The organism is Rhodococcus pyridinivorans, from assembly GCF_900105195.1.
Lineage (GTDB): Bacteria > Actinomycetota > Actinomycetes > Mycobacteriales > Mycobacteriaceae > Rhodococcus > Rhodococcus pyridinivorans.
Genome location: NZ_FNRX01000002.1, coordinates 4,816,983 through 4,873,495, shown reverse-complemented (window position 1 = coordinate 4,873,495; position 56,513 = coordinate 4,816,983). Strand labels below are relative to the sequence as shown.

Here is a 56,513-nt window from a genome sequence, read left to right as displayed (position 1 = left end):
CAGCGGCTCGACCTGCGCGCAGTTGATGTTCAGGTCCTTGTCGGAACAGGTGAGCAGCACCGGGGTGTCGGCCGCCAGCTCCGCGGCGAGCTCAACCGGGTCGAGCTGGTCGGACTCGAAGAGGAACTTCGCGTTCGCGGGGTTCATGCCGAACTGCGCGAGGATCGGGTGCAGATCGGTGGGGAAGGCCCCGGTCGTCCGCAGCGACTCGACGGCACGCGGCAGGTCGGCCCGGACCGCCTCGCCGTCGGGGCCGAGCTGTCCGGAATCCACCACGGCATTCAGCTGGGCGGTCAGCAGGTCCAGGTAGCGCATCGGCAGCGGAGCGAGAAGTGCGAAGCCGCTTCCGATACCGCGATCGGCGAGTGCGAGCGCGGTCAGTGCACCCTCGCTGTGTCCGAGGACGAGGATCTCCTCGGGGGAGATTCCGGTGTGTTCAGCGAGCAGACGCACCGCGGCTCCGGCGTGGTCGACCTGCTCGGTGAAGCCGTACTCGCCGATGGTCTCGACCGTGTAGGACCCGAGGCCCGTCTCACCGGCCCCGATCTTGTCGAAGCGCAGGCTCGCGATGCCGTGGGCGGCGAGTGCGTCCGCGGTGCGCACCAGGGTGTCGGCCGCCCAGCCGGGCTGGTTGCCGTTGCGATCGGTGGTGCCGCTGCCCGGGAGCAGCAGTGCGGCGGCCACCGCGGCTCCGTCCGGGTTGCGGAGGCTGCCGTGGAAGGTGGTGCCGTCGGCCTCGAAGGTCACCGGGGCGTCGGTGCCGTTCGACACGGCGACCGAACCCGTGTCGGGAAGGGCCACCGCGGTTCCCGCGAGTGTCACACCTCCCGCGAGAACCAGCACGGGCACAGCAGCAGCACCGATCCACCTTCGCACGTTCCGCATGGTGCGAACCCTAGCAAAGGACTGCGCTGTGCCCGTGGTGAGCGAGGACGCCCGTGGGAGATCAGGGGAGCAGGGTGTCGATGAAGGTGTTGCTGAAGACCCGATGCGGATCGAGACGGTTGTAGACCGCGCGAGCCGAATCCCAGTTCTCGTCCGAGGGAACACCTTCCCGGTAGGTGTCGGGCAGGCCCTGCGTCAGGATCTGCTCGTCGGTGTACGGCAGGTCGGGACCGAACGCCCAGCCCTTCGACCATTCCGGCCGGAAGGTCGAGTCGCTTCCGTTGTACCGCTGCCGCATCCACTGCTCCATCTCCCGGTAGAAGGCGAACATGCCGGGAGTTCCCGGGACACCGAGAACGTTGAGCCAGATGGCGGTGTCCCATTCCGGGTGGTCGGGACGCGGGCGGGTCGACGCGATCGTCGGCGGTCCCGCCGACGGGACGAGGACGTCCTCCGGCCGATCCAGTCCGCAGCACCGGATTTCGACCGGACCGTTGAGAGGGAACTGTCCCAGGCTGCGGTAGTGCTCGATGCGCTCGGAGAACCAGTGCGCGAAGTCGTGGATCACGTTGGCGATGTTGGTGCGGTTCGTGAGCACCGCACCGCCACCCTCGGTCAGTCGCAGGGTGGTCGCCTTGATGTAGAACTGCAGATCCTTCGACCAGCCCCAGATGTCGGACGATCCCGTCGCTGCGAGACCGGCCACGGTCACGCCGTAATAGGTCTGACCGAAAGCCGGTGCGATCGAAGTGTTCCCGGCCGTGATGTGCCCCAGCAGGTCGGTGATCGGTTCGGGCACGTTGTCGGAGAACGGGTAGTTGTACGGCCCGGTGACCTCCCGCGAGGTGGCCGGCTTCTCCGGTGCGAGCGACCACACCTTCATCCACGGACGTTCCGTGAACGGATACCAGATCGCCTCGGCCCGCCCCGCCGAATCGACGAACGACTCGAAGGTCCGACCCGGCGAACCGGCGGGGGAGAACAGTTCCTGCCAGGTGATGTCGGTGAAGGACTGGCAGCGCATGCGATAGTTCGGTCCGGCCTGCAACGTGACGGACGTGATGAACGTCCGGCCGAGATGCGTGAGCAGCGGGGTGATCTCGGGATCGGCGCGGGTGAAGGTACGCAGTGCGTAGGCGCTGCCGTCCCACACGACGGCGGTCAGTTCGGTCACGAGATTGCTCAGCGACCCGAAGGTGTGACCGGGGAGGGTGGATTCACCGTTGGCGGGCAGGGCGGCGCCGTGCGCGTTGACGGCGAGCGCCCCGGCGATCGACAACACCCCGGGCGCAGGAAGATTCGCGAGTCCGAGACCGTGGTCCTGCAATGCAGTGGTGATGACGTCGAGCGTCGCGCCGGGACCTGCCGTGACGGTCGCGGGGGAGCCTCCGGGGTTCACCTGGACCCAGTCGAGATGGAGCATGGTGTCGGCGAGGATCACCCGGTCGACGGGTGCGCCGTTGACGATCGTCAGCGGTGTCCAGCCGTGCATGGCCCCGCGCGGACGGATGGTGTATCCGTTCTCGTGCGCCCAGTTCACCAGGCGCACCACGTCGTCGGGGGTGCGAGGCGCGCAGGTCCAGATGGCGTCCAGCATGATCTCCTTGGACCAGTTCTGGTACGCCTGCTGGTAGAGATCGATGCCGTCGGGGAACACCGGGGGAGTGGGGAGCGTCGAGGCCGCGGACCCGGAGGGGACGGCATGTACCGGGGTCCATCCACCGAGGGCGGAGACCGCCAACGCACCGGCGCCGGCCGCGAGGAAACCGCGCCGCGACAGGCGCGGCGACGAATCACGAAGTGTCATGTTCGAATGTCGCTCTTTCGGGAGGGCGTGGCGATCACGCCACGGTGAGTACCACGTCGGCCAGGGCAGGGTCGAGATCGCGTTCGATGACGGAGACGGTCACGAGTTTGCGGTCGCCGTCGTTCCACACGCGCACCCGGAGGGTCTCGCCGGGGAAGACCACACCGGCGAACCGGGCGCGGAATCCCTTCACGCGCGATGCGTCGGCGTCGAGCAGACCGTCGGTCACCGCCTTGCACACGATGCCGTAGGTGCACAGCCCGTGCAGAATCGGTGCCGGGAAGCCCGCCGCGGATGCGAACTCGGGATCGGAGTGGAGGGGATTGCGGTCGCCGCACAGGCGGTAGAGCAGCGCCTGCTGTGGAAGGGTCGGCACGTCGAACTCGGCGTCCGGTTCACGATCGGGATACTCCACCGACTCCGACGGGCCGCGCTCGCCGCCGAAACCACCCTCACCGCGGGCGAAGATCGACGACCGCGCGGTCCACAGGGGATTGCCGTCGAGATCCTCGGTCACCGATTCCTGCACGACGACCGCGGCCTTGCCCTTGTCCCACACCTCGGCGATGCGGGTGACCGTGCGGCCCTTGCCCGAAGCGGGGATGGGCGCGTGCACGGTCACCTCCTGGCTGCCGTGGACGACCTTGGCGAGATCGATCTCGATCCCGGGGAACGAGACCTTCGGCGGCTCGACCTGGTGGAAGGTCGCGGCGACGGTCGCGAAGGTGGGGAGTACCTGGGGACCCCTGTCCCGGAGGTAACGCAGTTCACCCGCGTCGGTGGGATGGGACCCGGCACCGATGCCGAGGTTGTAGAGCTGGACATCGGTGCTGCTCCACTCGAACTCCTGAGCGGGCAGTTCGGCTCCGACGGCAACCGAGGGATCGATGGGCACGGGTACTTCCTTTCTACGGCTCGAACGCGAGTCGATCGGGTCACACGGTGTCGGCGGATTCTCGCAGCTCTTCGGCACGTTCGTCACGCGTGCGGTCCAGGATGTCCAGGGCCGCGAGATAGCCGAAGGTCATCGCCGGTCCGATGGTGGCGCCGGGCCCGGCGTAGGTGTGACCCATGACCGGGGAGCTGGCGTTACCGGTCGCGTACAGGCCGTCGATCACGCTGCCGTCCTCGCGCACCACCCGGCCATGGACATCGGTGACGAGCCCGCCCTTGGTGCCGAGATCGCCGGGGACCACCTTGAACGCGTAGAACGGGGCCTTGTCGACCACGCCGAGGCTCGGATTCGGCTTGTTGCGCGGATCCCCGTAGTAGTGGTCGTAGTGGGATTCGCCGCGGCCGAAGTCCTCGTCCTTGCCGGCCCGGGCGAAGCCGTTGAACCGCTGCACCGTCTCGGTGAGGGCGTCGGCCGGTACCCCGATCTTCTCGGCGAGTTCGGCGACGGAACCGGCCTTGACGAGCACCCCGGCCTCGAGCCACCGGCGGGGGAAGGGAGTGCGGGGGGTGATGCCGGCGAAGGTGTAGCGGTCGCGGTAGCGCTGATCGAGGATCAGCCAGCTGGGGATGTTCTCGCCCGGTCCCTCGCCGCGGCCGTGCTTGCCGCCGTACATCGCATGCGTCGCTTCGACGTAGGGCGCCGACTCGTTGACGAAACGCTTGCCTGCGGCGTTGACCATGAGGCACCCGGGGAGGCTGCGTTCCGACAGTGCGAACCACGGGCCGCCGGTGAGAGTGAAGGACGGTCCCCACCAGGCATCGTCCATGAAATCGACTGCGGCGCCCAGCTTCTGTCCGGCGCGGATGCCGTCTCCGGTGTTCGCCTTCGCGCCCACGGTCCACTCGGTGCCGATCGGCTGACGCTGGTACTGCGCCCGCATCTCGGCGTTGTGCTCGAAACCGCCGCTTGCGAGGATCACGCCCTTGCGGGCACGGATGACGCACTTCTCGCCGTTCGCGACCACCTCGACGCCGCGCACGACCCCGTCCTCGACGACGAGGTCGGTGAGCGCCGTCTCCAGTAGCAGGGGCACACCGGCGTCGCGCAGACCGATCCGCAGCCCGGCCATGAGCGCCTGGCCTCGGACGAGCAGGTGCTTCTTGGTGATGTTCGCCCAGACGAACCGAGCGCCGACCCGCATGGCGCGAACCGGTCCGCGCGGATTCCGCATGAGCAGGTTCAGCCACTTGTAGTCGGCCTGGGTGATGACGAAGTTCTTGGGAGCTCGGGCGTAGTCGGGTTCGAGGAGAGCGAGATCCTCGCCGAGACGGCGGCCGTCGAAGGGCGCCGGTTCAACCGAACGGCCACTGGGACGTCCGCCCGGCGCCTCGGGGTAGTAGTCGGAATAGCCCGGTACCCATTGCAGTTCGAGGGCGCTGTTCTTCAGGACGAAGGAGAGCATCTCCGGTCCGCGATCGATGTAGGTGTCGATCTTCTCGGCAGGTACGCCGTCGCCGATGATGCTGTGGAGGTACTTCCGGGCTTCTTCGGGGGTGTCGTCCACCCCGGCGGACTTCAGTGCCTCGTTGTTGGGAATCCACACACCGCCGCCCGATCGGGCGCTCGACCCGCCGTAGCGCGACGCCTTCTCGATCAGGACCACGTCGGCGCCCTTGCGGGCTGCGGTGATGGCGGCGGTCATTCCGCCGGCACCGCTGCCGACGACAACGATGTCGTACTCCTGCTTCGTCATGTAGAACACGTTATAGAAATGGCGGTGCCGAGTCCATCCCCGAATGCGAAGAGTCCTGGACGTGAAGCGAAGACGCGGTGACGCCGACACTGGAACGCGATATCGCCGGCCGACGACGAGCGACGGCACCGTCCGATAGGGACGGTGCCGTCGCGGGGTCGATCGGGGTCGGAATCGGTCAGGTGGGTGATCCGTCCGGTACGGGAAGGGTGCCGTCGAGCACGGCCCGGTCGATGCTCTCCCGGAGCCGCGGACACCCTTCGCGCGGTGTGATGGACAAGCCTCGGAGCGAGGCGGTCTCGCGGAAGGTCGGGCACACGGTGTCCGGATCCTCCTGCCACTGCACGCTCGTGTGCGACAGGCTGTTCTTGCGCACCAGCACGCAGGTGCCGCACTCGCGGCACTGCACCTCGTGCTGACCCGAATCCAGATAGTTGATCTTGTCGATCGCGGTCTGGGCGGCGACGGCCTCGGCCCGCTCGGGCCACTGGGAGAAGTCCGGGGACTTCGCCCATCTGCTCCGCCGGGTCGAGGCACTCATCGTCACACCTCCGCTTCCTGCTTGCCCTGTTCTTCCTCGCGCTTCCTACGCTCGAGATTCTCGGCGACCTCCTTCTCCCAGGCCTCGTTGGCCTTGGCGGTGTCGACCTCGAACTCGAAGCGGCCCGTCATCTTCTCCGTCACGTCGGCGACGTCGACGTAGAACTGCTCGTACCAGCGGCGGAGCTGGTAGACCGGACCGTCCTCATCGCACAGCAGAGGATTGTCGATCTTTGTCTTGTTCTTCCAGATCTCGACGTCCTGCAGGAAGCCCTCGCCGACACCCTCGGTGAGCTTGGCGGCCAGCACGTCGGACTGCTCGGGTGACATGCCCTGCGGCTTCTTGACGATGATGCCGTACTGCAGCATGAACGAATCGTGCGTGATCGGGTAGTGGCAGTTGATCAGCACGGATTCGGTCTGGTACCCACCGTAGTTGTTCTTCAGCGGATTGATCATGTAGGAGGGGCCGTAATAGGCCGCGTACGACTCGAGCGTCGACTCCAGCCCGTACTGCGTCGCCATACCCTTGTCCGGCCGGCCGCGGGTGTTGAGGTACTGCTCCGCGATGTGCCCCTCGAAGACGTTCTTGAAGAACGTGGGGAAGGCGTAGTGGATGTAGAAGAAGTGCGCCATGTCGACGACGTTGTCGATGATCTCGCGACAGTTGGAACCTTCGATCCGGATCTGGTTCCAGGTCCAGTCCGTCCACTCGTCCGAGCCGTACTGCTCGATCTCGGGGATGGTGACCTCCGGAGGCGGGGTGTTGCCCTCGGGGTCGTTCCACACGAACAGCTGGCCGTGCTTCTCCATCGTGATCCACGAACGGGTGCGGGCCAGCGGGGGAACACGCTTGGCGTACGGGATGTCCGTGCACTTGCCGTTGCCGCCCCAGCGCCAGTCGTGGAACGGGCACGCAACCGAATCGCCCTTGATCTCGCCCTGTGACAGGTCGCCGCCCATGTGGCGGCAGTACGCGTCGAGCACCTTCGCGTCGCCGTTGCTGTCGGCCCACACCACGAGTTTCGTGCCGAAGGCCTCGACGGCGTGAGGCTTGCCGTCCTTGAACGTGCGACTGAGGCCGAGGCAGTGCCAGCCTCGCGCGAAACGCGTCCGGACCTCTCCGACGTCGATCTCGCGAATCTGTGCCATGTCCGCTCACTTCCCTCCGGAAATCTCTTCTAGAACACGTTATAGAATTCGCGTCCCGAGGGGAAGGGTTCGGGGACTTTGGTCCCGCCACAGAGATTGTCTACCTGCGGGTGCGGCGCGTCTCGACACGAATAAGAACATGTTCTAGTCTCGGTACAAGCGATCAATTCCTGAACAGACGGGAGCGTCCAGTGGGTGACCACGACAGCCACGAGGTACTGCAGCGGATCGACGCTCTGCTGCCCACGCTGCGAGAACGTGCGCAGGAGGCCGAGAATCTGCGCCGGGTGCCCGACGACTCGATCAAGGAGCTCCAGGAGGCCGGCTTCTTCAAACTTCTGCAACCGGCCCAGTGGGGTGGATACGAGGCCGATCCCGTCACCTTCTTCACCGCGGTGCGCAACATCGCGAGCGCGTGCGGCTCGACCGGATGGGTCTCCGGCATCATCGGCGTCCACAACTGGCACCTCGCACTCTTCGACCAGCAGGCCCAGGAAGAGGTCTGGGGCGACGACACCGACGTCCGCATCTCCTCGTCCTACGCGCCCATGGGTGCCGGTGAGGTCGTCGACGGCGGATACAAGGTCAACGGTGCGTGGGCCTGGTCGTCCGGATGCGACCACGCGAGCTGGGTCGTCGTCGGTGGCCCGGTCATCAAGGACGGCCGCCCCGTCGACTTCGGCAGCTTCCTGATCCCTCGTTCCGAGTACGAGATCGACGACGTGTGGCACGTGGTCGGCCTGCGCGGCACCGGATCCAACACGATCAAGGTCAAGGACGTCTTCGTCCCGCGCCACCGCTTCCTCAGCTTCAAGGCCATGAACGACCTCGCCTCGCCCGGGCTCGAGCGCAACACCGCACCCGTCTACAAGATGCCGTGGGGCACCATCCATCCCACGACCATCTCGACGCCCATCGTCGGCATGGCCTACGGCGCGTACGAGGCGCACGTCGAACACCAGGGCAAGCGTGTCCGTGCGGCGTACGCCGGCGAGAAAGCCAAGGACGATCCGTTCGCCAAGGTGCGCATCGCCGAGGCCTCCAGCGACATCGACGCGGCCTGGCGCCAGCTGTCGGGCAACGTCGCCGACGAGTACGCCCACCTCCTCGCCGGCGAGGAGGTTCCGATGGAACTGCGGCTGCGGGCGCGTCGCGACCAGGTCCGCGCGACCGGCCGTGCAATCACGTCGATCGACCGTCTCTTCGAGAACTCGGGTGCCACCGCACTCGCGGACGGCACACCCATCCAGCGTTTCTGGCGCGACGCGCACGCCGGTCGTGTGCACGCCGCCAATGACGCCGAGCGCGCCTACGTGATGTTCGGTGCCGCCGAGTTCGGTCTGCCGATCACCGACACGATGGTCTAGGGGTGGATGTGACCGCAATCGACGAGATCACCTACGAGTCGACCTCCCGTTTCGCGCAGGTCCGCGACGACCTGCGCCTGCACTACCACGAGGCCGGTGTCGGCAACGACACCACGATCGTCCTGCTCCACGGCGGTGGCCCGGGCGCGTCGTCGTGGTCGAACTTCGCCAGGAACATTCCGGTGCTGGCACAACGGTTCCACGTGCTCGCCGTCGACCAGCCCGGCTACGGCAGGTCCGACAAGCCGACCGAGCATCCGCAGTACTTCGTGCACAGCGCGTCCGCGCTGAGCGACCTGCTCGACACGATCGGGATCACCGACCGCGTCCACCTCCTCGGCAACTCGCTCGGTGGTGGTGCCGCCGTGCGGTTCGCGCTCGACTACCCCGAGCGCGCAGGGCGACTCGTCCTCATGGGGCCGGGTGGGCTGAGCGTCAACCTGTTCGCACCCGACCCCACCGAGGGGGTCAAGAATCTCGGCCGGTTCTCGTACGAGCCCACCCGCGAAAATCTCGAGGCGTTCCTGCGGATCATGGTGTTCGACCAGTCGCTGATCACCCCCGAGCTCGTCGAGGAGCGGTTCGCGTCGGCGAGCACCCCCGAGTCGCTCGCTGCGGCGAAGGCGATGGGGAAGTCGTTCTCCAGCGCCGAATTCGAGAAGGGGATGCTCTGGCGCGACGCCTACAAACTCCGTCAGCGGGTACTGCTGATCTGGGGTCGCGAGGACCGCGTCAACCCGCTCGACGGTGCACTCGTCGCACTGAAGATGATCCCGCGTGCACAGTTGCACGTGTTCGGTGGATGCGGCCACTGGGCCCAGCTCGAGAAGTTCGACGAATTCAACCGCCTGACAGCGGATTTCCTCACGGATGGAGTCGAATAGATGAGTATCCGGTCGCTGGCATATCTCCGGATCGGCGCCACCGACGTCCCGGCCTGGCGCGAGTACGGACTCAAGGTCCTCGGCATGATCGAGGGCAAGGGCACCCACGCCGACGCGCTGTACCTGCGGATGGACGACTTCCCGGCCCGGCTCGTCATCGAGCCGCACGAATCCGACACGCTGCTCGTCTCGGGCTGGGAGACCGCGAACGCCGCCGATCTCCAGTCGGTGCGCGACAGTCTGTCCGCGGCAGGCGTCCCGTTCAAGGAGGGCACCGCCGAGCAACTCGCCGATCGTCGCGTCGACGAACTGATCGTCTTCCAGGATCCGTCGGGCAACACCCTCGAGGCGTTCCACGGTGCCGCCCTCGAACACCGCCGCGTCGTCAGCCCGTACGGGCACAAGTTCGTCACCGGCGAGCAGGGTCTCGGGCACGTGGTGCTCTCGACCCGCGACGACGAGGAATCGCTGCGCTTCTACCGCGACGTGCTCGGTTTCCGCCTGCGTGATTCGATGCGGATGCCTCCGCAGATGGTCGGCCGGCCCGCCGACGGAAAACCGGCCTGGCTGAGGTTCTTCGGATGCAATCCGCGCCATCACAGCCTCGCCTTCCTGCCCATGCCCACCCCGTCGGGTATCGTGCACCTGATGATCGAGGTGGAGAACTCCGACGACGTCGGTCTCGCCCTCGACCGCGCACTGCGGAAGAAGGTCAAGATGTCGGCGACGCTCGGTCGCCACGTCAACGACAAGATGCTGTCCTTCTACATGAAGACCCCCGGCGGATTCGACGTCGAATTCGGTTGCGAGGGGCTGCAGGTCGAGGACGACGACTGGATCGCCCGTGAATCCACGGCCGTGAGCCTGTGGGGCCACGACTTCTCGGTGGGAATGCAGTAATGACCGCGCCGGAGGCCGGAGAGAACGGTGCGATCGACCCACGGGCCTTCCGCACCGTGCTCGGGCAGTTCTGCACCGGCGTCACCGTCATCACCACCACCGAGGACGACGGAACGCCTGTAGGATTCGCGTGCCAGTCGTTCGCAGCGTTGTCGCTCGACCCGCCGCTCGTATTGTTCTGCCCCACGAAGCAGTCGCGGTCGTGGGCGGCCATCGAACGAGCGGGCCGCTTCTGCGTCAACGTCCTTGCCGAGGAACAGCAGGAGACCTGCGCGCGGTTCGGTTCTCGCGAACCCGACAAGTTCGCCGGACTCGACTGGACGCCCTCCCCGTTGGGCTCACCCGTCCTTACGGGCTCGCTTGCGCACATCGATTGCACGGTCGAGACGGTGCACGACGGGGGAGACCACTGGGTGGTCTTCGGTCGCGTGTCGTCGCTGAGCGAGGTGCGCGACGAGAAGGAACGCCCGCTGCTCTTCTACCGCGGGCAGTACACCGGGATCGAACCGGAGAAGACGACGCCGGCGCCCTGGCGCGACGACCTCGAAGCGTTCCTCACCTCTGTCACGGAGGACACCTGGTTGTAGATCGCAGGACCGTACCGCGCGACACGTGGTACCGCACGACGAAGCCGGGACGACCACATCGATTGTGGTCGTCCCGGCTTCGTGTGTGGATCAGGAACGGTCGGCGCCGGTCGCGTCGTCCGGTTCCTCCTCGTAGTACTCCGTGGTCACGACGCGGCGCACCAGGCGCGGCTTGCGCGGCCGGTCGGCGTCCTCGCCGCCTGCCGTGTCCGTCTTCGCATCGGCCGTGCTCGTGTCGGCCGACGGCGGCGGCGTGAAGTGCGCCGGCCCCGTCGGTCCCGGACCGACGATCTCCTGACCGCTGCCGCTGCCGCTGTCGCTGCCGGGAGCTGCGTGGCGGGCGGTGTCCGCCGCCGAGTCCGCGGTCCCGGACGGTGTGGACGAGTCCGCGGTCCCGGACGGTGTGGACGAGTCCGCGGTCCCGGACGGTGTGGACGGCGTCGACGCGGTATGCCCCGGCATCGAGTGCTCGAGCGATTCGTCCCGCTGGCCCTCGCTCGGCCGGTAGTTGCCGGCGATCTCCTCACGCGCGACGTCGGGCGGTGTCGGTGAGGGCCCGGTTCCCGCCGATGTGGTGGTGCCGTACGTCTCGCCGGTGTGCGGCGTCCCGGTGCCTCCCGGTCCGCCGGCCGCGCCACCGACGAGGCCACCACCGGCTGCGCTCCGCTCGCCGAGGCCGCTGCGGTCGTCGGTGAACCCGGCCCGATCGTCCGTGAATCCGCCCTGATCGCCGGTGGATCCACCCCCTGCAGGGGTGTCCCCGAACCGGCGGTAGTAGCGGTACAGCTCGTCCTCCTCGAGCGGGGTCAGCTCACCGTTCTCGTCGATGTTCGGGGCGCCGGTGATCGTGTCCTTGTCGAAGGGCAGGCGCACTCCGGTGCTGTCGAGCACGGCTTCGTCGATCGGGGCGAAGTGCCGGCGCGTTCCGAACAGACCCGTGACGACGGTGATCCAGGCGGGTCGGCCCGTGTCGTTGTCCAGGTAGACCTCTCCGACGCGTCCGAGCTTGTCACCGTCCGGCCCGTACGCGGTGGCGCGAGCGAGGGTGTCGATGTCGTCGTTGCTGATCATGATGTCCTCATCCGTGGGCGATGCGGCTTCCTGCTGTGCGGATGCCCTGCGGTGCGAGTGACGAAACGCTGCCGTTACACCGCTCGCCGTTGCGTCGACCATCCCCGCGTGTTATCCATATTGTCAACAATCCGACAACCGGCACGAGGGTTCGCGCCCTCGGCTGTTCGGAGGGATCGTCATGACCCGTCTTTCACCCCGCCTGCTGCAGGCAACGCCCGTCACCGTCGACCACGCCGAGGGGTGCTACATCCACGGCACCGACGGACGTCGGTATCTCGACTTCACCGCCGGCATCGGCGTCACGAGTACCGGCCACTGTCACCCGCACGTCGTCGAGGCCGCCCGCCGGCAGATCGGCTCGCTGATCCACGGGCAGTACACGACCGTGATGCACCGGCCCCTGCTCGAACTCACCGAACGCCTGGGCACGGTGCTCCCCGAAGGACTCGACTCGCTGTTCTTCGCCAATTCGGGCAGCGAGGCAGTCGAGGCGGCGCTGCGTCTGGCCCGCCAGGCGACAGGGCGACCCGGAATCGTCGTCTTCCACGGCGGTTTCCACGGCCGTACCGTCGCCGCCGCCACGATGACCACCTCCGGAACCCGTTTCTCCGCAGGGTTCTCGCCGCTCATGGGCGGTGTACACGTCGCTCCCTTCCCCACGGCCTATCGCTACGGCTGGTCGGAGGAGGAAGCGACCGATTTCGCCTTGCAGGAACTGGACTACCTGTTCGCGACCCTCGTGGCGCCGGACGAGATCGCGGCCTTCGTCGTCGAACCGGTCCTGGGCGAGGGCGGTTACGTCCCCGGCAACACCAGGTTTTTCCAGGGACTGCGGCAGCGGGCCGACGAACACGGCATCCTGCTCGTCTTCGACGAGATCCAGACCGGATTCGGGCGGACCGGAAAGTTCTTCGGGCATCAGCACTTCGACGTGCGACCCGACATCATCACCATCGCCAAGGGCCTCGCGAGCGGTTTCCCGCTGTCGGGTATCGCCGCCTCCGAGGAACTCATGGAGCGCGCCCGTCCGGGATCGCAGGGCGGCACGTACGGAGCTAATGCGGTCTCCTGCGCGGCGGCCGTGGCCACTCTCGACGTGATCGAAAAGGAGGGGCTCGTCGACAACGCCGCCGCACGTGGACGTGAACTGCTCTCCGGTGCACGGGAGAACACGATCGACGCCATCGGCGACGTGCGCGGCCTCGGCCTCATGGTGGGCCTCGAGTTCACTACCGACGGAGCACCCGACCGGGAGCGGGCGTCCGCAGCGCAGCAGCTCGCCGCGCAGAAGGGGTTGCTGCTGTTGACCTGCGGTGCGCACATGAACGTGGTGCGCATGATCCCGCCGCTGATCGTCACCATCCGGCAGATCGAGGATGCGCTCGGGATCTGGTCCGAGGTCCTCGCCGAGGTCCGATAATCCGTCGAACGAGGGAGTCCGCGTGGCCCGATACATCACGATCACTCTCGACAATCGCGACATCACGTGCAGAGCAAGGCTTCTCGACGACGAGGCGCCGCTCACCTGCGCGGCGGTGTGGGACGCCCTGCCGCAGAGCGGTTCGGCGTTCCACGCCAAGTACGCCCGCAACGAGCTCTACACCCTCGTCCCGAGGATCACCGCGGCACCGCACCGGGAGAACCCGACGGTGGCACCGATCCCGGGGGATGTGTGCCTGTTCGATTTCGAACCGTGGGAGATCGGTAATCCCGCATACGGTTACGAACCCGGCTCGCAGGCCCATGCGCAGCAGGGAGCGACCGATCTCGCGTTGTTCTACGGCCGGAACAATCTGTTGCTCAACGGCGATGTGGGCTGGGTGCCGGGCAACGTCTTCGCGACGATCGAGGATGGCCTGCCCGAACTCGCCGTCGCGTGCAACGACCTGTGGATCCAGGGGGTCGTGGGGGAGACGCTGAGCTTCGCACGCGCATAGACGGGCACCGCACGGGAACGGCACCGCACAGTCTGTGCGGTGCCGTTCCCGTGCAGACCTCTTCTTCAGCTCAACGCGTACTCGGCGAATCGCGCGACGGCGAGCAGCAGGTCGTCCGAGTGCCGCGGCCCGACGATCTGCAGACCCACGGGCAGACCCGCCGAGGTGGTGCCCACAGGGATGCTGATGGCCGGCTGCTGCGTGAGATTGAAGGGATAGGTGAACGGGGTCCACTGCGGCCACGAGGTCAGCGACGAATCCGGAGGCACGTCGTGGCCGGCCTCGAAGGCAGGGATCGGCATCGTCGGGGTGATCAGCACGTTGTACTTCTGGTGGAAGATCCCCATCGTGATGCCGACCGCCGCCGCGACCGCACGGGCCTCGAGATAGTCCACGGCACCGAGTTGTTCGCCGTGGGACCACACGCGTCCGAGACCGGGATCCACCTTGTCGCGCGTGCCCTCGGGGAAGGTCTTCAGCATCGTCGCTGCGCCTGCCGCCCAAAGGTTCTCGAAGGCATCGAGCGGATCGGGGAAACCGGGATCGGCGGCGGTCACGCGCAGCCCGGTTTCGTCGAGGACGCGGACCGCCCGGTCGACGATCTCACCGACCTCGGGGTCAACGTCGACGTAGCCGAGGGTCTTGGAATAGGCGACGTCCATCCCCACCACCTCGCGGTTGAGGCCACCGCGGAAGGTCGTCAGCGGCGGCGCAAGGGCCGTCGGGTCCCGGGGATCGGGCAGCGCGAGGATGTCGGTGAGCAGCGCCGCGTCCTCGACCGTCCGGGTGATCGGCCCGGCGTGCGCGAGCGGCCCGAACGGGCTGGCGGGGAAGATCGGGATCCGGCCGTGAGTGGGCTTGAAACCCACCACGCCGCAGAACGATGCGGGGATGCGGATACTGCCCCCACCGTCGGTGCCGACGGAGCACGGACCGAAGCCGGCCGCGACCGCCGCCGCGCTGCCACCGGACGAGCCACCGGCGGTCTTCGTCGTATCGACGGGATTCGTGGTCACCCCGTACAGGGCGGAATCGGTCACCGCCTTCCACGCGATCTCCGGGGTGGTGGTCTTGCCCACCAGCACCATTCCGTCCTCGCGCAGCCGGGCCGCGACCGGGCTGTCGACGTTCCAGTCCTGGTTCTCGTCGATGGCCTGCGAGCCCCGCAGGGTCGGCCATCCGTCGGTGAGGAAGACGTCCTTGATCGAGATGGGGACCCCGTCGAGCAGACCCTTCGAATAGCCGGTCCGCCACCGCTCCTCGGAGCGGCGTGCTTGGTCGAGGGCCTTCTCCTCGTCGACGAGGCAGAACGAGTTGATCTCGCGATCGTGCGCCGCGATCCGATCGAGCACGGCCCGTGTCACCTCGACGGGAGACAACTCGCCCGAGGAGAACGCCGACACGAGTTCGACGGCGGTCATGTCTGTGGGCTCCATCGTGCCTCCTACTCGTCGGACGATGCCGACTCTCACGCGCCGGGCACGTAACCCAGCTTCTTGTCCACCACGTTCCGAAGAGGTTCGCCACTGCGGTGACGGTGGAAATTGTCGATGAAGACGTCCACCAGCGCATCGCGCCAACCCACGAAATCCCCCGAATTGTGCGGGGTGATCGAGACGTTCGGCATGTCCCAGAGCAGATGGTCCTCGGGAAGCGGCTCGACGTCGAGCACATCCAGTGCGGCACCGGCGATGGCGCCCGACCGCAGTGCCTCGACGAGGTCGTCGGTGCGCACGAGTTCGCCCCGCCCGACGTTGACGAAGCGGGCTTGCGACTTCATCGCGGCGAACATCCGGGCGTCGAACAGGTGCCGGGTCTGCTCGGTGAGAGGCGCGGCCACGACGACGAAATCGGCGTCGGCGAGGGCGCCGGGAAGATCCGCGGTCGTGGTGACGGTGCCGAAATCGGGGTCGTCGTCGCGAGGGCGCCGGCCCGAGCCTCGGACCGTCATCCCCACGGCCGAGAGCAGGCGTGCGATCGCGCGGCCGATCGGACCGGTGCCGACGACGAGCACGGAGCGACCGGCGATGCGTTCGGACTCGCGGTGCTTCCAGATGTGCTCGCGCTGGAGCCGCAGGGATTCGGGGATGTCCTTGGCGAAGGAAAGTATCTGGGCGAGCACGTATTCGGCGATCGCCCCGTCGAAGACTCCGCGGGAATTGGTGACGACCACGTCGCTGTCGCGCAGGTCGGGGAACATGAGGGCGTCGACCCCGGCCGCGGCGACATGGATCCACTTCAAGGAGGTCGCGGCGTGCCAGGCCGCGGGCAGGGCGTCGGTGAGGAAGTCGTACGCGAAGAGGATGTCGGCGCCGTCGAGTGCGTCGGCCAGACCGGCGGCGTCGGTGTAGCGCACCGTGGCGTGTTCGGCCACCGGGGCCATCCACGCACGATCCGGCACGGCTTCGGCATGAAGCACTGCAACGACCGGCTGGGCATCCACGTTGACACCGTAAGAGCGCCTCGTATTATTGTCAACAATCCTCAAGGCTGAGGGAACTCTTGACGAAGCCGAGGGACCGTATGGAACTGAACATTCCCGAGTTCGAAGGTCCTCTGGCTCAGCGGGGCATCGGTGTGATCGCACCCTTCGATCTCGCCCTGGAACGAGAACTGTGGCGATGGGCGCCGCTCGAGGTCAGTCTGCACCTCGCTCGAACCCCCTACGAGCCGGTGCCGGTCAGCCGTGCCATGGCCGAGATGGTCTCCGACCGGCGGCACCTGATGGTCGCGACCCGCGACGTGCTGTCGGTGGAACCGGAAGTCGTTGCGTATCTGTGTACCTCGGGCAGTTTCGTCAACGGGGTGGCCTACGAGAAGGCCCTGTGCGACGCGATCTGTGAGGCGGGCGCACCGTGCGCGGTCACGACCTCCGGAGCGCTGCTCGAAGCCCTCCGCGCACTCGACCTGACCCGCATCTCGGTGATCACCCCCTACGACCGGGAGCTCACCGACCTACTGCGCGACTTCCTGAACGAGGCCGGAACCGATGTCGTCCGGTCGTCGCATCTCGGGCTCGGCGGCGGCATCTGGAAGGTCAACTACCGCACCATCGCCGAACACATCATCGGGGCCGATACCCCCGAGTCGCAGGCGATCTTCGTCAGTTGCACCAACCTGCCGACCTACGACCTGATCGCGCCGCTCGAACGGGAACTCGGCAAGCCGGTCCTCACGGCCAACCAGCTCACAATCGGGGCGTGCCTGGGACGGATGAAGTTGCCCATGACCGGGCCGGGAAAGTGGTTGAGAGGAGTGTTCTGAATGCATCGTGACCGTCCGACCATCGGGATCGTCTACCCGGATCATGCCGCCGAGGACGACTACCCGTTCGCCGCCGAACTCCTGGGGGTGAATCTGCCCGTCGCCCACATCTACGGAACCGATCTGCACGCCGTTCCCGAACTCCTCGACCTCGGGAGCCCGGCCAAGCTCGCCGGGGGAGCGGCGCAGTTCGCGGACGAGCCCCTCGACGCTCTCGTGTGGGCGTGCACGTCGGGCAGCTTCGTGTACGGACCCGAGGGGGCACGCACCCAGGTCGAGCAGCTCTCCCGGGACGCGGGAGGCGTGCCCACGACCAGCACGAGCATCGCGTTCGTCGCCGCACTACGGGCGCTCGGAGTCGGCCGGGTGGCCGTGTCGGCGAGTTATCCGCGGGACGTCGCCGAACTGTTCGTCGCCTTCCTCGCGGACGCCGATGTCGAGGTCGTCTCGCTCGCCGACGCCGGCATCGACACCGCCGCCGAGGTCGGCACCCTGACCGACGAGGCCGTCCTCGAGTTCGTGAGGACCAACGATCATCCCGACGCACAGGCGGTCCTCGTGCCCGACACCGCGATGCACACGCTGCGGATCATGCGGGAACTCGGGAAGGAGACCGGCAAGCCGGTGCTGACCGCCAACCAGGTCACCGTGTGGCACGGCCTGGAACTGGCCGGATATACAGTGGAATGCCCGGAGCTGGGCTCACTGTTCGAGGAGGATACCGATCATGGTGCTCGGTGATCTGGAAGATCTACGTCCTGTCACCCGGCCGTCCACGGCCGAGCTCATCGCCGAACAGATCCGGTCGGCCATCGTCCGGGGTGCGCTCGGTCCCGGGGAACAGCTGGGGGAGGCCGAACTCGCGGCGCACTTCCAGGTCTCCCGGGGCCCGCTGCGAGAAGCCATGCAGCGGTTGCTGTCCGAAGGTCTGCTCTACAGCATCCGCAACCGGGGCATCTTCGTCACCGAGCTCACCTTCGACGACGTCGTCGACATCTACCGCAGCCGCTGGGTCATCGAGGGCGGTGCCCTCGACCTGGTGCTGGACGGCCGTCGCGAACAGACGTGGAAGGCCCTCGAACCGGCGATCGAGGAGATGCGCACCGCCGCCGAACGCGAGGACGCCACCGGTGTCTCGGACGGCGACCGGCGTTTCCACGAGATCCTCGTGGCCAGTGCCGACAGTCCGCGGCTCGTGCGGGCAGCCCGCACGCTGCTCGTCGAGACGCGGATGTGCCTCGGCGCGTTGCAGACCACCTATCCCGACCTGCACGTGCAGGTGGACGAGCACGTCGTGCTGCGGGAGGCGATCCGCACCGCCGACCGGGAGGAGGTGCGGCGTCTGCTCGACGAGCACCTGCACGACACGGTCACCCGGCTCCGCGAGCGTCAGAACGTCGACGGCGTGATCGCGTCCGGCTGATACGGCTCAGCCGGGAGGGGTGAACGACGACAGGGCCGTTGCGGCGATGTTGCCGCCGGCGTCCTCCGACGCCAACCGTCCTGCCGCGACTTCGGTTGCGGCACAATGGACCAGGCTGTGCAGGACCGACGCCAGCCAGGACGACGACAGGTCGGTGCGGAACGCCCCTTCGGCGCGACCGCGCTCGATGAGGGCGGTCGCGCGGGCGAGCAGGCCGTCGTGTGCGGCGCGTACGTCCTCGGCGGGAAGTGCTTGTTCGGCGGCCGCGAGCAGTGCCCCCGCGTCGGCGGTCAGCGACCACGAGCCCGCGATGAGGCGGTGAAGGGCGTCGCGGGGGTCGCCCGTGAGGTCGATCCGGTCCACGGTCTGTTCCGCCTCGGCGAGCGCGCGCTGCACCACGGCGGTGACGAGTTCTGCGCGAGTGGGGAAGTGGCCGTAGAGGGTGACACGCCCGACGCCGGCGGCCTTGGCGATCTCCCCGATGCTCGCGTCGGGGTCACGACTGAGTGCGATGCGCGCGGCGTCGAGGATCGCCTCGATGTTCCGCTCGGCGTCCGCACGTTTCCTGGTGCGAAGCGATACGGGACGGCGGGATGCCTCGTGGGTGGTCACGGATCCTCCTCTTGTCGAACATTGATGTTCAGGTTACGCTGACCATCAACTCGAACATCACTGTTCAACTTAGGCGGATCCTCATGACGAGCTCCGACATCACCATCGTCCCCGTCGATCGACCTGCGACCGGCATCGACCCGAAGGCGCTGCTACGAGGGGTGCTGCGCCGGTGGCCGAGCCTCGTCGCAGTCGCCCTCGCCGCGTTCGTCCTCGCGGACGGGGGCACCGACTTCCCGGCGATCCTCACCGGCGCGGCACTGGTCTATCTCGGTGCCGCCGTACTGGGTCGTCGCAGCGCGGCTTGGCCGCTGTTCCTCGGCGCCGTCGCGCTGATCGGCGTCGGCAAGGTCGCCGTCGTCGCGTTCGGGGTGCCGGTCGAGATCACCGTGGTGATGGTTGCGATCGGTGCCGCGGGCGCCGTCTACGGACTCGCGCGCACCCCGGCCGGCCGGGCGATGCTCGTCGGGCCGTCGACCGTGGCCATGCTGGGTTTCGGTGCCGTCGCGGTGGCCGCGGTGACGGTCACCCCCGTCCCGGCGGGCGTGATCGTCGGGCTCGGACTGCTCGGTCACGCCGCGTGGGACTACCTTCATTTCCGCCGGAACACCGTGGTCGCCCGCTCGCTCGCGGAGTTCTGCGGTGTGCTCGACACCCTGCTGGGTGTCGCGGTGATCGTCCTCGCCGTCTCGGGCGCGCTCTCCTGAGTCCAGGAGAGTCTCAGACGACGGTCGCGTTGCCGAAGATCATCCGCAGATCGGCGATCGACGACGAGGTCAGTGCGCGTCGGGGCAGACCGAGCGACCGCAGTTCGTCGGCGATCGGATGCGTCCCCAACCGTAGGGTCGCGCCGCCGAGCCGGGTGCGCACGCCGCTCGGATTCATCTCCCAGGTCGTGCAGCGGGTGACGTCGTCGATGTGCGAGTAGGCGGCGAGCGAGGCTGCAAGGCCGTTGCCCGGCACCGGAAATCCGGGCGCCACCGCCAGTTCGGCGATCAGCACACCGTCGGCGGAGACCGAACCGCGCTTGGTGCTGCTGTCGTGGTCGGTGTCGAAGTCGGCGAGGGTCTTCGGGAAACCCCAAATGCCGCGTCCCGCCGCAAGAGTGAAGTCGCCGTCGACGGGCAGATGGTGGATGAGCGCACCGGCCTGCCCGCCGACCAGGCTCCGCCAGTCGCCGACGATGCCGTCGCCGCGGTTGTGATGGTTGCGGACGAGGAAGCACACCCCGAACTCGTTGTACGGACCGAGGTCCCCGTCGACGTAGTCCACGAAGACGAGCGTGCAGATCCCGTGGCCCGGGCGGTACTGCAGGATCTCGAGCCCGGTGCGGGCGACGAGTTCCTGCGCGGGGCGCACGGGAACCGAGAACATGCCCATGAACGCCGTGGCCGTTCGGACCTGCACGGGCATGGTGACCGGCTTGCCCAGCACCACATGCGTCGTCGTCTCGCTCATCGCTGCCTTCCGGAAGTCGGACGTGCGTACCCCCGACAATGAGAACACGCTCCAGTTCCGGGGGAAGGGACTAGGAAGGAGCGCCGATGTTCATCTCGTCGGGATGCGCGCCCACCCGCGTGCCGTCGTCGAGCGTGTCGAGTTCGCTGAGGTCGAGCTCGTCGAGTTCGAAGTCGAAGACGTCGATGTTCTGGGAGATGCGCTGCTCGTGCACCGACTTCGGGATGACGATCAGCCCGTTCTGCAGATGCCAGCGGATCAGCACCTGCGCGGCCGACTTGCTGTGACGATCGGCGATGCGGGTGACGATCGGGTCGACGAGCAGGGTGTTCGGCTTCGAGTTCGGACCCCACCCCGAGTTGCTCGTGCCACCGAGCGGGCTCCACGACTCGACGGCGATGCCGTGCTCGGACGCGAACCGGCGGATCTCCTGCTGCGGCAGGTGCGGATGCAACTCCACCTGATCCACCGCAGGCAACAACCCGCCACGATCGACGAGCAACTGCAGGTGGTGCGGTTCGAAGTTGCACACCCCGACCGCCTTCGCGCGCCCGGACTCGGCGATCTTCTCGAGGGCGTCCCAGGTGCGCAGGATCCGTTCGCGGTCCTGCAGCGGCCAGTGGATCAGGTAGAGGTCGACGTACTCGGTGCCCAGCTTCTTCAGGCTCGTGTCGAATGCCTTCAGTGCCGGCTCGTAACCCTGATCGGCGTTCCACAGCTTGGTGGTGACGAAGATGTCCTCGCGCGGCACCGACGACGCGGTGAGCGCGCGGCCGACGCCTTCCTCGTTGCCGTAGGCCGCGGCCGTGTCGATGTGCCGGTAACCGGCCTCGTCGATCGCGTATCGGACCGCGTGTTCGGTCTCGTCGTTGGTGGCCTGCCAGACTCCCAGGCCCAGCTGCGGGATCGTCGTTCCGGAATTCAGCGTGATCGTGGGAGGTGTCATCTCTCCGACGTTAGCGAGCCGCCGCGGCGGGCGCGAGTGATCCCGGACGATCGGGTGCTCTCCGGCCCGCGGGCTCCGAGGACGGGTGTCGAGTTCATCCGCCGGACGCCGGGGGGACGGCAGGCGAGCAGCGCCGCCCACGTATCGACCTCCCGTCGGCCCGTCAGCCGCACGACCGGCAGATCGGGACGTTGTGCGAGCGCGGTGAGGACGCGGTCGCGGTACCCACCGTGGGTGCGCGGTGAACTCCTCGACGTCCCCGCCACGAGGACGCGGCGGGGACGCACGGGGAGTGGAACCGAGGAATCGAGGAGGCGCATCACCGATCTTTCGCAGGGATCGCCGCCGACGATATTGCTCAGGCGGATATTGCGCTCAGGTACTCGCGCGGTTGCCCGAACAACTGGGCGCTGCCGTGCGCCCGTTTGAAGAACAACTGCGCGTCGTGCTCCCAGGTGATCGCGATCCCGCCGTGCAGCTGCACGGCCTCCGACGCGACCTGTTGGAAGGCTTCCGAACAGTAGATCTTCGCGGCGTACGCGTCCTGCGGATCCTGCGACAACGCAGCCGCATACGACATCGATCGCGCCGTCTCCACGAGCGCGTACATGTCGGCCATGCGGTGCTTGAGCGCCTGGAACGACCCGATTGCGCGACCGAACTGCTTGCGGTTCTTCGCGTAGTCGACGGTCAGGTCGAGCACCGCTTGCGCGGCACCCACCTGCTCGGCCGACAGGGCGATCGCCGCGGACGCCCGCAACCGGTCGACGAGATCGTCGGACGATGACAGGCGACGACCGGTCACCGCCGAGAACGACACCTCCGCGAGGGAACGCGTGGGATCCATCGTGGGCACGCGGCGCCGCAACACCCCGTCGGTCTCCGGATCGACCTCGAACAGGCCGACCGTGTCACCGTCGGCGGCGAGCACGAGCAGGGTGGACGCGATGTCGCCGCCGAGCACGTAGTGCGCGGTTCCGGTCAGCACGTTGCCCTCGGCGCTCACGCCGGGACGCTGCCAGCCGGTGGCCGACGCCCAGCACACCGCGACGACCTCGCCGGCCGCGATGCCGGGGAGCAGACGCGCCGCCGCGTCGGCATCACCGGACAGCAGCACGGTCTGCGCCGCGAGTACCGCCGACCCCAGGAACGGTGACGGGGTGAGCGTGCGGCCGAGTTCCTCGAGCACCACGTGGGCCTCGACCCACGAGGCGCCCACACCGTCGTACTCCTCCGGAACGGCGAGGGCTGCGACCCCGACCTGCTCGACGAGCATCGTCCACAGTTCGTCGTCGTACCCGCTGCCGGTCGTGATCGCCCGCCGGACGGCAGCCGAATCGGAGTGCTTGGCGAGCAGGGTACGCACCGAGTCCCGCAGTGCGGCAAGATCTTCCGTCTCGAACGTCATGACGCCTCGCTCTCGAGTGCCGCGACCACGCGTGCCCGGTGCTCGTCGGGGGTACCCCACGCGGTGACGAGCGCGCGGACCTTCGTGATCCACAGCGACAGATCGTATTCCTGGGTGTAGCCGATCGCGCCGTGCACCTGCAGTGCCGTGCGCGCGGCGAGATAGGCGGCGTCGCCGCACGCGACCTTGGCCGCCGAGACGTCCCGGGACGCGGTGGACAGCTCGTCGCGGACGGCGATGGCCGCACCGTGCAGCAGCGGACGTGCCATCTCCAGCGCGACCGCCACCTCGGCGAGATGGTGCTTGACCGCCTGGAAGGAGCCGATCGCGCGGCCGAACTGCTTGCGCTGCTGCGCGTACTCGACGGTGGTGTCGAGCAGAGTCCGGCCCAGGCCTTGGAGCTGAGCTGCAGACGCGAGGACACCGATGTCGAAAGCCGCAGCGGTATCTGTGGATCCGAGCGACTCGCCGACGGTGAGCGAGGCGAGCGTGCGCGACCGGTCGACCGACTCGCGCGTGTCCCCGGCGGTGCCCATCGAGACGGTGCCGTCGGCGACGTGCAGCGCGAGGTCGGCGACGTGCGCGTCGACCGCGTACGGCGCGTGGGGGAGCATCGCGACGGTGGCGAGCGATCCGGCGGCAAGCGGGCCGAGACGCTCGGGTGCCACGGCGGCGAGCAGAACCGGTGCCACCGCGACGGTTTCGACCACCGGACCGGGCACAGCGTGGCGACCGAGCTGTTCGACGGCGACGACGAGATCGACCGCGTCGGCCCCGAGGCCGTCGTGCTCCTCGGCAACGAGCAGACCGTTGACGCCGGTCTCGGCCAGTCGCTCCCACACCTGCAGACCCGGTGCCGTGTCGCCGCTGTTCCACGCACGGATCACCTGCGGCATATCCGACTTGGTGAGCAGGGCGTCGATACTGGACGCGAAGTCCTCATGGGACTCGTCGAGTGCGAATCTCATCGATCACCCCTCGGAAGGCCGAGCAGCCGCTCGGCAATGACGTTCTTCTGGATTTCGTTGGTACCGGCGTAGATCGGGCCCGACAGCGAGAACAGGTAACCGTCGGTCCAGCCGTCGACGAGTTCGGCGTCCGCACCCTGCAGGTCGAGCGCCGTCTCATGCGCGGCGATGTCCCACTCGGACCAGAACACCTTGTTGATCGACGATTCGGCGCCGAGCTGTCCGCCCGCGGTCAGGCGCGTGACGGTCGCCCAGGTCGACAGCTCGTAGGCGCGCGCCCCGATCCACGCGTCGGCGACGCGGTTGCGCAGCGCGGTGTCGCCGTGGAGATCGGACTCGCCGTAGGCGCGCAGCAGCCGGTCGGTGGCCGCCAGGAATCGGCCCGGCGCACGCAGCGACAGACCGCGCTCGTTGGAGGCGGTGCTCATCGCGACCCGCCATCCTTCGTTCACCGCACCGATCACACCGGACTCACCGGGACGCTTCGGGTCGTCGGGGACGAAGACGTCCTCGAGGAAGATCTCTGCGAAGCCCGGCTCACCGTCGAGCTGCGGGATCGGTCGCACGGTGACGCCCTCGGCCCGCAGGTCGAACATGAAGTAGGTGATGCCCTTGTGCCGCTGGGCCTCCGGGTCGGAGCGAAACAGACCGAAACCCATGTCGGCATAGGACGCCCGCGAGCTCCAGGTCTTCTGGCCGTTGAGCAGCCAGCCGCCGTCGACTTTCGTGGCGGTCGAGCGCAGCGACGCGAGGTCGGAGCCGGACTCGGGTTCCGACCAGGCCTGGGCCCAGATGTCGTCGGCCCGGGCCATGCGCGGCATGATGCGGGCGAGCTGTTCGGGGTGGGCATGCTCGAACAGGGTGGGGGCGAGCAGGAAGATGCCGTTCTGGCTCACCCGGCCGGGCGCACCGGCGCGGTAGTACTCCTCCTCGAACACGACCCACTGCTCGAGGGTCGCGTCGCGGCCGCCGAGTTCCTCGGGCCAGGAGACGACCGACAGGCGTGCATCGGCGAGGGTCCGTTCCCACTGCCGGTGTTCCTCGAAGCCCTCGGCCGTGTCCATCGACTCGAGCGGCGTCGTGGGGACGTTCTCGGCGAGGAAGGCGCGTACCTCGTCGCGGAACGCGAGGGTGGCGTCGTCGAGCTGCAGATCCACTACTTCGCTCCTTCCACCGGACGAGCGCTCGCGGCCATCGACTTGGCGTTCATGCCGCCGAGCGAGTCGGCGCCGACCTCGGCGTTGTGCGCGTGCGCGAAGTGGTGCAGGCCGAAGACCGAGTCCATGCCGTTGCGCATGCCCATCTGGTCCTCGCACTGGTTGACGGCGCGCTTGGTGAGCGCGAGCCCGAAGCGGGGCATCTCCGCGATGCGGGCGGCGAGGGCGAGGGTCTCGTTCTCGAGTTCCTCACGCGGCACGACGCGGCTGACCATGCCCACCTCGTAGGCGCGCTGGGCACTGAAACGGTCACCGGTGTAGAGGATCTCCTTCGCGAAGCGCGTTCCGAGGATCCACGGGTGCGCGAAGTACTCGACACCCGGGATGCCCATGCGGACTACGGGATCGGAGAAGAAGGCATCCTCGGACGCGACGATCAGGTCGCACACCCACGCCAGCATGAGACCACCGGCGATGCAGGCGCCCTGCACCGACGCGATGGTGGGCTTGGGGATCTCGCGCCAGCGGCGGCACATCCCCAGGTAGACCTCCATCTCACGGGCGTAGCGCTGGTCGCCGCCGGGCTTGTCGACGTGGTCCCACCACATCACGGCCTTGTTGTCGTAGTGGACGTGGTGGTCGCGGCCCGGGGTGCCCAGATCGTGGCCGGCGGAGAAGTGCTTGCCGTTGCCGGCCAGCACGATCACCTTGACCTCGTCGTCCTCGACGGCCCTCTCGAAGGCGGCGTCGAGCGCGTAGGTCATGACCGAGTTCTGGGCGTTGCGGTAATCGGGTCGGTTGAGAGTGACGATCGCGACGCCGTCGCGCACCTCGTAGGTGACGACATCGGGCTCGAACGGGACGGTCATGACTTCTCCTCACGCAGAACGTTCTTCAGTACCTTGCCGGACGGGTTTCGGGGCAGCGCATCGATGAACCGAACCGATCGCGGCGCTTTGAAGTTGGCGAGTTTCTCTCGGGCGTACGTGATCACGTCGTCCTCGGTGAGCGGATGTCCGTCCAGCGGGACCACGAACGCCCGGCCGACCTCACCCATGCGCTCGTCGGGGACACCGATCACCCCGACCTCGTGGACTCCCGGCAGGTGCAGCAGTGCCGCTTCGACCTCCGCCGGATAGACGTTGAATCCGCCGCTGATGTACATGTCCTTGAGACGATCGGTGATGTCGAGATAGCCGCGTTCGTCGACGGTCCCGACATCGCCGGTGTGCAGCCACCCGTCCTCGTCGATCGTCTTGGCCGTGGCCTCGGGATCGTCGAGATAACCGAGCATGACGTTCGGGCCGCGCAGCAGGATCTCGCCCTTGTCGCCGATGCGCACCTCGAACTCCGCGGTGGCGCGTCCGGACGAGGTGGAGACGGTGACGGGATCGTCGTCGGTGCGGCACATCGTCGCGACGACCGCCTCGGTCTGCCCGTAGGCGGTGAGCACCGCGTCGAAGCTCAGTTCGTTCTGCATGCGCTCGACGAGGGAGACGGGCACGGGTGCGGCGCCGGTGACGGCGATGCGCAGGTTGCTCAGGTCGTACTCGCCGCGCCGCGGGTGGTCGAGGATGGACTGGTAGATCGTCGGGGCGCCCGGGAGGACGCTGATGCGCTCGGCCGCGACCATCGCCATGACCTTCTCTACGTCGAAGGTCGCGAGGGGGATGACGGTGGAGCCATGGAGCAGTGCGGCGACGAAGCCGGCCTTGTACCCGAAGCTGTGGAAGAACGGGTTGATGATCAGGTAGTTGTCGTCGATCGTCAGTTCGGCGCACTCGGCCCACGCCTGCGCGACACCGATGCACTGACGGTGGGCGCTGAGCACGCCCTTGCTGCGGCCGGTCGTGCCCGAGGTGAACAGGATGTCGGAGACGTCGTCGGGGGTCACGGCCGCGGCGCGCGCGTCGGCCTCGGTGCGGGCGGCGTCGGTGGCGGAGGACAGGAAGTCCGCCCACTCGACGATCCCGTCGATCGGCGCGTCGTTCCCGCCCAGCGGGACCCGCACGGTCGTCGGGATCGACAGTTCCGGAGCGGCCTTGCACAGTTCGGTGTAGCGGTCGGTACCGAGGAAGTCGCCGACCACGACGAGGGCCTCGGGGCGGACGCGCTCGACGACGTCGGCGGCCTCGTTTCCGGTGTAGCGGGTGTTGAGGGGTACGACGACCCCGCCGGCCCAATGTGTACCCAGGGCAGCGATCACCCAGTGGAACGTGTTGGGCGACCAGATGACGACGCGCGCACCGCGTTCGACGCCGCGGGAGACGAGCGCCGCGGCGACATCGCGGACGTGGTCGCGCAGTTGTGCGAAGGTCAGCCGGGTGTCGCCATCGGCGATCGCGAGCAGGTCCGGCCAGGTGTCGGCGGCACGTACGAGTGCGGCCGGAGTGGTTCTCGGTCGTGTGTTCACAGAGCTCCCTACCTAGCAATTGCTTGGTAGGTTATCGTACGGATGTGCACGAGAGCGAGAGCCAGGAAAATGCGGAGTTCGCAGCCACCGTCCGACAGTGGCTCGAAGACAACCTGACCGGCGAATTCGCCGAGCTCAGAGGCAAGGGCGGACCCGGAAGCGAACACGAGTTCTTCGAACAGCGACTCGCATGGGACCGGCATCTGGCCGCTGCCGGATGGACCTGCATCGGCTGGCCCACCGAGTACGGCGGGCGCGGCGCGAGCATGGATCAGCGCGTGATCTTCCACGAGGAGTACGCGAAGGCGAACGCGCCCGCGCGCGTCAACCACCTCGGTGAGGAACTGCTCGGCCCCACCCTCATCGCGTTCGGGACCGAGGAACAGAAGCAGCGCTTCCTGCCCGGGATCCGTAACGTCACCGAACTGTGGGCGCAGGGCTACTCGGAACCGGGAGCCGGCTCCGACCTCGCCAACGTCTCCACCACCGCCCGCCTCGAGGGCGACAAGTGGGTGATCAACGGTCAGAAGGTCTGGACGTCGCTCGCACACGTCGCACAATGGGCCTTCGTCGTCGCGCGGACGGAACCCGGTTCGACCCGCCATCACGGCCTGAGCTTCCTGCTCGTGCCCCTCGACCAGCCTGGCGTCACGGTGCGGCCCATTCAGCAGCTCACGGGCACCTCCGAGTTCAACGAGGTCTTCTTCGACGACGCCGTCACCGACGCCGACCTCGTCGTCGGTGCCCCCGGCGACGGGTGGAAGGTCGCGATGGGTCTGCTGACCTTCGAACGCGGCGTCTCCACCCTCGGGCAGCAGATCGGCTTCGCCCGCGAACTCGACGGCATCGTCTCCGTCGCCGAGAGCAACGGTGCGATCGACGATCCGCACCTCCGCGAACGCATCGCCCGCGCGCGGATCGAACTGCGGGTCATGCGTGCCCACGCCCTGAGCACCCTCGGCGACGCCGATCCGGGTCAGGCCTCGGTCGCGAAACTGCTGTGGGCGAACTGGCATCGCGACCTGGGGCAACTCGCCATGGACGTGCAGGGATCGTCATCGCTCGTCGGCCCCGATCACGACCATGCCGGAAATCCCTCCGACATCACCGATCCCGAACATCTCGAGCTCGCGGAATGGCAGCGGCTGTTCCTGTTCACCCGCGCCGACACCATCTACGGCGGATCCAACGAGATCCAGCGCAACATCATCGCCGAGCGCGTGCTCGGCCTTCCCCGGGAGGCACGTCCGTGACCGCAACACCCCGTCCCGCATCCCCGCTCGCGACCCCGCCGGTCGAGACCCCCGGCCACGGACTGCTCCGCGACAAGAAGGTCGTGGTCACCGCCGCCGCCGGTACCGGCATCGGATTCGCCACCGCGCGTCGCGCGCTGCTCGAGGGCGCCGACGTGCTCGTCTCCGACTTCCACGAGCGCCGGCTCGGCGAGTCCGCGGAGAAGCTCGCGGCCGAGTTCCCCGAACAGCAGGTCGCGACGATCGTGTGCGACGTGTCGTCCACCGAACAGGTCGACGCCCTCATCACCGGCGCCGCCGACCGGCTAGGGCGCATCGACGTGCTCGTCAACAACGCTGGACTCGGTGGGGAGACGCCCGTCGTCGAGATGACCGACGAGGAATGGGATCGCGTCCTCGACATCACCCTCACCAGCACCTTCCGCGCGACCCGCGCGGCACTGCGCTACTTCCGCTCGGTCGACCACAACGGCGTGCTCGTCAACAACGCGTCGGTACTCGGCTGGCGCGCCCAGCACTCGCAGGCGCACTACGCGGCGGCGAAGGCCGGCGTCATGGCCCTGACCCGCTGCTCCGCGATCGAGGCCGCCGAATACGGCGTGCGCATCAACGCCGTCGCCCCGTCCATCGCCCGACACCCCTTCCTCGCGAAGGTCACCAGCGAGGAACTGCTCGACAACCTCGCCGCCGGTGAGGCCTACGGCCGCGCCGCCGAGGTCTGGGAGGTCGCGGCGACCATCGCGATGCTCGCGAGCGACTACACGACCTATCTGACCGGCGAGGTCGTGTCGGTCTCCTCCCAGCGCGCATGAACCCGCTCTCGGTCGGCTTGAAAGGATGTCCGTCATGACTCCCTCACGCGACGACACCTCCAGCAAGTCCGGACGCCGCGCGGAACTGCTCGACATCGCAGCCGACCTGTTCGCGTCGCGCGGTGTGCGGGCCACGACCGTGCGCGACATCGCCGACGCGGCGGGAATCCTCTCCGGCAGCCTCTACCACCACTTCGATTCCAAGGAGTCGATGGTGGACGAGATCCTGCGGGCCTTCCTCGACGACCTGTTCGACCGGTACCGCAAGATCGTCGCGTCGGGTCTGCCGTCCCGCAAAACCCTCGCGGCACTCGTCACCACCTCCTACGAGGCGATCGACCGGTCGCACGCCGCGGTGGCGATCTACCAGGGTGAGGCCAAGCATCTCGAGGGCGACCGCTTCGCCTACATCGGCGAACTCAACACCGAGTTCCGCGACCTGTGGGTGGGCGTGATCGAACGCGGCGTCGCGGACGGTTCGTTCCGGCCCGACGTCGACGTCGAACTGGTCTTCCGGTTCCTGCGCGACACCGTGTGGGTGGCCGTGCGCTGGTACCGGCCCGGAGGCTCCCTCGGTATCGATCAGGTTGCCCAGCAATACCTTTCCATCGTTCTCGACGGACTGTCGAACCAGAATTCTTCGTAAGGAGACATCATGACCGAGGCCTACATCGTCGACGCGGTGCGCACCCCCATCGGCAAGAAGAAGGGTGGGCTCGCGGACGTGCACCCGGCCGACCTGGGCTCGCACGTGATCAAGGCGCTCGTCGAGCGCACGGGCATCGACCCCGCCGACGTCGACGACGTGGTGTTCGGTTGCGTCGACGCCATCGGCGGCCAGGCCGGCAACATCGCCCGCACCGCGTGGCTGGCCGCCGGCTACCCGCAGCACGTGCCCGGCGTGACCGTCGACCGTCAGTGCGGGTCGAGCCAGCAGGCCCTGCACTTCGGTGCCCAGGCGATCCTCAGCGACACCGCGGATCTCATCGTCGCCGGTGGCGTGCAGAACATGACGCAGATCCCGATCTCCGCGGCCATGATCGTCGGGCAGCAGTACGGCTTCGACACCCCCTTCGGTGGGTCGAAGGGCTGGACGGAGCGCTACGGCAGCGACGAGGTGTCGCAGTTCAAGGGTGCCGAGATGATCGCCGAGAAGTGGGACCTCAGCCGCGAGGAACTCGAGAAGTGGGCGCTGCAGAGCCACGAGCGCGCCAAGGCCGCCATCGCCGAGGGACGCTTCGACAACGAGATCGTCCCCTTCGGTGACGCCACCGTCGACGAAGGCCCGCGCGAGACCAGCCTCGAGAAGATGGCGTCGCTGCAAACCCTCGTCGAGGGCGGACGCCTGACCGCCGCCGTCGCCAGCCAGATCTCCGACGGCGCATCCGCGGTGCTGCTCGCCTCCGACGAGGCCGTGAAGAAGTACGGCCTGAAGCCCCGCGCGCGCATCCACCACCTCAGCGCCCGCGGCGACGACCCGATCTTCATGCTCACCGCCCCGATCCCCGCCACGCAGTACGCCCTCGAGAAGGCCGGCCTGACGATCGACGATATCGACCTCATCGAGATCAACGAGGCCTTCGCGCCCGTCGTCCTGGCGTGGATCAAGGAGATCGGCGCCGACCCGTCGAAGGTCAACGTCAACGGCGGCGCGATCGCCCTCGGCCACCCGCTCGGCGCGACCGGCACCAAGCTGATGGCGACGCTGCTCAACGAGCTCGAGCGCACCGGTGGTCGCTACGGCCTGCTCACCATCTGCGAGGGTGGCGGGACCGCCAACGCGACCATCATCGAACGCATCTGACCCACCCCCTTCACATCCGCGCGCCCGTTCGTCATCCGCTGCTGCGATCGCCGCAGCGGACGGACAGCGGGCGCGCGGAAGCGAACGTATGGTCCGGTCCGGAGGTGACGTCTACCCTCGAAGCATGTGCCGGAACATCACGGAGCTGCGGGGGCTCGAGCCGGCTGCGACCGCCGAGAAGATCGAAGCGGCCGCACGGCAGTACGTCCGTAAGGTCAGCGGGATCCACAAACTCTCCGACGCCACCCGGGAGCCGTTCGAACAGGCCGTCGCCGAAGTGACCGCGACGACGACGAGATTGCTCGCGGCCCTTCCCGAGCGGCGGCAACCACCGCCGTCGGTGCCGCCGCTACGTCGGCCCGAGGTGCAAGCCAGGATCGCCGCACGCGGCTGATCGATTCCGGTTCGTTCGTCGACGCGCGCGGGTAGCGTGACGCTGGTCGAGATTCGAGCACGTTCGAGGCCCGTCGCGACCTCCGCGGGTCTGCGGGCGAGCCTGGTGAGGAGCCGATATGGCTGTGGACCCGGCGCCGCCGACCGGCAGCGAGGTGGAATATCTCCGGACCGACCCCGATCTTCCACCGGTCGGTGTCGTCGACCGGACACCGATATCACCCACCGCGAGGATCGTCTTTCTCGTGCTCGCGATTCTGGGGGCGGTCGCCTGGTCGATCATCGCGCTGGTCCGCGGCGAGGAGATCAACGCGGTCTGGTTCGTCATTGCCGCCGTGTGCACCTATCTCGTCGCCTATCGCTTCTACGCGAAGTTCATCGAACGCAAGATCGTGCAGCCACGCGACGACCGTGCGACACCTGCCGAGGAACTCGAGAACGGCAAGGACTACATGCCGACGGACCGTCGGGTGTTGTTCGGCCACCACTTCGCCGCCATTGCCGGCGCGGGCCCGCTCGTCGGCCCGGTGCTCGCCGCCCAGATGGGTTATCTGCCCGGCACGATCTGGATCATCGTCGGCGTCGTCTTCGCCGGTGCGGTCCAGGACTTCCTCGTCCTGTGGATCTCCTCGCGCCGCCGCGGACGCAGCCTCGGCCAGATGGCCCGCGAGGAACTCGGGCCGATCGGCGGCGTCGCGGCGCTCATCGCGGTCTTCGTCATCATGATCATCCTGATCGCGGTGCTGGCATTGGTGGTCGTGAACGCGCTCGCCGACAGCCCGTGGGGCCTGTTCTCCATCGCGATGACCATTCCCATCGCACTGTTCATGGGCGTCTATCTGCGCTACCTGCGACCCGGCAGGGTCGCGGAGGTGTCGCTGATCGGCGTCGTTCTGCTGCTCGTCGCGATCATCGCGGGTGGCTGGGTCGCCGAGACCGACTGGGGAACGAACTGGTTCACCCTGTCCCCGGTGACGATTTCGTGGCTGATGATCGCCTACGGATTCGCGGCGTCGGTGCTGCCGGTGTGGTTGCTGCTCGCCCCGCGCGACTACCTCTCGACCTTCATGAAGGTCGGCACGATCGTCCTGCTCGCGATCGGGATCCTCGTCGCACGACCGAACCTGGAGATGCCCGACATCACGTCGTTCGCCATCGACGGTGACGGCCCGGCCTTCGCGGGGTCGCTGTTCCCGTTCCTGTTCATCACCATCGCATGCGGCGCACTGTCTGGATTCCACGCGCTCATCTCCTCGGGCACCACCCCGAAACTGCTCGAGAAGGAGAAACAGATCCGGCTGATCGGCTACGGCGGCATGCTCACCGAGTCGTTCGTCGCGATCATGGCGCTGGTCACCGCCTGCATCATCGACCAGCACCTGTACTTCACGCTCAACGCTCCGGCCGCCCTCACCGGCGGCACCCCGGAGACCGCCGCCGCCTACGTCAACGGTCTCGGGCTGGGGTCGCCCGACATCACCCCCGAACAGATCTCGGCGGCAGCCGAATCCGTCGGGGAGGAGTCGATCATCTCCCGTACCGGTGGTGCCCCGACGCTCGCGTTCGGCATGTCCCAGGTGCTCAGCGACCTGTTCGGCGGCGACAGCCTCAAATCGTTCTGGTACCACTTCGCGATCATGTTCGAGGCGCTGTTCATCCTCACCACCGTCGACGCGGGAACGCGTGTCGCGCGGTTCATGCTTTCGGACTCGCTCGGCAACTTCGGCGGTCCCGCTCGTCGCTTCAAGGATCCGTCCTGGCGTCCCGGCGCCTGGTTGTGCTCCGCGGTCGTCGTCGGCCTGTGGGGTGCGATCCTGCTGATGGGCGTCACCGACCCGCTGGGCGGCATCAACACGCTCTTCCCACTGTTCGGCATCGCCAACCAGTTGCTCGCCGCGATCGCCCTGACCGTCGTGCTCACCGTCGTCGTGAAGAAGGGACTGGTGAAGTGGGCGTGGATCCCCGGCGTGCCGTTGGTGTGGGATCTGATCGTGACCATGACGGCGTCGTGGCAGAAGATCTTCTCCGGCGACCGCGCGGTGGGGTACTGGGCCCAGCACCGAGCTTTCGTCGACGCGAAGAACTCCGGCGCAACCACATTCGGTTCGGCGAAGACTGCCGACGAGATCGATGCCGTCATCCGCAACACATTCATCCAGGGCACGTTGTCGATCGTGTTCGCAGTGCTCGTGCTCATCGTGGTCGCCGCAGGAGTAGTGGTGTGTACCAGATCGGTCCGGGCCGGAGGTATGCCCACCACCGAAACACCCCACGTGCCGTCGAAGATATTCGCGCCCGCGGGCTTCGTGCCGACCCCGGCCGAGAGGGAACTGCAGAAGGAGTGGGACGAACTGATCGCATCGGGCAAGGTCCGCGCCCCGGGCGCCGCACACACCCATGCCTCGCGGCATCGCGACGGGGACGGAGGTGGGTCGTGATCACAGCACTGCGTCGGGCGTGGTGGTGGATCGGTGCCGTCATGGGCGACCACGACTACGCGAGGTACGTCGAACTGCACCGCCGGCAGCATCCGGATCGACCACCGCTGAGCGAACGCGACTACTGGCGTGAGCGGCACGCTGCAGCGGATGCGAACCCGGGAAGCCGATGCTGTTGAGCGGGGAGGTCGGGCATGACGCCGTACGAATCGATCCGCGTCGAGACGCGCGATCGGGTAACGACTGTGATCATGGCCCGTCCCGAGCGCCGGAACGCGGTCGACGGTCCGATGGCCGCCGAACCGGCCGACGCGCCTCGTGCTCTCCAAACCGGTGATCGCGGCGGTGGAAGGCTACGCAGTTGCCGGTGGACTCGAACTGTCACAGTCTTCCCACAGACCTGCATGCGCAACGACCGCCGCTCGGTCTACGAACAGTTCGGCCGCTCCGAATCCGAGGCGCTCGGATTCGTATTCGCCCTCGGTATGGAGTCCGTTGGAAGCGACACGGTCGGAGGGGCAGCGCGGTTCGCGTCCGGGGAGGGCAGGCACGGTTCGTTCTCCTGGCCCGATCCTCGACACCGATCACGCGATCAGGCCCCGCTCGCGCGCCGCGACCACTGCGGCGGTGCGATTGTCCACGTCCAATTTGGTGAAAGCGTGCACCAGATGGGATTTCACGGTTGCCTCGCTGACGAAGAGCTGTTTGGCGATCGCGCGATTGGACAACCCTTCGGCGACCAGCGACAGCACTTCGATTTCGCGGGCGCTGAGGTCGGTGCGGGGCTGCTGCATGCGGCGGTAAAGGCGCTGGGCCACGTCCGGGTCCAGGACGGTCTCCCCACGGGCCGCCGCGAACACCGATTCGATCAGCACTTTCGGGTCGGTGTCCTTGAGGAGGTAGCCCGCCGCACCGGCTTCGACCGCGCGCAGAATGTCCGCGTCCGTGTCGTAGGTGGTGAGTACGACGACCCTCGGCGGATCGGCCGCAGTCAGGATCCGGGCGGTCGCCTGCGCCCCGTCGATCCCCGATCCCAGACGCAGATCCATCAGCACCACATCGGGTTTCTCGGCCGACGCCGAAGCCACGGCTTCCTCACCCGACGATGCTTCGGCGACCACCATGATGTCATCGTGCGACGCCAGCAACGCGCGCATTCCCGCCCGTACCACCGGGTGATCGTCGACGAGCAGTACACGTACCGCACTCATGCGACCCGCCCGATCGGAAGGGTTGCGGCGACCGCGGTTCCGTCTCCGGGTGCCGATTCCACGACGAGTGTGCCACCCAGTTCGGCCAGTCGTTCCCGCATCGACCGTAAGCCGAATCCACCGTCCTGACGTTGATCGAAGCCGATACCGTCGTCGACGATATCGAGCCGTACTTCGTCGGATGCGTAGCTCAATGTCACCCGTACCCGACGCGCCCGCGAATGCAACCGCACGTTGGCGAGAGCACTCTGGGCGACGCGGAGCAAGGCGACGTCGAAGTCCGTCACCAGCGGGATCGGATCGCTGTCGGTGAGTAGGTCACCGGTGATCCCGGTCTGCTGCTCGAGTTGGTCGAGCAGGCGCCGCAACGCGGATTCGAGCGGTGCGGACTCGAGCGCAACCGGCGCGAGCGCGTCGACCACCCGGCGGGCCTCGATCAGATTCTGCTGCGCGGTGTCCGCGATCTGCGCGAAGACCGCCGCAGAATTGTCGGGAGCGCGCTGCCCGGCTCGGGAGAGCAGCAGAATGGACGAAAATCCCTGCGCCAGAGTGTCGTGAATGTCACGCGCGAGGCGGGAACGTTCGGTCAGTGCGCCCGCTTCCCGTTGCAGCGCGACCAATTCGTCCTGCGCCCCGAGCAACTCTCGGTGCGCCTCGGTGAGTTCGTCCACCAACTGCTGTCGCTGCGCGGACTGCCGCACCAACTGTTGGTAGACGACGGCCATTCCGGCGGCAGCTGCCGCCCCGAACACCGGTCCGAGAATCGAGGCAACCGTGTTCGTGGTGCCGTGCCACAGCGTCGCTGCGATCGCTATCGCGGTCAGCATGATCGTCACCGTCAACGCGACCGGAGTGGAGAACAGGGGAAAGCACAGGAAGAACAGGGCGAACGCCAGCCAGACGAAGTTGACATCCGCCACCACGAGAGCCAACCAGCCCAGCCCGAGCGCCGCGAACCAGATCTGCCCCGACCGGCGCTGTACCGGCTCCCCGTTCTCGAAGCCCTCACGCTGCGCGAACCAGATCCCGAAGAGATACCACCCGGCTACCACGACAGCGAGCGCGACGATCGGAACGGGATGAGCACTGTCGGTAACCGTGCGCACGACACCCACCGCGAGGAGCAGGAAGAACAGCAGATGGGCGCCGAATTGCATGGCGCGTAGCACCGGCACGGCCCCGCCCGAGTCAGACCCATCGGAATTCCGCATCTCGCCCACTCTAATACCGCACTATGCCGTCGACCGCACCGATCGACGATCTCCAACTTTCGATGGATCAGCGAACCCAACCAATGCGCGATGCCGGGAATGTTGCCTTGCACGACACTGAGATGCATGTTCCTCGCTTTCCGTGATCTCCGGTTCGCCAAAGGTCGCTTCACGCTGATGACCTCGGCCCTGTTCCTCATTTCGCTGATGGTGGTCACGCTGTCGGGGCTGACCTCCGGACTGGGTAATCGGTCTATCGCTGCGATCGAGAACATCGGCGCCGACCACTTCGCATTCGGTGCTCCCCCCGATGGCCGCTCGGTCTCGTTCGCCGAGTCGACCGTGACGACGCGGCAGTATGCGGAACTTGCGGAGGCCGACGGTGTCGATGCTGCGTCGATCATCGGGGTGGCACCCGCTCGGATCAGCGTCGACGGTCGAGAAGTTGCCGCTTCTGCGTTCGGCGTCGACGGGCATTCTTTCGCCGCTCCGGTCGTGCTCGGTGCCGGCTCGGTAGCCGTGGACGCCGACCTCGCCAATGACAACGGATGGACGAACGGAACCCGGATTTTGATGAGCGGAAAGGTATTCACCATCACCGCTCTGGTCGACGACTCGTTCTACAGTCATCAGCCCGTGGTCTGGATGGACCACGACGCATGGATGTCACTGCCGTCGGCCGGTGGCAGTGACGGCACCGTCGTTGCATTGCGGACCTCCGCAGGGTTCGACGCCGATTCTGTCGGTGAGGCGACCGGGACGGCCGTCACCGACGGCCGCGGTGCGCTGAACGCGATCGGGTCGTACACCTCCGAGCGTGGATCGCTGCTGTTGATGCAGACCATGCTGATGATCGTCAGCGCCTTGGTCGTCGGGGCCTTCTTCACGGTATGGACCATCCAGCGCGGCCAGGACCTCGCTGTGCTCAAGGCTGTCGGTGCCTCCACCCGCTATCTGCTCCAGGACGCACTCGGGCAGAGCTCGATCGTGCTGGTACTCGGATCCGGACTTGGAGCCCTGGCCGCAGCCGGTCTCGGAACGGCAGCCTCGCAGTCGGTTCCGTTCTCGCTCACGATGTCCACCACCGTGGTTCCGTTCCTCGCCCTCGTTGTGACGGGCATGATCGGCGCGGCTGCTTCCCTGGTCCGTATCGCCAAGGTCGACCCGCTCGCTGCCCTTGCAGCCGCTCGATGAGTCATCTACCGAGAACGAAGGACTTCGACATGAGTATCTGCTTACGCAACATCGTCCTCAGCTATCCCGACGGTGACGGGCATCGACGCGTCCTCGACGACGTGGATTTCGAGGTCCGACGCGGCGAATTCGTGGCTGTGACCGGTCCGTCCGGGTCCGGCAAATCGAGCCTGCTCGCTGTCGCCGGCCTTCTCATCACCCCCGATTCGGGTCGTGTCGTTATCGACGGCAGCGACATGACGGGACTGGACCGTGACGAGCGCACGACCGTGCGACGCGAGAAGCTCGGATTCGTGTTCCAGCAGTCGAACCTGCTGCCCTCGTTGACCGCAGTCGAACAACTGCAGATGATGTCCCATCTCGCGGGCGACTCGGTCCGCGAGAGTCGTGCCCGTGCCACGGACCTGTTGTGTTCATTGGGTCTCGACGGGCACCTGGACCGGCGTCCCCACCAACTGTCGGGAGGGCAACGGCAACGGGTTGCGATCGCGCGAGGACTGATGAACGACCCCTCGGTGTTGCTCGTCGACGAGCCCACCTCGGCCCTCGACGAGAACCGCAGCCGCGAGGTCGTGGCCCTGCTCGCCGATCTGAGCCGGGATCGGGATGTGGCGATCGTGATGGTCACTCACGACCTGAGCCGGCTGACTCTCGTCGACCGCGCCTGTGCCGTGCGCAACGGGACACTGATACCCCTGCCTGGCTCCGTGCCGAGCGCAATTCACTGAAACAGCGGCGAACTGTTGTCACGCGGTATCGGGAATCTTCCTGACCGGGCCATGGCTTGGGCTTCGGCGGAGTGGGGTCGATTTTCCGGACCGCGGGAGGCATCGTGAACGACCCAGCGCCTGTGTCCGGCGATGCGCGGCGGAGTCTGCGCACGTCGGAACCGATCGAGACCGGTGTTGTTGTCGATTTCTCGCGGAAACTCGACAACAACACCGGTCTCGATCTGCTGGGAATCGGAATCAGGCGGCGGGACGCCCCTGATCGCGCAGGGCGGAGAGGGCGTCGATGCGCTCGACTGCCTCGGCGACGATGCGGTCGATCAGTTCCTGGCAGCTCGGCAGGTCGTCGAGCATGCCGACGACCTGGCCCGAGGCGAGCACACCGGCTTCGGTGTTGCCTTCCACGAGACCGGCCTTGAGGAGCATGGGGGTGTTGGCGGCCATGATGATCTGCTGCCAGGTGCGGTCGCTCGCCTTCTTCATGGCGAGGCCGTCCTTGACGATGGTCGACCACTTCATGCCCGTCATCGACTTGAACTTCGTCGCGTTCCGCGCGGCCGCGAGCAGTCCCTTCGCGTAGGTGGACTTCTCGAGGCTGTTCACCAGGTCGGTGTTCAGGACCCGGTGCGGCATGCCGTCGACCTTGAATGACACCGTGGTGTCCTGCAGTCCCCGCGAAAGGTACTGCTGCTTCACCGAATCGGGAACAGCACTGTCGCTCGTGAGCAGGAACCGAGTGCCCATCGCGATGCCGGCCGCGCCGTAGGACAGCGCGGCGGCGAGCCCACGACCGTCGAAGAAGCCACCGGCGGCGACGACGGGGATGTCGACGGCGTCGAGGACGCTCGGCAGCAGCAGGGTTGTCGCGACGGGACCGGTGTGGCCACCGCCCTCGCCGCCCTGCACGATCACCGCGTCGGCGCCCCACGAGGCGACCTTCACGGCGTGCTTGGCAGCACCGATCGACGGCACGACGACGATGCCGTGATCCTTGAGCTTGGCGATCAGCTCCTTCTTCGGTGCGAGGGCGAACGACGCGACCTTGACCTTCTCGCGGATCAGCAGGTCGATGCGCTCACCGGCGTCCGAGGCGTCGGCGCGGATGTTGACGCCGAACGGCTTGCCGGTCAGCGACTTGGTCTTCGCGACCGCCGCTTCGAGTTCGGCGTAGGTCATCGTCGCCGAGGCGAGGATGCCGAGACCACCGGCGTTCGACGTCGCGGCGGTCAGGCGGGGACCGGAGACCCATCCCATGCCCGTCTGAACGATCGGGTGCTCGATCCCCACCAGGTCGGTCAGGGCGGTGCGCAGGACGGTCACAGCGAGACCTCGCGGTCGCGCAGACCCTTGGGGTCGATCACCTCGCGGATCAGACGCAGTTCCTCGAAGGTCGGCTCGCGGGTCACGCCCGCCTCGTCCAGGCCGGCGACCTCGAAGGAGGTGTTCTCCGCGACGGTGGACGCCTCGACACCCGGGTGCAACGAGAGCGCCCGGAAGGTGTGGTCGGGACCGCCGAAGTCGAAGACACCGAGGTTGGTGACGACCCGCGCGATGTCCAGGAAGCGGTACGCCGGGTTCTCGGGATCGACCTTGTCGTATCCGACACCCGAGACGATATCGACCGTGTCGACGAAGACGCGCGAGGAGTGCTTGCCGACCCAGTAGCTGGTCGCGTGGTTGATCGTGTTGCCGGGAGCGCCGCGCACACCGAACATCTGGCGTGTCGGCTGCTGGAGTGGACCGAAGGCCGACAGGTTCTGGTTGCCGTACCGGTCGATCTGGTTGGCGCCCATCACCACGTGGCGGCGGCCCGAGGCGACGACGTCGAACACCTTGCGGAAGGGCATCCAGCCTTCGATCGGTGCCTTCGCGCCGAGGGCCGGGACGTCGGCGAGGATGAGTGCTTCACCGTCGGTGATCAGCAGGTCGGGCTCGGTGGTGAGCTTGGCCAGGCGTGCACCGATCTGCGGCAGTGTCGCCATCGGGCTCGCCATGATCTCGCCGGCACCCGAGAAGATGTCGGCGCATGCGATCGCGCAGTACTCGGCGCGGGTCACGGTCTCGGTGGTGGTCATGCCTGCTCCTGTGCGAACTTCTGGACTGCGGCCTGGTAGTCGTCCTCGCTGCCAGAGAGGAAGCGGTCGACGAATGCCTGCCATGCCTCGGGGTCCTTGGCGGACTCGGCGTAGTGGCGCTGGAACTTCTCGTCGCGGCCGTAGCTGTCGCCCGCGAGGGTGAAGTGCGCCCCGTTCGGTGCTTCGACGATTCCGTCGACCATCATGCGGTTGAGCAGGAGCTGCTGCAGCGGAACCTCTTTCACGAGCTGCTCGGTCTCGACGATCTTCTCGACGGAGACGTAGCGACGTTCGGCGGCCATGCAGTAGAGGTCGTCGAAGTAGGGGTCCACGCCCTGGTAACCGGAGTTGCCGTGCTTGTCGCCGATGTTGAGGTGCACGAAGGACGCGTCGAGGTTCAGCGCCGGCATGGCGATGAGGGTCTCCGTGCCGTCCGGTCCGGGATACGGCGAGGTGACGGTCTTCAGTTCACCCTCCCAGAAGTCGACCACGGCCGAACCCAGGCCCGCGCGGAGGGGCAGGAACGGCAGGCGCGCGGCGGCGGCTTCCAGGCCGCACTTGATCATGCCCTCGTCCATCTCACGGGCGATGATCTCGCCGCCCGTGCGGGCCTTGGAGAACCACGGGTCGTAGAACGGTGCCGAGTCGAGCGAGACGAATCCGTAGTACGCCTTCTTCACCTTGCCCGCCGAACACAGCAGGCCCAGATCGGGACCGCCGTAGGTGACGACGGTCAGATCCTTCACGTCCGAACGGAGGATGGCCCGCACGAGGGCCATGGGCTTGCGGCGCGATCCCCAGCCGCCGAGGCCGATGGTCATTCCGCTGCGCAGCTCGCCGACCACGTCGTCGAGCGACATTCTCTTGTCACGCATGGTGTTCCGAACTCCTGGTGGTGTGAGGCGTCAGCTGTTGCTGCGCGGCTTTCCTGTTGCGACGAACTCGTCGCGGTGCTCGTCGGCGATGCCGGCGAGATTCAACTCGAAGGTGAAGCCCTGCTCGAGGCGGTAGCTCGTCTTCACGTCGACGGGGTCGATGCGGTTGATGGCTTCCTTCGCACGGCGGATGACGCGGGTGTCCTTCGCGGCGATCATCTCGGCGACCTCGCGTGCGGCGGCGTCGAGTTCGCTGCGCGGCACGACCTTGTACACCGAGCCGAAGTGCTCGAGCTGCTGCGCGGTGACGTTCTGCGCCGTGTAGTAGAGGGTGCGCATCATGTGCTGGGGGACGAGGCGCGCGAGATGCGTTGCGGCGCCCAGTGCACCGCGGTCGACCTCGGGCAGGCCGAAGACGGCGTCGTCGGAGGCGACGATGACGTCCGCGTTGCCGACGAGGCCGATGCCGCCTCCGACGCAGAAGCCGTTGACGGCGACGATGACCGGTACCTCGCAGTCGTAGACGGCGGCGAATGCCGCGGCACACCCGTGGTTGGCGGCGATCAGGGCGTCGAACCCTTCGGTGGCCTGCATTTCCTTGATGTCCACACCCGCGTTGAAGCCTCTGCCCTCGGCGCGCAGGATCACCGCGTGGGTGTCGAGACTGCGCCCGGCCGTGGTCACGGCCTCGGCCAGGTCGAACCAGGCCTGTGAGGGGAGAGCGTTCACGGGCGGGAAGTCGACGGTGACCGTGGTGATACCGGCGCTGTCGGAGGTCGAGGTGATGCCCATGGCATGTTCCTAACGTCTGTACCAAACCAAGCGATTGCTTGGTAAGTTAGCACAGGATAGCCGCCGGACCCAGAGGGTCGAAGGGCCGTAGGGTCGAAGTACGACCGATCATCGAGGAGAGAAGATGCCCGAAGCAGTAATCGTGTCCGCAGTACGGTCGCCGATCGGGCGAGCACGCAAGGGCTCGCTCGCGTCGATCCGCCCGGACGACCTGGCGACCCAGATGGTCGCTGCAGCGCTCGCGAAGGTCCCCGATCTCGATCCCACCGAGATCGACGACCTCATGCTCGGCTGCGGCCAGCCCGCCGGACAGTCCGGCTTCAACATCGCTCGCGTGGTCGCGGTGCAACTCGGCTACGACTTCCTTCCCGGCGTGACCGTCAACCGGTACTGCTCGTCGTCGCTGCAGACCACCCGCATGGCGCTGCACGCCATCAAGGCCGGCGAGGGCGATGTGTTCGTCTCCGCCGGCGTCGAATCGGTGTCGAGCTTCGTGACCGGCAACGCCGACGGTCTGCCCGACACCAAGAACCCGCTGTTCGACGACGCCCAGGCGCGTACCGCCAAGCTCGCCGAAGGCGGAGTGCCGTGGACCGACCCGCGCACCGAGGGTCTGCTCCCCGACGTCTACGTCGCGATGGGACAGACCGCCGAGAACGTCGCCTCCCACACCGGCATCTCGCGCGAGGACCAGGACCGCTGGGGCGTGCGCTCGCACAACCGCGCCGAGGAAGCCATCAAGAGCGGCTTCTTCGAGCGGGAGATCACTCCGGTGACCCTCGCCGACGGCACGGTCGTCAGCACCGACGACGGTCCGCGTCCGGGCACCAACTACGAGGCCGTCAGTCAGCTCAAGCCGGTCTTCCGCCCGGACGGCACGGTGACCGCCGGCAACGCGTGCCCGCTCAACGACGGTGCGGCCGCTCTGGTGATCATGTCCGACACGAAGGCGAAGGAACTCGGACTGACCCCGCTCGCGCGCATCGTCTCCACCGGTGTCTCGGGCTTGTCGCCGGAGATCATGGGTCTCGGACCGATCGACGCGACCCGCAAGGCTCTCGCCAACGCGAACATGGGCATCGACGACATCGACCTGTTCGAGATCAACGAGGCGTTCGCCGTGCAGGTGCTCGGTTCGGCGCGTGAGCTGAAGATCGACGAGGACAAGCTCAACGTCTCGGGCGGTGCGATCGCGCTCGGTCACCCCTTCGGGATGACCGGTGCCCGCATCACCGCGACACTCATCAACAACCTGCAGACCCACGACAAGCAGTTCGGCGTCGAGACGATGTGCGTCGGTGGGGGTCAGGGCATGGCGATGGTGCTCGAACGCCTCAGCTGAGCTCAGTCCTCCGAGTCGGTCGGGGGGTCGTCGGTCTGCCGCTTGCGCTCGTCCTGGCGCCGGCGGCGCGCGACCTCCCGGTTCGCGAGGACGGCCGCGAGCACGACCGGCCAGACGTACTTCGCCTTGTCTGCGACGGCCTTCACCCACTCGGGCACGGTGAAGTCGAACAGGGAGAATTCCGGCAGGGAGATGGTCGGCCACGGAATGTCGGGCCACGGAATGTCCGGCCAGGAAATGTTGATATCCCAGTCGGGCCAATCGATTTCGGGGATCGGGATCTGTGCGAGCAGCCAGAGCACGATCAGCGGCACGGCGACCCCGGCTACGGCGACCGCCGTGCGCTGGGCGGCGTATTTCCGGGGGTGCGCCCGGATCCATTCCTCGCGAACAGCCGCCTTGGATCCGGGCTCGGGGTCGAGGTCGACCCCGCCGATGCCGGTGAGGGCGGCTGCTGCCGCACCGAGTTCGGTGTCGCCGTCCCACCAGGTGACTCGTCGGGCCGGTCCGATGAAGGTGGGGAGCCTGACGGCGATCGCGCCGCGTTCGTGCCCGTCGAGGACGACCTTGTCGTCGGAGGTCTTCTTCGTGGCGATCTCCTCGCCGTCGATCGTCCAGGTGATCCTGCGGCCCAGCCCGGCATCGTCGATTTCCACGGCGTGCTCGGCGCTCTCCCAGGTGAGCAGCCAGCGCTCCGGAGTCTTCGGCATACAGTAATAATAGAGCGGACACTCCATCAATGGCATCCAGGGAGCCGGGGACATGGCACGTACGGTCGATCCGGTCCGGCACGAGGCGCGCCGCCTCGGGATCATCGACGCAGCTCTGACCTGCTTCGCCCGACACGGCTACGACGGCACGACCACGGCCGCGATCTGCCGCGAGGCCCGCATCGGGTCCGGAACCTTCTTCCACTACTTCCCCACGAAACTGTCGCTGATGGTGGCCGTTCTCGAACTGGGCACAGCCGAAAGCGTGGCGTGGTTCGAGGCGCAGAGCGGGCGAACCGACGCCACCCGTGTACTCGACGAATACGCCGTTCGGGCAGCAGAGGATGCGTCGGATCCCCGTACGGCCGGCTTCGTCCGAGCGGTCGGGGCTGTGATGACCCGGCCGGAGATCGCGGCTGCTCTCGACCGCGACGCCCGCGCGCTGCGCGACGGATTGCTTCCCTGGGTGCGGCTCGCGCAGCAGGCCGGAGAGATCCGGACCGACCTGCCCGCGGATCGGCTCGTCACCTGGCTACAGGCTTTGCTCGACGGCTACCTCGGCGTCGTCGCCGCCGAGACGTCCTTCGACCCCGTGCTCGAACAGGAAACGCTCCGCGACGCCCTGCAGCGCCTGCTCCGGCCGTAGATGTGCAGATCCGTCGTCACCAGTGGCCGTGGGTGTCGCGCCAGCCCTTGCGGATGATCTTCCCGGTGGCGTTGCGCGGCAACAGGTTGCACGTCAGCGTCCATTGCGTCGGCACCTTGAAGTAGGCGAGACGCTCGGATGCGAAGGTCGTCAATTCCTCGACGGTGACCGTGGAGCCTTCGACGAGCACGACCACCGCAGCCACCTCCTGGCCCCATTCCGGGTGGGGCGCGCCGGTCACCATGCATTCGCGGACCGCCGGGTGCAGGGCCAGGACGCGCTCGACCTCCGACGGGTAGACGTTCTCGCCGTTCTGGTGGATGAGGTCGGCGCGCCGGCCCACCAGACGCAGACGGCCGTTCTCGACCACGCCGAAATCACCTGTGCGCAACCAGCGGTCGGGAGTGATCGCCTCGGCGGTCGCCGCCTCGTCGTCCCAGTAGCCGAGCATGACGAAGGGGCTGCGCACACACACCTCGCCCACGCGGCCGTCGGGCAGCCAGGCGCCGCTCTGATCCCGGATCTCGAGGCTCACCGTGATGATCGGCGCGCCCACCGTGCCGGGGAACTCCTCGAGTTCGGCGGCGGAGGCCACAGCGATCGACGTGCTGCACTCGGTGATGGTGTAACTGTCGACCATGGCGTGCTTGCCGAACGGAAGCCCTTCGCGCAGAAGTTGTTTGAACTCCGGCGTCGAAGGTTCCGAGGACAGGGTGAACCGGCTCAGCGAGGTGAGGTCGTATCTGTCGAGATCTTCGTCCTCGAGCATCCGCGCCGCCATCGACGGCACGGCCATCCAGTGGGTGACCTGTTCCGCCTCGATGAGTTCGAGCACGGGACGCACGCCGTACCAGCCCTGGTTCATCACCACGGTGCTGCCGGTGGCCAGGCGCGGCACGATCGTGTTGTGCAGGCTCGTGATGTGGAACAGTGAGGACGTCAGCAGATAGCGGGAGTCCGATGGTGCGGACCGGTCGTATGTGCCGCCGGTCCAGATCGTCGCGATCGCGTCGAGGTACCGGTGGTAGTCGACCACTGCCAGCAGATTCCGCTGCGAGTGCAACGCACCCTTCGGATCCCCGCTCGTGCCCGAGGTGTACAGGAGGACGGCCGGATCGTCCTCGGCGACTCTCGGGGGCGGCGGCTGCGCGCCGTCGAATTCGGCGATGAGGCGCGGTAGATCCTCCTCGATCGACAGCACCACCGTCTGCGCACGGTCGATGCCGGCCACGGCCGCAGCGCGCGGACCGTCGACGAAGAGCACCCGGGGTCGCGAATGACGGATACCGAATTCGAGTTCCGGTTGCACCCACCACGCGTTCAGGCCCACCGAGATCGCACCGAGGGCCTGCGTCGCCCAGAAGGCGGTGACCCACTCGGGCCGGTTCGCCGACAGGATCGCGACCCGGTCGCCCACGCCAACCCCGTACCGCTCGTGGAGCGCCGCGGCGAGGGCGTACGACATGCGCGCGTTCCGGGCGAAGGTGATCCGCTGATCGGTCGTGACCAGATACTCGCGGTCGCCCCAGGCGAGGGACTGCGAGAGCAGATCCGCCACGGCGACGTCGCGTCTGCGCATGACGGGTATCTCGGTGCCCAGGACGTCCTGCACGACGATCTCGAACTCGCCACCCGGACCGGTGAGTCGCGATACCAGCTGATCGAGGAAATGGGAGGGATCGGAGGGGATGGTCATCGCCTGTATCCCACCGGTGCCCCTGCACGCTTCACGGACGTCCCCTCCTCCATCGAGTGCGTACCGCCAGAATCTCACGACGGGTCACCCCGACTTCGAATGTACCGGTGAGTGGGACGGGCGGTGACGGTCACCATCGCTCTCCCTAGCCTGTGACCTGGGCGTCTGTGGAAAAGCGAGGTCCTGTCTCCGTCGGGCCGCCGCCCGGCGCCCCTGTGAGAAAGGACCGAAGACGAATGACCGCAACGACGCCGACGCCCGCGCAGTGGCGAGGCCACGACCTGGGTGCCCGCACGATCCGCTACGACGAGCGGGACGCGATCCTGTACGCGCTCGCGGTGGGCGCCGGCGCGGCGGACCTCGATCTCGTGTTCGAGGACCGGCTGCGGGTGTTGCCGACGTTCGCCCTGACGCTGGCCCAGTGGGCACCGGATGCGCTCGGTGCGCTCGGTGCCTTCGACACGGCCACCGCGCTCCACGGTTCCCAGAGCCTCGAGGTGCTCGCACCGTTGCCACGCTCCGGGGAGATCGCGATGTCGGCGCGCGTCGGTGAGGTCTGGGACAAGGGCCGGGCAGCGGTGTTCGAGGTCGTCGTCGAGAGCGAGTTCTTCATCGCGACGTGGTCGTTGTTCGCACCGGGAGCGGGAGGTTTCGGCGGCGAGCGCGGACCGTCGGCGCCGTCCGCGCCGGAGGGGGATGCCGACGTGATCGGCACGCTCGCCACACGCGCCGACCAGGCGGCGCTTTACCGGCTGACCGGCGACCGGCACCACATCCACATCGATCCCGAGGCTGCGGCGCGCATCGGACAACCCCGCCCCATCCTGCACGGCCTGTGCACGCTGGCGGCCGCGACCCTGCCTCTGGCCGACATGCTCGGAGGGCACCCCGCCGACCTGAAGACGCTGTTCGGGCGCTTCGCGGCCCCCGTCTTCCCCGGCGATGCGGCACAGGTCCGCGCCTGGGGTGACGCAGTGGACGTCCGGTTCGACGTCGTCACGGCGACCGGCGCCGTCCTGTCCGGCGGTCGCGCCGTTTTTGCTTGATCGCCACAACCGTCTGGAGGAAAGACTTGGACACGTTCGCAGAAGTAGTGCGCGCTCGTCACGGTGACCCGAAGGTAGGGTTGCGTTTCGAGGACCAGCAGTGGACCTGGGGCGAGGTGGTTCAGGAAAGCGCCGATCGTGCCGCCGCGATCGTCGCGACCGTGCCTGCTCCCGCAGATCGGCAGCGCCACATCGGGGTGCTGCTCGAGAACGTCCCGGACTTCGTCTTCTGGATCGGCGCCGGTGCCCTGGCCGGAGCAGCCGTCGTGGGCATCAACGCCAGCCGCAGCGGCCCCGAGATCGCCCGCGACATCGCGCACGCGGACATCGACCTCGTCGTCACCGAATCCCGCCTCGCCCATCTGCTCGAGGACACCGGCCACGGACTGCCGGCCGACCGCATCCTCGACATCGACGACGATCGCTACGCGGAGTTCCTCGCGCCGTTCCGCGGTGCGGATCTGCCGGAGACGATCCCGTCCACCGACGACATCGCATTGTTGCTGTTCAGTTCCGGTTCCACCGGCGCTCCGAAGGCCGTGATCGTCGGCCAGGGCCGGCTCGCACGCCTCCTCGGTCCGCTCACCGAACGTGTTGGCATGCGCGAGGATTCGGTCGCCTATCTGTGCATGCCGCTCTTCCACGGAAACGCACTCATGCTCAACCTCGGCACGGCCATGCGGGCCGGCGCGACCGTCTGCATGATCCGGAGGTTCTCCGCGAGCCGGTTCTCCGACGACATCCACCGCTACGGCGCCACTTTCGTCAACTACGTGGGCCGGGCCCTGTCGTACATCCTCAGCCGGCCGGAAGACCCCCGCGACCGCGCGAGCACCCTCGAACTCGCGTTCGGCACCGAGGCATCCGAAGCCGACGTGGCCCGCTTTTCCGAACGCTTCGGCTGCACGGTCGTCGAAGGCTACGGGATGAGCGAAGGCGTCTTCCGCATCAACCGCACCCCCGACACCCCGACCGGATCGCTCGGGGTCGCCGTCGGAGGCGTCGATGTCCGGATCTTCGACGAGGACACCGGGCAGGAGTGCCCCCGCGCCCGTTTCGACGAGACCGGTCGCCTCCTCAACAGTGACGCCGTCGGACAGATCGTCGCGTGCGGTGCCGCCCACACCTTCGAGGGCTACTACAAGAATCCCGAGGCGATGGCCGATCGGGTCAAGGGCGACGACTTCTGGTCGGGGGACCTCGGGTACCGCGACGAGAACGGCTTCTTCTACTTCGCCGGAAGATCCTCCGACTGGCTTCGCGTCGACAGCGAGAACTTCTCCGCCACTCCCGTCGAGCGCATCATCCTGCGGGTGCCGGGCATCCTGTCCGCCCCGGTCTTCGCCGTGCCCGATCCCACGACCGGGGATCAGGTCATGTGCGCCGTCGAACTCGAGCCCGGCGCGGAGTTCGACCCGGCGGTGTTCGGGGCGACCCTCGCCGAGCAGCCCGACATGGGAGACAAGTGGTGGCCGCGATTCGTGCGCGTCACCGCGCAGATCCCGCTGACGGGCAGCAACAAGGTGAACAAAGCCCCGCTGCGGGCGGTCGCGTGGAACACCCCAGACACGGTCTACGTGCGTGTCCGACGGACCTCCGAGTACGTCCTGCTCGGCGACGCGGAACGCACACGCATCGAGCGGGAGTTCGTGGCCAACGGCCGGGCGGCCCTGTTGCCGACCCCCGAACCTGCGCCGGTCGCATGATCGCGGTCCGGCCCGGTCTCACGACATCGGAAGGTCTCGACCAGTGAGATGGCCTCATCAGGGGTGATACCGATCACCTAGCGTTTCGGTCGTATCGCGACGGAATGCTCCAGCGGACTCCGCCGCCTGACCTCCTCAACGCTTCCCTCCCGAAAGGACGGACGACCGTGAGCATCGGCACTTCCGAACAATCCGAGATCCGCGAGATCGTCGCCGGGTCGGCTCCCGCCCGCTTCGCCCGGGGCTGGCACTGCCTCGGCCTGTCGAAGGACTTCAAGGACGGCAAGCCGCACTCGCTCGAGGCATTCGGGACCAAGCTCGTGGTGTGGGCCGACAGCAACGACGAGATCAAGATCCTCGACGCGTACTGCCGGCACATGGGTGGGGATCTCAGCCAGGGCACGGTCAAGGGCGACGAGATCGCGTGTCCGTTCCACGACTGGCGCTGGGGCGGCAACGGGCGCTGCAAGAACATCCCGTACGCGCGGCGTGTTCCTCCGATCGCCAAGACCCGCGCGTGGCACACTCTCGACCAGGACGGCATGCTCTTCGTGTGGCACGACCCCCAGGGGAACCCGCCGCCCGCGGACGTGACCATCCCGCACATCGAGGGCGCCACGAGCGACGAGTGGACCGACTGGGTCTGGTACACCACCGAGGTCGATACGAACTGCCGCGAGATCATCGACAACATCGTCGACATGGCGCACTTCTTCTACGTGCACTACTCCTTCCCGGTCTACTTCAAGAACGTCTTCGAAGGCCACGTGGCCAGCCAGTTCATGCGGGGTCAGGCTCGTATGGACGCTCGTCCGCACGCGGACGGACAGCCGAAGATGCTCGGAAGCCGCTCCGACGCGAGCTACTTCGGACCGTCCTTCATGATCGACGATCTCGTTTACCAGTACGAGGGTTACGACGTCGAGTCGGTCCTCATCAACTGCCACTACCCGGTGTCCCAGGACAAGTTCGTCCTGATGTACGGCATGATCGTCAAGAAGTCCGACCGCCTCGAGGGGGAGGAGGCGCTGCAGACCGCCCAGCAGTTCGGGAACTTCATCGCGAAGGGCTTCGAGCAGGACATCGAAATCTGGCGCAACAAGACCCGCATCGACAACCCGCTCCTGTGCGAGGAGGACGGCCCCGTCTACCAGCTGCGGCGCTGGTACGAGCAGTTCTATGTCGATGTCGAGGACGTTGCGCAGGAGATGACCGACCGCTTCGAGTTCGAGATGGACACCACTCGCCCGGTGGCCGCGTGGATGAAGGAGGTCGAGGAGAACCTTGCCCGCAAGGCAGCCCTCGACGAGCAGGCAGGCGCGCAGCAGTCCACCACGACGGGCTAGGAGCCAAAGACATGCAGAACCGGATGGAACCGTTGCGCTGCGGCGAATGCGCCGCGCAGGTGCTCGTCCAGAAGAACAGCTGGGAGCACACGTCCATCCAGTGGAACACCGATGCGCGCCGTCGTTGCCCTGTCGTGCAGGACGACGACGGGCGCGACGGGCGACCCGGCGCGCCCTGGATGTCGTGTTCGCATCTCGACGCCGCGATCGCCAAGGCGGCTGCTTCCGGGGTCATCGAGGTCTTCGACGACACTCCGATCCGAGCCCCCATCGTGCAGTGACCTCTTCAGCTTCCGACTACCTCCCGAAGGACCAGTGATGGCCGAAACCCTCGATCTCGACCGCTCGTACTATGGCCCGTGGGCCGTCATCGCCGGTGGCTCCGAAGGCGTCGGCGCGGCATTCGCCGACGAATTGAGCCGCGCGGGTTTCGATCTCGTGCTCATCGCGCGTAAGCCGGGCCCACTGCAGGAGACGGCGGACAAGGCACGGAGCAACGGGGTGCAGGTGCGCACCCTCGCGCTGGATCTGCTCGACGACGATGCCGTGGAAGAGATCCGCAAGGCGACCGAGGACATCGAGGTCGGCCTGTTCATCTTCAACGCCGGCGCGAACAGCTACGGCCACGAGTTCGTCACCGGCGACCTCGATGGGTTCCGCGGCGTGATCGAACTCAACGTCCACCGGCAGATCGAGTTGTCGCACCTGTTCGGTGGACCGATGAAAGAGCGCGGGCGCGGTGGCATCATGCTGCTCGGGTCGCTCTCCGGCTACATGGGTGCCGAACACCAGAGCATCTACGCGGCCTCGAAGGCGTTCAGCCGCGTCTTCGCCGAAAGTCTGTGGCTCGAGCTCGCACCGCACGGCGTGCACGTGGTCGAACTGGTACTCGGTGTCACCCGCACCCCGGCGATGGTGCGCGCGGGCCTGAACTTCGACATCCCGGGGATGCTCGTCGCCGAGCCGGAAGACGTTGCGCGTGAAGGTCTCGAACGCCTCCAGGACGGTCCCGTGTGGGTCGCCGGCGGCAACTACGAGGCTGCGGTCAAGCGCAACGGATTCCCGCGCGACAAGCTCGTCCGAGGCGCGGCTGCCGCGATGCGAGCGCTCCTGAACCGCTGAGCTCTGCCGCTTCCTCTACGACTCGTCCCCGGCTGCGGAACGGCAGCCGGGGACGCTTCATTGTCGGGGGTCAGAAGTCGATGCGCACGTGCTTGCTTTTCGGCTTGGCCTGGCACGCGAGGACGTATCCGTTGGCGATGTCCTCCTCGTCGAGGATCGCGGACGGCGGGGTGTCGACGTCGCCTTCGACGACGGTGCACGCGCACGACCCGCACTCGCCTTCCCGGCACGAGTAGGGCACGTCCAGGCCCTTCGAGAGCATGATGTCCACGAGAGTCGCGCTGCGCGGCCAGACGAGGTCGTGTTCCTCGCCGTCGAGCTGCACCGTCACGGAGGCGGCGTCGGTGTCCGACTCGTCGATCTCGACGGCAGGTACGTCGGCGAACGGATCGCCGGACAGGGAGGTGAAGACCTCGGCGTGGATGCGGTCCTTCGGGACGCCGGCCAGCAGCAGGCCTTCGCGGACGGTATCCATGAACGGCCCGGGTCCGCACATGTACGCGCGGTGATCGGCGAAGGCAGAGACCAGGGTCGCGAGCTGCTGCGGCGTCGGCAGGCCCTGCACGCTCTCGAGCCAGTGCACGACGGTGAGGGCAGTGGCGTGCCGGGCGGCGAGTTCGCGCAGCCTCTCGGCGAAGATGACGGACTTCTCGTCGCGGTTGCCGTAGACGAGCACCACGTTGCGATTGCCGCTGTGGAGAGCCGACTCGAGGATGGACAACACCGGCGTGATACCGCTGCCTCCGGCGAACAGTGCGAGTTTCTCGGTGAGATCGACCGGAGTGAACACGCCCGCCGGGGGCAGCACCTCGAGGGTTTGCCCTGCAGTGATGTTGTCGCACAGCCAGTTCGATCCGTATCCGTCGGCGGTGCGCTTGACGGTGACCTTGAGAGGCTCGCCGGTGTGGGGGGAGCTCGCGAGCGAGTAGCACCGTGCCACGGAACCGGTCCGATCGCTCGGGATGCGCAGGGTGAGGAACTGTCCCGGTTTGTAGGCGAAGCCCGCGCGGCGCTCTTCTGGCACGTCGAAAACCAGCGAAACGGCGTCGGCGGTTTCCTGGACGACTGCACCGACGGTCAGTACGACGGAGCGTGAACCGACCGGTGTCTCAACGGCTGTCATCGCAGTGGTTCCCTTCGATACGAATACTTCTCGATCGGATCACCGTAGAACGCCGACGGACGCCGACGCCCGTCTCCTCCCGGTAATCGGGACACGGGAGGAGACGGGCGTTCGGATCAGGCGGTGCGCACGCTGCGTGGGATCAGCAAGGTGATCCCGATGGTCACCACGGAGAGCGCGATGAGCATGCCGCCGACCATGTTGATTCCCGCGAGTGGGGTCGCAGCGAACGCGAGCAGCATGGTCGCGATCGACGTTCCGACACCCTGACCCGCGGTACGCAGCACGGCGTTCGTGCCGGTCGTCTCGCTGGTGTTGTGCTCGGGCACGGACTCGACGATCAGGTTCGGAATCGCCGTGTAGGCGAAGGCGGTCGCGACCGACACCACGACGACCATCGCGGTCATGGCCACCACGGAGTGGTGCGCGGTGAGCATGACGACGACGCCGACGATGAACAGGGCGGTACCGAGCAGCATCGACGCGCGTGAACCCACCGCGGCGGAGATCCGGCCGCTCAGCGGAGTGCAGACGAATCCGAACAGGGAGCCGATGAACGAGAGCCAACCCGCGTGCGTCGCGCTCAGGCCCAGGCCGAAGTCGCCGGTGGACGGCGTCTGCATGATGATCGGAATGATCATGGTGACCACGCCCAGCGGTCCCACCGCGATCGCGACGGTGGCCAGCATCGTGAGCGAGAACTTGCGGTCGGCGAACAGGCGCACGTTGATGATGGGGGAGGGTGTGCGCAGTTCCCACCGCACGAGCAGGACCAGAGCGACGGCCCCGCCCAGGATGAGACCGAGGGTCCGCGGGTCCGACCAGCCCCATGACTGGGACTTGTTGACGCCGAGCAGGATCGCGGCGACCGCGCCGGCGAAGGTGACCGCACCGATGTAGTCGATCTTCTCGGAGGTCCCGGTGGGCCGGCGCCACGGGAGGACGAACCAGACGAGCAGCAGGGCGAAGATCGCGTACACGGCGGCGACGACGAAGATCATGTGCCAGCTGGCGTTGTCGATCAGCAGACCGGCGACGAGCAGCGACGCCGAACCGGCGGCGACCGCCGAGCCGGAGATCAGTGCGACGGCAACGGGAACGCGGGAAGCGGGAAGATGCTCGCGCGCCAGCCCGATGCACAGCGGCAGGATCGCACCGGCCACACCTTGGATCGCGCGGCCGATGATGATGCTGGTGAGGCTGTCACCGAGGGCGCTGACCATCGAGCCGAGCGCCGCGACGGCGAGCAGGACCATCAGGATCCGTTCCCGGCCGTACATGTCGCCGAGCCGGCCGCACACGGCGGCCGAGGCGGCCGAGACGAGGAGGAAGGCCGTCACCGCCCATCCGACCGTCGATGCGTTGCTGTCGAATTCGACGATCAACGTCGGGATCGCGGCGAACATCATCGATGTTTCGAACGCACTGATGATCTCGACGGCGATCAGGACCGACACGATCACCCATACCGGCTGCTGCCGGTCGAACCGGCTCCGCCCCTTCGGCGTTGCGGATTCCGGCTGGGAGAGGTCATTGGCGTAGGACGTCAAAGCGCATTCCAGACTCTCGGCGGCCCGATCGCGGGCCGTGTTTCCTGCCCCACGAATGGGAGTGGCTCGGATCACTTGGTATCGCAGGTGAGGGCTGGCACGCTGTTCTATCTCGCTGAGCGAGAACGATTTTGGTGCGTCAGATGAGCGCGGCCTCGTGTACTGCGCGGTCGAACTCGGGCAGTTCCGCGCCGTTGCGAAGGGTTGTCGCGAGCGACGGGTCGGCGAGATGGAGCCGACCGATGGCGATCAGATCGAACTCGTCGTCGCCCAGGCGTCGTTCGAGTTCGGGAACGTTGTTGCGCACAGGTGCGCTGCCCTGGAGGCGGCTCTCCCGCAACGTCGTTGCGATTCCGACGCTGCCTACGGCCATCGAATGTGCGTCGGTGACCTTCTTGGCCCAGCCTGCGAGTGTCAGGTCGCTGCCTTCGAAGGCCGGCATGTCGAAGCGGCGGATGCTCGCGTCGAAGACGTCGATGCCGGCTTCCTTCAATGGGGTGAGGACGGCTTTCAGTTCGTCCGGGGTGTGGGCGATCCGGGCTTCGTAGTTCTGTTGCTTGTGCTGCGAGAACCGGTAGAAGATCGGCAGGTCGTCGCCGATGCGCGCGCGGATGGCGGCGACCACCGCGGCGGGGAAACGGGTGCGGCGCTCGAGGTCGCCGCCCCATTCGTCGTCGCGGAGATTCGTTCCCTCCCAGAGGAACGCGTCGAGCAGATAGCCGTGCCCACCGTGCAGTGCGATGCCGTCGAATCCGACTCGGGCAGCGGCGGCCGCCGCGTCGGTATAGGCCGCGACGACCTGCTCGATGTCCTCCACGGTCATGGCCCGCGTGGGCGCTGAGGCCCGGGAGATGTAGTCCTCGCCGTAGGACGTCACGCCGAGCTCGCCCCAGACTCCCGACGGCCGCATGGGGACGAGGTCGGGGTCGACATCTGCGGCCATCGCGCCCCAGAGGGGGCCGACGTGCCAGAGCTGGGGGACGATGCGTCCACCCTCGGCGTGAACCGCGTCGACGACGCGACGCCAGCCGTCGAGGGCTTCTTCGCCGTGCATGTGTGGCACGCGGGGATTGTCGACTGCTGTCGGGTGATCGATCGCGACGCCCTCGGTGAGGATCAGGGCAGTGCCGCCCGCGGCGCGTCGCCGATAGTACTCCACGACATCCGGGCCGGGCACGCCACCCGGCGAGTGCGAGCGGGTCATCGGCGACATCACGATGCGGTTGCGGAGCTCGAGGGAACGGACCGTCAGGGGACGGAAGAGGGGGGACTCGGTATCCGGCATCGTGGTCTCGACTCTTTCGGCTCGTGCGGGCGACGGGTGCAGGCGGGTTCGGCCCACATCCGAGGTTGTACCCACCGCCCGGTCCGCGGGACAGGGACCTCCTGCTCAGTGAGACGTGCCGGCGGAAGCGCGAGGGGAGGGACGTAGATCGCGGGAGCATCGAGTCCGCTGATCGGGAATTGTGCGACAGGTCACTCGCCTTGTACTCTGGGCATCACTCACAAGAATCAATTTCAATTCTTGCTTTCGTGGGTGATCGGATTCCGGAGAAAGGGTGACGATGTCCGAGGCGCAACGTACGCAGGTCTCCCAGGCACCGAAGCGCGAACTGCCTGCATCGATGGTCGAGCGAATGACCCTCATCCTCGATGCCTTCGACGATCTCTCGTCGCGGCTCACCCTGGAAGAAGTCGCGTGCCGCACCCGGCTTCCGCGCTCGACGGTCCACCGCATCCTCGACCAGATGGTGCGACTCGACTGGATCGACCACGCGTCGTTCGGGTATTGCCTCGGCCGTCGTGCGAAGTCCATGGGAGAGGGCGACAGTGGGCACATCCGCGTCCGTGAGGCCGCGGCACCGCTCCTCCACGAACTGCACATGACCACCGGGATGGTCGCGCACCTGTCCGTGCTCGACGGGCCCGACTGCGTCTACCTCGACAAGATCGGCGGCCAGCTCGCCGCGGCACTGCCGTCGCGGGTCGGCGGACGTGTCCCCGCCTACG

At 67.3% G+C, this 56,513-nt stretch carries 55 protein-coding genes and 1 pseudogene (2 of these 56 cut by a window edge); 28 read left to right on the top strand and 28 right to left on the bottom strand.

The genetic code is table 11. The features are described 5' to 3' along the window. The 6 genes from BLV31_RS23165 to BLV31_RS23140 all read right to left on the bottom strand — a co-directional run. A protein-coding gene (locus BLV31_RS23165) for an alpha/beta hydrolase family protein (protein ID WP_248846300.1) crosses the window boundary here: on the bottom strand, positions 1-885 show its 5' portion. It extends 174 nt beyond the left edge of the window; the window shows 885 of its 1,059 coding nt (coding positions 1-885); its start codon is at positions 883-885; its stop codon lies off the left edge, out of view. Positions 886-946: 61 nt separating this feature from the next. Next, entirely contained in the window at positions 947-2,692 is a 1,746-nt protein-coding gene (locus tag BLV31_RS23160; protein WP_064061663.1) for a cholesterol oxidase substrate-binding domain-containing protein, read from the bottom strand. A 34-nt stretch (positions 2,693-2,726) separates the two neighbouring features. Continuing rightward, complete coding sequence (chsH3, locus tag BLV31_RS23155; RefSeq protein WP_064061664.1) at positions 2,727-3,587, bottom strand: enoyl-CoA hydratase ChsH3; 861 nt, start codon at positions 3,585-3,587, stop codon at positions 2,727-2,729. 40 nt (positions 3,588-3,627) lie between these two features. Beyond that, entirely contained in the window at positions 3,628-5,340 is a 1,713-nt protein-coding gene (gene kstD, locus BLV31_RS23150; protein WP_174556293.1) for a 3-oxosteroid 1-dehydrogenase, read from the bottom strand. Positions 5,341-5,518: 178 nt separating this feature from the next. Continuing rightward, positions 5,519-5,881 carry a hypothetical protein gene (locus BLV31_RS23145; RefSeq protein ID WP_064061666.1) on the bottom strand — a complete coding sequence of 121 codons (363 nt, stop codon included), beginning with the start codon at positions 5,879-5,881 and terminating at the stop codon, positions 5,519-5,521. A 2-nt stretch (positions 5,882-5,883) separates the two neighbouring features. Continuing rightward, complete coding sequence (locus BLV31_RS23140) at positions 5,884-7,032, bottom strand: 3-ketosteroid-9-alpha-monooxygenase, oxygenase component (RefSeq protein WP_064061667.1); 1,149 nt, start codon at positions 7,030-7,032, stop codon at positions 5,884-5,886. A gap of 191 nt (positions 7,033-7,223) precedes the next feature. Here BLV31_RS23140 and hsaA point away from each other — a divergent pair, with 191 nt between their 5' ends. The 4 genes from hsaA to hsaB are packed head-to-tail and all read left to right on the top strand — an operon-like array spanning position 7,224 to position 10,770. Then, entirely contained in the window at positions 7,224-8,399 is a 1,176-nt protein-coding gene (gene hsaA, locus BLV31_RS23135) for a 3-hydroxy-9,10-secoandrosta-1,3,5(10)-triene-9,17-dione monooxygenase oxygenase subunit (protein ID WP_006550450.1), read from the top strand. An 8-nt stretch (positions 8,400-8,407) separates the two neighbouring features. After that, positions 8,408-9,283, top strand: coding sequence for a 4,5:9,10-diseco-3-hydroxy-5,9,17-trioxoandrosta-1(10),2-diene-4-oate hydrolase (gene hsaD, locus BLV31_RS23130; RefSeq protein ID WP_064061707.1), 876 nt, complete (start codon positions 8,408-8,410; stop codon positions 9,281-9,283). Next, a complete protein-coding gene (gene hsaC / locus BLV31_RS23125) occupies positions 9,284-10,183 on the top strand; it encodes an iron-dependent extradiol dioxygenase HsaC (protein ID WP_019290158.1) in 900 nt (299 codons plus the stop codon). After that, positions 10,183-10,770, top strand: a complete 588-nt coding sequence (gene hsaB / locus BLV31_RS23120; RefSeq protein ID WP_016693305.1) for a 3-hydroxy-9,10-secoandrosta-1,3,5(10)-triene-9,17-dione monooxygenase reductase subunit — start codon at positions 10,183-10,185, stop codon at positions 10,768-10,770. Before hsaC ends, hsaB begins: the two co-directional genes overlap by 1 nt. 90 nt (positions 10,771-10,860) lie before the next feature. On the opposite strand, the gene BLV31_RS24830 is transcribed toward hsaB, so the two are convergent. Then, a complete protein-coding gene (locus BLV31_RS24830) occupies positions 10,861-11,841 on the bottom strand; it encodes a PRC-barrel domain-containing protein (RefSeq protein WP_139192990.1) in 981 nt (326 codons plus the stop codon). A 181-nt stretch (positions 11,842-12,022) separates the two neighbouring features. Between BLV31_RS24830 and BLV31_RS23110 the strand changes: the two genes are divergently transcribed. Together BLV31_RS23110 and BLV31_RS23105 are read left to right on the top strand one after the other, a co-directional pair. Further along, positions 12,023-13,264: an aspartate aminotransferase family protein gene (locus BLV31_RS23110; RefSeq protein ID WP_064061668.1), complete on the top strand. Its 1,242-nt coding sequence runs from the start codon at positions 12,023-12,025 to the stop codon at positions 13,262-13,264. A gap of 22 nt (positions 13,265-13,286) precedes the next feature. After that, a complete protein-coding gene (locus BLV31_RS23105) occupies positions 13,287-13,781 on the top strand; it encodes a DUF3830 family protein (protein ID WP_064061669.1) in 495 nt (164 codons plus the stop codon). 65 nt (positions 13,782-13,846) lie between these two features. On the opposite strand, the gene BLV31_RS23100 is transcribed toward BLV31_RS23105, so the two are convergent. Together BLV31_RS23100 and BLV31_RS23095 are read right to left on the bottom strand one after the other, a co-directional pair. Beyond that, positions 13,847-15,217, bottom strand: coding sequence for an amidase (locus tag BLV31_RS23100; RefSeq protein ID WP_033096908.1), 1,371 nt, complete (start codon positions 15,215-15,217; stop codon positions 13,847-13,849). A 32-nt stretch (positions 15,218-15,249) separates the two neighbouring features. Beyond that, positions 15,250-16,164 carry a D-2-hydroxyacid dehydrogenase gene (locus BLV31_RS23095; RefSeq protein WP_050993520.1) on the bottom strand — a complete coding sequence of 305 codons (915 nt, stop codon included), beginning with the start codon at positions 16,162-16,164 and terminating at the stop codon, positions 15,250-15,252. A gap of 140 nt (positions 16,165-16,304) precedes the next feature. On the opposite strand from BLV31_RS23095, the gene BLV31_RS23090 reads away from it, so the two are divergent. From BLV31_RS23090 to BLV31_RS23080, 3 genes are read left to right on the top strand one after another with little or no spacing between them, the layout of a single operon-like run. Beyond that, positions 16,305-17,045 carry a maleate cis-trans isomerase family protein gene (locus tag BLV31_RS23090; protein ID WP_064061670.1) on the top strand — a complete coding sequence of 247 codons (741 nt, stop codon included), beginning with the start codon at positions 16,305-16,307 and terminating at the stop codon, positions 17,043-17,045. Further along, positions 17,046-17,786 (top strand): maleate cis-trans isomerase family protein, encoded by a 741-nt coding sequence (locus BLV31_RS23085; RefSeq protein ID WP_006550440.1) that lies wholly within the window; start codon positions 17,046-17,048, stop codon positions 17,784-17,786. After that, positions 17,773-18,468, top strand: coding sequence for a GntR family transcriptional regulator (locus BLV31_RS23080; RefSeq protein WP_006550439.1), 696 nt, complete (start codon positions 17,773-17,775; stop codon positions 18,466-18,468). The genes BLV31_RS23085 and BLV31_RS23080 overlap by 14 nt, the downstream gene beginning before the upstream one ends. Before the next feature lie 6 nt (positions 18,469-18,474). Here BLV31_RS23080 and BLV31_RS23075 read toward each other — a convergent pair whose 3' ends face one another. Next, positions 18,475-19,080 carry a TetR/AcrR family transcriptional regulator gene (locus BLV31_RS23075; RefSeq protein WP_064061671.1) on the bottom strand — a complete coding sequence of 202 codons (606 nt, stop codon included), beginning with the start codon at positions 19,078-19,080 and terminating at the stop codon, positions 18,475-18,477. Between the two features lie 83 nt (positions 19,081-19,163). Here BLV31_RS23075 and BLV31_RS23070 point away from each other — a divergent pair, with 83 nt between their 5' ends. Continuing rightward, entirely contained in the window at positions 19,164-19,787 is a 624-nt protein-coding gene (locus tag BLV31_RS23070) for a hypothetical protein (RefSeq protein WP_064061672.1), read from the top strand. A gap of 13 nt (positions 19,788-19,800) precedes the next feature. Here the strand turns inward: BLV31_RS23070 and BLV31_RS23065 are convergent, their stop codons facing one another. From BLV31_RS23065 to BLV31_RS23030, 7 genes are all read right to left on the bottom strand, one after another. Beyond that, the gene (locus BLV31_RS23065) at positions 19,801-20,538 is read right to left on the bottom strand and encodes an acetoacetate decarboxylase family protein (protein WP_039583854.1); all 738 of its coding nucleotides are present in this window, start codon (positions 20,536-20,538) and stop codon (positions 19,801-19,803) included. A gap of 70 nt (positions 20,539-20,608) precedes the next feature. Then, on the bottom strand, positions 20,609-21,484 hold the full coding sequence (locus tag BLV31_RS23060; protein ID WP_024102892.1) for an aldo/keto reductase: 876 nt from the start codon (positions 21,482-21,484) through the stop codon (positions 20,609-20,611). A 358-nt stretch (positions 21,485-21,842) separates the two neighbouring features. Continuing rightward, entirely contained in the window at positions 21,843-22,892 is a 1,050-nt protein-coding gene (locus tag BLV31_RS23050) for an acyl-CoA dehydrogenase family protein (RefSeq protein WP_072740529.1), read from the bottom strand. Then, the gene (locus tag BLV31_RS23045; protein ID WP_064061674.1) at positions 22,889-23,860 is read right to left on the bottom strand and encodes an acyl-CoA dehydrogenase family protein; all 972 of its coding nucleotides are present in this window, start codon (positions 23,858-23,860) and stop codon (positions 22,889-22,891) included. Before BLV31_RS23045 ends, BLV31_RS23050 begins: the two co-directional genes overlap by 4 nt. Further along, entirely contained in the window at positions 23,857-25,017 is a 1,161-nt protein-coding gene (locus tag BLV31_RS23040; protein ID WP_064061675.1) for an acyl-CoA dehydrogenase family protein, read from the bottom strand. The genes BLV31_RS23045 and BLV31_RS23040 overlap by 4 nt, the downstream gene beginning before the upstream one ends. Continuing rightward, on the bottom strand, positions 25,017-25,886 hold the full coding sequence (locus BLV31_RS23035) for an enoyl-CoA hydratase (protein WP_019290144.1): 870 nt from the start codon (positions 25,884-25,886) through the stop codon (positions 25,017-25,019). The genes BLV31_RS23040 and BLV31_RS23035 overlap by 1 nt, the downstream gene beginning before the upstream one ends. Beyond that, a complete protein-coding gene (locus tag BLV31_RS23030; RefSeq protein ID WP_064061676.1) occupies positions 25,883-27,430 on the bottom strand; it encodes a FadD3 family acyl-CoA ligase in 1,548 nt (515 codons plus the stop codon). The genes BLV31_RS23035 and BLV31_RS23030 overlap by 4 nt, the downstream gene beginning before the upstream one ends. A 44-nt stretch (positions 27,431-27,474) precedes the next feature. Here BLV31_RS23030 and BLV31_RS23025 point away from each other — a divergent pair, with 44 nt between their 5' ends. The 8 genes and pseudogenes from BLV31_RS23025 to BLV31_RS25640 all read left to right on the top strand — a co-directional run. After that, positions 27,475-28,683, top strand: a complete 1,209-nt coding sequence (locus BLV31_RS23025) for an acyl-CoA dehydrogenase family protein (protein WP_064061677.1) — start codon at positions 27,475-27,477, stop codon at positions 28,681-28,683. Then, the gene (locus tag BLV31_RS23020) at positions 28,680-29,495 is read left to right on the top strand and encodes an SDR family oxidoreductase (protein ID WP_006550429.1); all 816 of its coding nucleotides are present in this window, start codon (positions 28,680-28,682) and stop codon (positions 29,493-29,495) included. The genes BLV31_RS23025 and BLV31_RS23020 overlap by 4 nt, the downstream gene beginning before the upstream one ends. Positions 29,496-29,529: 34 nt before the next feature. Further along, the gene (locus BLV31_RS23015; protein WP_064061678.1) at positions 29,530-30,141 is read left to right on the top strand and encodes a TetR/AcrR family transcriptional regulator; all 612 of its coding nucleotides are present in this window, start codon (positions 29,530-29,532) and stop codon (positions 30,139-30,141) included. A 9-nt stretch (positions 30,142-30,150) separates the two neighbouring features. After that, positions 30,151-31,299 (top strand): acetyl-CoA C-acetyltransferase, encoded by a 1,149-nt coding sequence (locus tag BLV31_RS23010; RefSeq protein ID WP_064061679.1) that lies wholly within the window; start codon positions 30,151-30,153, stop codon positions 31,297-31,299. Positions 31,300-31,423: 124 nt separating this feature from the next. Beyond that, on the top strand, positions 31,424-31,693 hold the full coding sequence (locus tag BLV31_RS23005; RefSeq protein WP_064061680.1) for a DUF2277 domain-containing protein: 270 nt from the start codon (positions 31,424-31,426) through the stop codon (positions 31,691-31,693). A 118-nt stretch (positions 31,694-31,811) separates the two neighbouring features. After that, positions 31,812-34,130, top strand: a complete 2,319-nt coding sequence (locus BLV31_RS23000; RefSeq protein WP_064061681.1) for a carbon starvation CstA family protein — start codon at positions 31,812-31,814, stop codon at positions 34,128-34,130. Then, on the top strand, positions 34,127-34,309 hold the full coding sequence (locus BLV31_RS22995; RefSeq protein WP_019290138.1) for a YbdD/YjiX family protein: 183 nt from the start codon (positions 34,127-34,129) through the stop codon (positions 34,307-34,309). Before BLV31_RS23000 ends, BLV31_RS22995 begins: the two co-directional genes overlap by 4 nt. Before the next feature lie 15 nt (positions 34,310-34,324). Then, a pseudogene (locus BLV31_RS25640) lies at positions 34,325-34,687 on the top strand (Clp protease/crotonase-like domain-containing protein); the annotation flags it as partial. A 27-nt stretch (positions 34,688-34,714) separates the two neighbouring features. On the opposite strand, the gene BLV31_RS22990 reads toward BLV31_RS25640, so the two are convergent. Both BLV31_RS22990 and BLV31_RS22985 read right to left on the bottom strand, forming a co-directional pair. Then, a complete protein-coding gene (locus BLV31_RS22990; RefSeq protein ID WP_064061682.1) occupies positions 34,715-35,341 on the bottom strand; it encodes a response regulator in 627 nt (208 codons plus the stop codon). Then, the gene (locus BLV31_RS22985; protein ID WP_050993522.1) at positions 35,338-36,552 is read right to left on the bottom strand and encodes a sensor histidine kinase; all 1,215 of its coding nucleotides are present in this window, start codon (positions 36,550-36,552) and stop codon (positions 35,338-35,340) included. The genes BLV31_RS22990 and BLV31_RS22985 overlap by 4 nt, the downstream gene beginning before the upstream one ends. Positions 36,553-36,678: 126 nt before the next feature. Between BLV31_RS22985 and BLV31_RS22980 the strand changes: the two genes are divergently transcribed. After that, on the top strand, positions 36,679-37,746 hold the full coding sequence (locus BLV31_RS22980; protein WP_064061683.1) for an ABC transporter permease: 1,068 nt from the start codon (positions 36,679-36,681) through the stop codon (positions 37,744-37,746). Positions 37,747-37,775: 29 nt separating this feature from the next. After that, positions 37,776-38,474, top strand: a complete 699-nt coding sequence (locus BLV31_RS22975; protein ID WP_019290135.1) for an ABC transporter ATP-binding protein — start codon at positions 37,776-37,778, stop codon at positions 38,472-38,474. A 240-nt stretch (positions 38,475-38,714) separates the two neighbouring features. Here the strand turns inward: BLV31_RS22975 and BLV31_RS22970 are convergent, their stop codons facing one another. The 4 genes from BLV31_RS22970 to echA20 are packed head-to-tail and all read right to left on the bottom strand — an operon-like array spanning position 38,715 to position 42,216. Continuing rightward, entirely contained in the window at positions 38,715-39,794 is a 1,080-nt protein-coding gene (locus BLV31_RS22970) for an NAD(P)H-dependent flavin oxidoreductase (RefSeq protein ID WP_072740528.1), read from the bottom strand. Continuing rightward, positions 39,791-40,549 carry a cholesterol ring-cleaving hydrolase subunit IpdB gene (ipdB, locus tag BLV31_RS22965; RefSeq protein WP_024102905.1) on the bottom strand — a complete coding sequence of 253 codons (759 nt, stop codon included), beginning with the start codon at positions 40,547-40,549 and terminating at the stop codon, positions 39,791-39,793. The genes BLV31_RS22970 and ipdB overlap by 4 nt, the downstream gene beginning before the upstream one ends. Further along, positions 40,546-41,424 carry a CoA transferase subunit A gene (locus BLV31_RS22960; protein ID WP_024102906.1) on the bottom strand — a complete coding sequence of 293 codons (879 nt, stop codon included), beginning with the start codon at positions 41,422-41,424 and terminating at the stop codon, positions 40,546-40,548. Before BLV31_RS22960 ends, ipdB begins: the two co-directional genes overlap by 4 nt. Before the next feature lie 30 nt (positions 41,425-41,454). Continuing rightward, entirely contained in the window at positions 41,455-42,216 is a 762-nt protein-coding gene (gene echA20, locus BLV31_RS22955; protein ID WP_024102907.1) for a (7aS)-7a-methyl-1,5-dioxo-2,3,5,6,7,7a-hexahydro-1H-indene-carboxyl-CoA hydrolase, read from the bottom strand. A 124-nt stretch (positions 42,217-42,340) separates the two neighbouring features. Here echA20 and BLV31_RS22950 point away from each other — a divergent pair, with 124 nt between their 5' ends. Further along, positions 42,341-43,558 (top strand): acetyl-CoA C-acetyltransferase, encoded by a 1,218-nt coding sequence (locus BLV31_RS22950; RefSeq protein WP_006550414.1) that lies wholly within the window; start codon positions 42,341-42,343, stop codon positions 43,556-43,558. A gap of 2 nt (positions 43,559-43,560) precedes the next feature. Here BLV31_RS22950 and BLV31_RS22945 read toward each other — a convergent pair whose 3' ends face one another. Beyond that, the gene (locus BLV31_RS22945) at positions 43,561-44,268 is read right to left on the bottom strand and encodes a hypothetical protein (RefSeq protein WP_064061684.1); all 708 of its coding nucleotides are present in this window, start codon (positions 44,266-44,268) and stop codon (positions 43,561-43,563) included. A 52-nt stretch (positions 44,269-44,320) separates the two neighbouring features. Between BLV31_RS22945 and BLV31_RS22940 the strand changes: the two genes are divergently transcribed. After that, on the top strand, positions 44,321-44,914 hold the full coding sequence (locus BLV31_RS22940; protein WP_024102909.1) for a TetR/AcrR family transcriptional regulator: 594 nt from the start codon (positions 44,321-44,323) through the stop codon (positions 44,912-44,914). 16 nt (positions 44,915-44,930) lie between these two features. On the opposite strand, the gene casG is transcribed toward BLV31_RS22940, so the two are convergent. After that, a complete protein-coding gene (gene casG / locus BLV31_RS22935) occupies positions 44,931-46,610 on the bottom strand; it encodes a steroid-24-oyl-CoA synthetase (RefSeq protein ID WP_006550411.1) in 1,680 nt (559 codons plus the stop codon). A 236-nt stretch (positions 46,611-46,846) separates the two neighbouring features. On the opposite strand from casG, the gene BLV31_RS22930 reads away from it, so the two are divergent. From BLV31_RS22930 to BLV31_RS22910, 5 genes are all read left to right on the top strand, one after another. After that, positions 46,847-47,656 carry a MaoC/PaaZ C-terminal domain-containing protein gene (locus tag BLV31_RS22930; RefSeq protein WP_064061685.1) on the top strand — a complete coding sequence of 270 codons (810 nt, stop codon included), beginning with the start codon at positions 46,847-46,849 and terminating at the stop codon, positions 47,654-47,656. Between the two features lie 26 nt (positions 47,657-47,682). Continuing rightward, a complete protein-coding gene (locus tag BLV31_RS22925) occupies positions 47,683-49,362 on the top strand; it encodes an AMP-binding protein (protein WP_064061686.1) in 1,680 nt (559 codons plus the stop codon). A gap of 167 nt (positions 49,363-49,529) precedes the next feature. Further along, positions 49,530-50,708, top strand: a complete 1,179-nt coding sequence (locus tag BLV31_RS22920) for a 3-ketosteroid-9-alpha-monooxygenase, oxygenase component (RefSeq protein WP_064061687.1) — start codon at positions 49,530-49,532, stop codon at positions 50,706-50,708. Between the two features lie 11 nt (positions 50,709-50,719). Next, complete coding sequence (locus BLV31_RS22915) at positions 50,720-50,989, top strand: hypothetical protein (protein WP_006551945.1); 270 nt, start codon at positions 50,720-50,722, stop codon at positions 50,987-50,989. 37 nt (positions 50,990-51,026) lie between these two features. Then, a complete protein-coding gene (locus tag BLV31_RS22910) occupies positions 51,027-51,830 on the top strand; it encodes an SDR family NAD(P)-dependent oxidoreductase (protein ID WP_064061688.1) in 804 nt (267 codons plus the stop codon). Positions 51,831-51,900: 70 nt separating this feature from the next. Here the strand turns inward: BLV31_RS22910 and BLV31_RS22905 are convergent, their stop codons facing one another. The 3 genes from BLV31_RS22905 to BLV31_RS22895 all read right to left on the bottom strand — a co-directional run bounded on the left by BLV31_RS22905 (position 51,901) and on the right by BLV31_RS22895 (position 55,788). Next, positions 51,901-52,953 carry a ferredoxin--NADP reductase gene (locus BLV31_RS22905; protein ID WP_019290126.1) on the bottom strand — a complete coding sequence of 351 codons (1,053 nt, stop codon included), beginning with the start codon at positions 52,951-52,953 and terminating at the stop codon, positions 51,901-51,903. A 116-nt stretch (positions 52,954-53,069) separates the two neighbouring features. After that, complete coding sequence (locus BLV31_RS22900) at positions 53,070-54,416, bottom strand: MFS transporter (protein ID WP_006551942.1); 1,347 nt, start codon at positions 54,414-54,416, stop codon at positions 53,070-53,072. Positions 54,417-54,642: 226 nt separating this feature from the next. Continuing rightward, positions 54,643-55,788 (bottom strand): oxidoreductase, encoded by a 1,146-nt coding sequence (locus tag BLV31_RS22895; protein WP_064061689.1) that lies wholly within the window; start codon positions 55,786-55,788, stop codon positions 54,643-54,645. A gap of 274 nt (positions 55,789-56,062) precedes the next feature. Here BLV31_RS22895 and BLV31_RS22890 point away from each other — a divergent pair, with 274 nt between their 5' ends. Then, a protein-coding gene (locus BLV31_RS22890; protein ID WP_371850704.1) for an IclR family transcriptional regulator crosses the window boundary here: on the top strand, positions 56,063-56,513 show its 5' portion. It continues 443 nt past the right edge of the window; only the first 451 of its 894 coding nucleotides appear in the window; the start codon lies at positions 56,063-56,065; its stop codon lies off the right edge, out of view.

Coding starts and splice junctions, on each gene's coding strand:
- BLV31_RS23160 (WP_064061663.1), bottom strand. CDS start 2,692: ATGACACTTCGTGATTCGTCGCCGCGCCTGTCGCGGCGCGGTTTCCTC.
- kstD (WP_174556293.1), bottom strand. CDS start 5,340: ATGACGAAGCAGGAGTACGACATCGTTGTCGTCGGCAGCGGTGCCGGC.
- BLV31_RS23145 (WP_064061666.1), bottom strand. CDS start 5,881: ATGAGTGCCTCGACCCGGCGGAGCAGATGGGCGAAGTCCCCGGACTTC.
- BLV31_RS23140 (WP_064061667.1), bottom strand. CDS start 7,032: ATGGCACAGATTCGCGAGATCGACGTCGGAGAGGTCCGGACGCGTTTC.
- hsaC (WP_019290158.1), top strand. CDS start 9,284: ATGAGTATCCGGTCGCTGGCATATCTCCGGATCGGCGCCACCGACGTC.
- hsaB (WP_016693305.1), top strand. CDS start 10,183: ATGACCGCGCCGGAGGCCGGAGAGAACGGTGCGATCGACCCACGGGCC.
- BLV31_RS24830 (WP_139192990.1), bottom strand. CDS start 11,841: ATGATCAGCAACGACGACATCGACACCCTCGCTCGCGCCACCGCGTAC.
- BLV31_RS23110 (WP_064061668.1), top strand. CDS start 12,023: ATGACCCGTCTTTCACCCCGCCTGCTGCAGGCAACGCCCGTCACCGTC.
- BLV31_RS23100 (WP_033096908.1), bottom strand. CDS start 15,217: ATGGAGCCCACAGACATGACCGCCGTCGAACTCGTGTCGGCGTTCTCC.
- BLV31_RS23095 (WP_050993520.1), bottom strand. CDS start 16,164: ATGGCCCCGGTGGCCGAACACGCCACGGTGCGCTACACCGACGCCGCC.
- BLV31_RS23090 (WP_064061670.1), top strand. CDS start 16,305: ATGGAACTGAACATTCCCGAGTTCGAAGGTCCTCTGGCTCAGCGGGGC.
- BLV31_RS23085 (WP_006550440.1), top strand. CDS start 17,046: ATGCATCGTGACCGTCCGACCATCGGGATCGTCTACCCGGATCATGCC.
- BLV31_RS23080 (WP_006550439.1), top strand. CDS start 17,773: ATGGTGCTCGGTGATCTGGAAGATCTACGTCCTGTCACCCGGCCGTCC.
- BLV31_RS23070 (WP_064061672.1), top strand. CDS start 19,164: ATGACGAGCTCCGACATCACCATCGTCCCCGTCGATCGACCTGCGACC.
- BLV31_RS23065 (WP_039583854.1), bottom strand. CDS start 20,538: ATGAGCGAGACGACGACGCATGTGGTGCTGGGCAAGCCGGTCACCATG.
- BLV31_RS23060 (WP_024102892.1), bottom strand. CDS start 21,484: ATGACACCTCCCACGATCACGCTGAATTCCGGAACGACGATCCCGCAG.
- BLV31_RS23050 (WP_072740529.1), bottom strand. CDS start 22,892: ATGACGTTCGAGACGGAAGATCTTGCCGCACTGCGGGACTCGGTGCGT.
- BLV31_RS23045 (WP_064061674.1), bottom strand. CDS start 23,860: ATGAGATTCGCACTCGACGAGTCCCATGAGGACTTCGCGTCCAGTATC.
- BLV31_RS23035 (WP_019290144.1), bottom strand. CDS start 25,886: ATGACCGTCCCGTTCGAGCCCGATGTCGTCACCTACGAGGTGCGCGAC.
- BLV31_RS23015 (WP_064061678.1), top strand. CDS start 29,530: ATGACTCCCTCACGCGACGACACCTCCAGCAAGTCCGGACGCCGCGCG.
- BLV31_RS23010 (WP_064061679.1), top strand. CDS start 30,151: ATGACCGAGGCCTACATCGTCGACGCGGTGCGCACCCCCATCGGCAAG.
- BLV31_RS23005 (WP_064061680.1), top strand. CDS start 31,424: ATGTGCCGGAACATCACGGAGCTGCGGGGGCTCGAGCCGGCTGCGACC.
- BLV31_RS23000 (WP_064061681.1), top strand. CDS start 31,812: ATGGCTGTGGACCCGGCGCCGCCGACCGGCAGCGAGGTGGAATATCTC.
- BLV31_RS22990 (WP_064061682.1), bottom strand. CDS start 35,341: ATGAGTGCGGTACGTGTACTGCTCGTCGACGATCACCCGGTGGTACGG.
- BLV31_RS22985 (WP_050993522.1), bottom strand. CDS start 36,552: ATGCGGAATTCCGATGGGTCTGACTCGGGCGGGGCCGTGCCGGTGCTA.
- BLV31_RS22980 (WP_064061683.1), top strand. CDS start 36,679: ATGTTCCTCGCTTTCCGTGATCTCCGGTTCGCCAAAGGTCGCTTCACG.
- BLV31_RS22975 (WP_019290135.1), top strand. CDS start 37,776: ATGAGTATCTGCTTACGCAACATCGTCCTCAGCTATCCCGACGGTGAC.
- ipdB (WP_024102905.1), bottom strand. CDS start 40,549: ATGACCACCACCGAGACCGTGACCCGCGCCGAGTACTGCGCGATCGCA.
- BLV31_RS22960 (WP_024102906.1), bottom strand. CDS start 41,424: ATGCGTGACAAGAGAATGTCGCTCGACGACGTGGTCGGCGAGCTGCGC.
- echA20 (WP_024102907.1), bottom strand. CDS start 42,216: ATGGGCATCACCTCGACCTCCGACAGCGCCGGTATCACCACGGTCACC.
- BLV31_RS22950 (WP_006550414.1), top strand. CDS start 42,341: ATGCCCGAAGCAGTAATCGTGTCCGCAGTACGGTCGCCGATCGGGCGA.
- BLV31_RS22945 (WP_064061684.1), bottom strand. CDS start 44,268: ATGCCGAAGACTCCGGAGCGCTGGCTGCTCACCTGGGAGAGCGCCGAG.
- BLV31_RS22940 (WP_024102909.1), top strand. CDS start 44,321: ATGGCACGTACGGTCGATCCGGTCCGGCACGAGGCGCGCCGCCTCGGG.
- casG (WP_006550411.1), bottom strand. CDS start 46,610: ATGACCATCCCCTCCGATCCCTCCCATTTCCTCGATCAGCTGGTATCG.
- BLV31_RS22930 (WP_064061685.1), top strand. CDS start 46,847: ATGACCGCAACGACGCCGACGCCCGCGCAGTGGCGAGGCCACGACCTG.
- BLV31_RS22915 (WP_006551945.1), top strand. CDS start 50,720: ATGCAGAACCGGATGGAACCGTTGCGCTGCGGCGAATGCGCCGCGCAG.
- BLV31_RS22910 (WP_064061688.1), top strand. CDS start 51,027: ATGGCCGAAACCCTCGATCTCGACCGCTCGTACTATGGCCCGTGGGCC.
- BLV31_RS22905 (WP_019290126.1), bottom strand. CDS start 52,953: ATGACAGCCGTTGAGACACCGGTCGGTTCACGCTCCGTCGTACTGACC.
- BLV31_RS22895 (WP_064061689.1), bottom strand. CDS start 55,788: ATGCCGGATACCGAGTCCCCCCTCTTCCGTCCCCTGACGGTCCGTTCC.